At 67.0% G+C, this 56,789-nt stretch carries 51 protein-coding genes and 1 pseudogene (1 of these 52 running past the window's edge); 31 read left to right on the forward strand and 21 right to left on the reverse strand.

The features are described from left to right. Positions 1–132 precede the first annotated feature (132 nt). The 9 genes and pseudogenes from H3H36_RS19900 to H3H36_RS19935 form a co-directional block, all read right to left on the reverse strand. Positions 133–1,071: a carbohydrate kinase family protein gene (locus H3H36_RS19900; RefSeq protein ID WP_182219837.1), complete on the reverse strand. Its 939-nt coding sequence runs from the start codon at positions 1,069–1,071 to the stop codon at positions 133–135. A gap of 11 nt (positions 1,072–1,082) precedes the next feature. Then, positions 1,083–2,471, reverse strand: coding sequence for a DUF3426 domain-containing protein (locus H3H36_RS19905; protein ID WP_229220012.1), 1,389 nt, complete (start codon positions 2,469–2,471; stop codon positions 1,083–1,085). A 201-nt stretch (positions 2,472–2,672) separates the two neighbouring features. Continuing rightward, positions 2,673–2,774, reverse strand: a pseudogene (locus H3H36_RS27855) (MJ0042-type zinc finger domain-containing protein); the annotation flags it as partial. A 12-nt stretch (positions 2,775–2,786) separates the two neighbouring features. Further along, on the reverse strand, positions 2,787–3,725 hold the full coding sequence (gene prmA / locus H3H36_RS19910) for a 50S ribosomal protein L11 methyltransferase (RefSeq protein ID WP_182219839.1): 939 nt from the start codon (positions 3,723–3,725) through the stop codon (positions 2,787–2,789). Further along, positions 3,725–5,119 carry an acetyl-CoA carboxylase biotin carboxylase subunit gene (gene accC / locus H3H36_RS19915; RefSeq protein WP_182219840.1) on the reverse strand — a complete coding sequence of 465 codons (1,395 nt, stop codon included), beginning with the start codon at positions 5,117–5,119 and terminating at the stop codon, positions 3,725–3,727. Before accC ends, prmA begins: the two co-directional genes overlap by 1 nt. Before the next feature lie 108 nt (positions 5,120–5,227). After that, a complete protein-coding gene (gene accB / locus H3H36_RS19920) occupies positions 5,228–5,698 on the reverse strand; it encodes an acetyl-CoA carboxylase biotin carboxyl carrier protein (protein ID WP_182219841.1) in 471 nt (156 codons plus the stop codon). Positions 5,699–5,789: 91 nt separating this feature from the next. After that, the gene (gene aroQ / locus H3H36_RS19925; RefSeq protein ID WP_182164887.1) at positions 5,790–6,227 is read right to left on the reverse strand and encodes a type II 3-dehydroquinate dehydratase; all 438 of its coding nucleotides are present in this window, start codon (positions 6,225–6,227) and stop codon (positions 5,790–5,792) included. 84 nt (positions 6,228–6,311) lie between these two features. Then, positions 6,312–6,860: a TlpA family protein disulfide reductase gene (locus H3H36_RS19930; protein WP_182219842.1), complete on the reverse strand. Its 549-nt coding sequence runs from the start codon at positions 6,858–6,860 to the stop codon at positions 6,312–6,314. Further along, positions 6,857–7,516: a hypothetical protein gene (locus H3H36_RS19935; RefSeq protein ID WP_182219843.1), complete on the reverse strand. Its 660-nt coding sequence runs from the start codon at positions 7,514–7,516 to the stop codon at positions 6,857–6,859. Before H3H36_RS19935 ends, H3H36_RS19930 begins: the two co-directional genes overlap by 4 nt. A 93-nt stretch (positions 7,517–7,609) precedes the next feature. Here H3H36_RS19935 and mpl point away from each other — a divergent pair, with 93 nt between their 5' ends. The 9 genes from mpl to corA all read left to right on the forward strand — a co-directional run bounded on the left by mpl (position 7,610) and on the right by corA (position 16,378). Further along, positions 7,610–8,980: a UDP-N-acetylmuramate:L-alanyl-gamma-D-glutamyl-meso-diaminopimelate ligase gene (gene mpl / locus H3H36_RS19940; protein WP_182219844.1), complete on the forward strand. Its 1,371-nt coding sequence runs from the start codon at positions 7,610–7,612 to the stop codon at positions 8,978–8,980. After that, entirely contained in the window at positions 8,977–9,555 is a 579-nt protein-coding gene (locus tag H3H36_RS19945; protein ID WP_182219845.1) for a YqiA/YcfP family alpha/beta fold hydrolase, read from the forward strand. The genes mpl and H3H36_RS19945 overlap by 4 nt, the downstream gene beginning before the upstream one ends. Beyond that, entirely contained in the window at positions 9,552–10,151 is a 600-nt protein-coding gene (locus H3H36_RS19950) for a chorismate--pyruvate lyase family protein (RefSeq protein ID WP_182219846.1), read from the forward strand. Before H3H36_RS19945 ends, H3H36_RS19950 begins: the two co-directional genes overlap by 4 nt. Next, positions 10,148–12,208, forward strand: a complete 2,061-nt coding sequence (locus tag H3H36_RS19955; protein WP_182219847.1) for a ribonuclease catalytic domain-containing protein — start codon at positions 10,148–10,150, stop codon at positions 12,206–12,208. Before H3H36_RS19950 ends, H3H36_RS19955 begins: the two co-directional genes overlap by 4 nt. Positions 12,209–12,324: 116 nt before the next feature. Next, entirely contained in the window at positions 12,325–13,182 is an 858-nt protein-coding gene (locus tag H3H36_RS19960; RefSeq protein WP_182219927.1) for a TonB family protein, read from the forward strand. Beyond that, entirely contained in the window at positions 13,182–14,000 is an 819-nt protein-coding gene (gene aroE / locus H3H36_RS19965; RefSeq protein WP_182219848.1) for a shikimate dehydrogenase, read from the forward strand. The genes H3H36_RS19960 and aroE overlap by 1 nt, the downstream gene beginning before the upstream one ends. Then, on the forward strand, positions 13,997–14,713 hold the full coding sequence (gene mtgA, locus H3H36_RS19970) for a monofunctional biosynthetic peptidoglycan transglycosylase (RefSeq protein ID WP_182219849.1): 717 nt from the start codon (positions 13,997–13,999) through the stop codon (positions 14,711–14,713). The genes aroE and mtgA overlap by 4 nt, the downstream gene beginning before the upstream one ends. Positions 14,714–14,741: 28 nt before the next feature. Continuing rightward, the gene (locus tag H3H36_RS19975; protein WP_182219850.1) at positions 14,742–15,176 is read left to right on the forward strand and encodes a DUF4124 domain-containing protein; all 435 of its coding nucleotides are present in this window, start codon (positions 14,742–14,744) and stop codon (positions 15,174–15,176) included. A 233-nt stretch (positions 15,177–15,409) separates the two neighbouring features. Next, complete coding sequence (gene corA / locus H3H36_RS19980; protein WP_182219851.1) at positions 15,410–16,378, forward strand: magnesium/cobalt transporter CorA; 969 nt, start codon at positions 15,410–15,412, stop codon at positions 16,376–16,378. A 12-nt stretch (positions 16,379–16,390) separates the two neighbouring features. Here corA and H3H36_RS19985 read toward each other — a convergent pair whose 3' ends face one another. Further along, positions 16,391–16,888 carry a hypothetical protein gene (locus H3H36_RS19985; RefSeq protein ID WP_182219852.1) on the reverse strand — a complete coding sequence of 166 codons (498 nt, stop codon included), beginning with the start codon at positions 16,886–16,888 and terminating at the stop codon, positions 16,391–16,393. 264 nt (positions 16,889–17,152) lie between these two features. Here H3H36_RS19985 and H3H36_RS19990 point away from each other — a divergent pair, with 264 nt between their 5' ends. Both H3H36_RS19990 and H3H36_RS19995 read left to right on the forward strand, forming a co-directional pair. Next, on the forward strand, positions 17,153–18,883 hold the full coding sequence (locus H3H36_RS19990; protein WP_182164909.1) for an ABC transporter permease: 1,731 nt from the start codon (positions 17,153–17,155) through the stop codon (positions 18,881–18,883). A gap of 26 nt (positions 18,884–18,909) precedes the next feature. Then, complete coding sequence (locus H3H36_RS19995; RefSeq protein WP_182219853.1) at positions 18,910–20,220, forward strand: ABC transporter ATP-binding protein; 1,311 nt, start codon at positions 18,910–18,912, stop codon at positions 20,218–20,220. 130 nt (positions 20,221–20,350) lie between these two features. On the opposite strand, the gene hemL is transcribed toward H3H36_RS19995, so the two are convergent. Together hemL and thiD are read right to left on the reverse strand one after the other, a co-directional pair. Continuing rightward, complete coding sequence (gene hemL, locus H3H36_RS20000) at positions 20,351–21,640, reverse strand: glutamate-1-semialdehyde 2,1-aminomutase (RefSeq protein WP_182219854.1); 1,290 nt, start codon at positions 21,638–21,640, stop codon at positions 20,351–20,353. Positions 21,641–21,647: 7 nt separating this feature from the next. After that, positions 21,648–22,505, reverse strand: coding sequence for a bifunctional hydroxymethylpyrimidine kinase/phosphomethylpyrimidine kinase (thiD, locus tag H3H36_RS20005; RefSeq protein ID WP_182219855.1), 858 nt, complete (start codon positions 22,503–22,505; stop codon positions 21,648–21,650). Between the two features lie 96 nt (positions 22,506–22,601). On the opposite strand from thiD, the gene H3H36_RS20010 reads away from it, so the two are divergent. The 6 genes from H3H36_RS20010 to H3H36_RS20040 all read left to right on the forward strand — a co-directional run bounded on the left by H3H36_RS20010 (position 22,602) and on the right by H3H36_RS20040 (position 32,802). Further along, positions 22,602–22,754 (forward strand): rubredoxin, encoded by a 153-nt coding sequence (locus H3H36_RS20010; RefSeq protein ID WP_182165123.1) that lies wholly within the window; start codon positions 22,602–22,604, stop codon positions 22,752–22,754. A gap of 103 nt (positions 22,755–22,857) precedes the next feature. After that, positions 22,858–23,268 carry a response regulator gene (locus tag H3H36_RS20015; RefSeq protein ID WP_182219856.1) on the forward strand — a complete coding sequence of 137 codons (411 nt, stop codon included), beginning with the start codon at positions 22,858–22,860 and terminating at the stop codon, positions 23,266–23,268. Between the two features lie 18 nt (positions 23,269–23,286). Beyond that, complete coding sequence (locus tag H3H36_RS20020; protein ID WP_182219857.1) at positions 23,287–23,652, forward strand: response regulator; 366 nt, start codon at positions 23,287–23,289, stop codon at positions 23,650–23,652. Between the two features lies 1 nt (position 23,653). Next, a complete protein-coding gene (locus H3H36_RS20025) occupies positions 23,654–24,211 on the forward strand; it encodes a chemotaxis protein CheW (RefSeq protein ID WP_182219858.1) in 558 nt (185 codons plus the stop codon). Positions 24,212–24,276: 65 nt separating this feature from the next. Continuing rightward, entirely contained in the window at positions 24,277–26,601 is a 2,325-nt protein-coding gene (locus H3H36_RS20030) for a methyl-accepting chemotaxis protein (protein WP_182219859.1), read from the forward strand. 33 nt (positions 26,602–26,634) lie between these two features. Further along, positions 26,635–32,802, forward strand: coding sequence for an Hpt domain-containing protein (locus H3H36_RS20040; RefSeq protein WP_375539609.1), 6,168 nt, complete (start codon positions 26,635–26,637; stop codon positions 32,800–32,802). A gap of 37 nt (positions 32,803–32,839) precedes the next feature. Here the strand turns inward: H3H36_RS20040 and H3H36_RS20045 are convergent, their stop codons facing one another. Beyond that, positions 32,840–34,297 carry a cryptochrome/photolyase family protein gene (locus H3H36_RS20045; protein WP_182219929.1) on the reverse strand — a complete coding sequence of 486 codons (1,458 nt, stop codon included), beginning with the start codon at positions 34,295–34,297 and terminating at the stop codon, positions 32,840–32,842. 264 nt (positions 34,298–34,561) lie between these two features. Here H3H36_RS20045 and H3H36_RS20050 point away from each other — a divergent pair, with 264 nt between their 5' ends. Genes H3H36_RS20050 through H3H36_RS20070 form a run of 5 tightly spaced genes read left to right on the forward strand, consistent with a single transcriptional unit; the run spans position 34,562 to position 38,391 of the window. Then, the gene (locus H3H36_RS20050) at positions 34,562–35,170 is read left to right on the forward strand and encodes a YqgE/AlgH family protein (RefSeq protein WP_182219860.1); all 609 of its coding nucleotides are present in this window, start codon (positions 34,562–34,564) and stop codon (positions 35,168–35,170) included. Positions 35,171–35,209: 39 nt separating this feature from the next. Then, entirely contained in the window at positions 35,210–35,596 is a 387-nt protein-coding gene (gene ruvX, locus H3H36_RS20055) for a Holliday junction resolvase RuvX (RefSeq protein WP_182219861.1), read from the forward strand. 5 nt (positions 35,597–35,601) lie between these two features. Continuing rightward, on the forward strand, positions 35,602–36,126 hold the full coding sequence (gene pyrR / locus H3H36_RS20060; protein WP_182219862.1) for a bifunctional pyr operon transcriptional regulator/uracil phosphoribosyltransferase PyrR: 525 nt from the start codon (positions 35,602–35,604) through the stop codon (positions 36,124–36,126). Beyond that, a complete protein-coding gene (locus H3H36_RS20065; protein WP_182219930.1) occupies positions 36,119–37,084 on the forward strand; it encodes an aspartate carbamoyltransferase catalytic subunit in 966 nt (321 codons plus the stop codon). The genes pyrR and H3H36_RS20065 overlap by 8 nt, the downstream gene beginning before the upstream one ends. Next, positions 37,081–38,391, forward strand: a complete 1,311-nt coding sequence (locus tag H3H36_RS20070; RefSeq protein WP_182219863.1) for a dihydroorotase — start codon at positions 37,081–37,083, stop codon at positions 38,389–38,391. The genes H3H36_RS20065 and H3H36_RS20070 overlap by 4 nt, the downstream gene beginning before the upstream one ends. Positions 38,392–38,491: 100 nt before the next feature. Here H3H36_RS20070 and H3H36_RS27140 read toward each other — a convergent pair whose 3' ends face one another. Continuing rightward, positions 38,492–39,352 (reverse strand): FxDxF family PEP-CTERM protein, encoded by an 861-nt coding sequence (locus H3H36_RS27140; protein WP_229220010.1) that lies wholly within the window; start codon positions 39,350–39,352, stop codon positions 38,492–38,494. Positions 39,353–39,627: 275 nt separating this feature from the next. Between H3H36_RS27140 and H3H36_RS20080 the strand changes: the two genes are divergently transcribed. Next, a complete protein-coding gene (locus tag H3H36_RS20080) occupies positions 39,628–40,398 on the forward strand; it encodes a lysophospholipid acyltransferase family protein (protein ID WP_229220011.1) in 771 nt (256 codons plus the stop codon). A gap of 63 nt (positions 40,399–40,461) precedes the next feature. On the opposite strand, the gene H3H36_RS20085 is transcribed toward H3H36_RS20080, so the two are convergent. Then, complete coding sequence (locus H3H36_RS20085; RefSeq protein ID WP_182219864.1) at positions 40,462–41,328, reverse strand: symmetrical bis(5'-nucleosyl)-tetraphosphatase; 867 nt, start codon at positions 41,326–41,328, stop codon at positions 40,462–40,464. A 145-nt stretch (positions 41,329–41,473) separates the two neighbouring features. On the opposite strand from H3H36_RS20085, the gene rfbB reads away from it, so the two are divergent. The 8 genes from rfbB to waaA all read left to right on the forward strand — a co-directional run bounded on the left by rfbB (position 41,474) and on the right by waaA (position 49,896). Next, complete coding sequence (gene rfbB, locus H3H36_RS20090) at positions 41,474–42,547, forward strand: dTDP-glucose 4,6-dehydratase (RefSeq protein ID WP_182219865.1); 1,074 nt, start codon at positions 41,474–41,476, stop codon at positions 42,545–42,547. Beyond that, positions 42,544–43,446 carry a glucose-1-phosphate thymidylyltransferase RfbA gene (gene rfbA / locus H3H36_RS20095; RefSeq protein ID WP_182219866.1) on the forward strand — a complete coding sequence of 301 codons (903 nt, stop codon included), beginning with the start codon at positions 42,544–42,546 and terminating at the stop codon, positions 43,444–43,446. Before rfbB ends, rfbA begins: the two co-directional genes overlap by 4 nt. Continuing rightward, positions 43,443–43,988, forward strand: coding sequence for a dTDP-4-dehydrorhamnose 3,5-epimerase (gene rfbC, locus H3H36_RS20100; protein WP_182219867.1), 546 nt, complete (start codon positions 43,443–43,445; stop codon positions 43,986–43,988). Before rfbA ends, rfbC begins: the two co-directional genes overlap by 4 nt. Then, positions 43,985–44,842 carry a dTDP-4-dehydrorhamnose reductase gene (gene rfbD / locus H3H36_RS20105; RefSeq protein WP_182219868.1) on the forward strand — a complete coding sequence of 286 codons (858 nt, stop codon included), beginning with the start codon at positions 43,985–43,987 and terminating at the stop codon, positions 44,840–44,842. The genes rfbC and rfbD overlap by 4 nt, the downstream gene beginning before the upstream one ends. Before the next feature lie 193 nt (positions 44,843–45,035). Continuing rightward, entirely contained in the window at positions 45,036–46,133 is a 1,098-nt protein-coding gene (locus H3H36_RS20110) for a glycosyltransferase family 4 protein (RefSeq protein ID WP_182219869.1), read from the forward strand. A gap of 64 nt (positions 46,134–46,197) precedes the next feature. Beyond that, positions 46,198–47,580: a phosphomannomutase/phosphoglucomutase gene (locus H3H36_RS20115; protein WP_182219870.1), complete on the forward strand. Its 1,383-nt coding sequence runs from the start codon at positions 46,198–46,200 to the stop codon at positions 47,578–47,580. A 1-nt stretch (position 47,581) separates the two neighbouring features. Then, entirely contained in the window at positions 47,582–48,592 is a 1,011-nt protein-coding gene (waaC, locus tag H3H36_RS20120; protein WP_220459809.1) for a lipopolysaccharide heptosyltransferase I, read from the forward strand. Between the two features lie 2 nt (positions 48,593–48,594). Then, positions 48,595–49,896 (forward strand): lipid IV(A) 3-deoxy-D-manno-octulosonic acid transferase, encoded by a 1,302-nt coding sequence (gene waaA, locus H3H36_RS20125; protein ID WP_182219871.1) that lies wholly within the window; start codon positions 48,595–48,597, stop codon positions 49,894–49,896. Here the strand turns inward: waaA and H3H36_RS20130 are convergent. The 6 genes from H3H36_RS20130 to lnt all read right to left on the reverse strand — a co-directional run. After that, positions 49,885–50,871, reverse strand: coding sequence for a M48 family metallopeptidase (locus tag H3H36_RS20130; RefSeq protein WP_229220015.1), 987 nt, complete (start codon positions 50,869–50,871; stop codon positions 49,885–49,887). The two genes, waaA and H3H36_RS20130, sit on opposite strands and share 12 nt — an antisense overlap. Positions 50,872–50,876: 5 nt before the next feature. Further along, on the reverse strand, positions 50,877–51,617 hold the full coding sequence (locus H3H36_RS20135) for a lysophospholipid acyltransferase family protein (RefSeq protein WP_182219872.1): 741 nt from the start codon (positions 51,615–51,617) through the stop codon (positions 50,877–50,879). Positions 51,618–51,654: 37 nt separating this feature from the next. After that, positions 51,655–52,233, reverse strand: a complete 579-nt coding sequence (gene gmhB / locus H3H36_RS20140) for a D-glycero-beta-D-manno-heptose 1,7-bisphosphate 7-phosphatase (RefSeq protein ID WP_182219873.1) — start codon at positions 52,231–52,233, stop codon at positions 51,655–51,657. 1 nt (position 52,234) lies between these two features. After that, positions 52,235–54,343, reverse strand: coding sequence for a glycine--tRNA ligase subunit beta (gene glyS, locus H3H36_RS20145; RefSeq protein ID WP_182219874.1), 2,109 nt, complete (start codon positions 54,341–54,343; stop codon positions 52,235–52,237). 21 nt (positions 54,344–54,364) lie between these two features. Beyond that, the gene (gene glyQ, locus H3H36_RS20150; RefSeq protein WP_182164974.1) at positions 54,365–55,276 is read right to left on the reverse strand and encodes a glycine--tRNA ligase subunit alpha; all 912 of its coding nucleotides are present in this window, start codon (positions 55,274–55,276) and stop codon (positions 54,365–54,367) included. 91 nt (positions 55,277–55,367) lie between these two features. Continuing rightward, a protein-coding gene (gene lnt, locus H3H36_RS20155) for an apolipoprotein N-acyltransferase (protein ID WP_182219875.1) crosses the window boundary here: on the reverse strand, positions 55,368–56,789 show its 3' portion. Its footprint extends 162 nt past the window's final position; 1,422 of the gene's 1,584 nt are visible here — the last part of the coding sequence; its start codon lies beyond the right edge, outside the window — the gene reads right to left on this strand; the stop codon is at positions 55,368–55,370.

Raw genomic sequence — 56,789 nt, forward strand, 5'->3', positions numbered from 1 at the left:
GTACTGAGAAAACGGGCGCGACAAGCGTTTGCGGCTAAGGCAGGCAAGAAATTGCGCCTCGATAAAATCGAGGCGCCGGGACAGTATTATCGACTTGACGCTGGTTGGCTAATGGGTGACCCCGGTTCTTATTTAGTAGCGGTAGCCGAACGCCGCCTCGAAACGGTCCGCGATTTCGGCGGCCGTCATCAGGTGGTTCTGCGCGCCCTTACGCGCGATCTTGATGGCGCCCAACAGGCTGGCCAGGCGGCCCGTCGTCTCCCAGCTCCAGTCGCGCGTGATGCCGAACAGCAGGCCAGCGCGGTAGGCGTCGCCGCAGCCGGTCGGATCGAGCACGGCTTCGGCCTGCACGGCCGGGATTTCGATGCGCTGGCCCTTGGTGTAGATCTCCGAACCCTTGTCGCCGCGCGTGACGATCAGCGCTTCCAGGCGGCTGGCCATGTCCGGCAAGGTCAGGCCGGTGCGGTCCATCAGCAGTTCGATCTCATAGTCGTTGCACGAGACGTAGGTGGCCTTGTCGATGAATTCGATCAGCTGTTCGCCGCTGAACATGGGCAGCTGCTGGCCGGGGTCGAACATGAAGGGGATGCCCAGTTCGGCCAGGTCGGCGGCGTGCTTGAGCATGCCCTCGTGGCCGTCCGGCGAGATGATGGCGACGCGCGCCGGGCCGGCCTTGGCCACCGGGTTCTCGTGCGCGAACGACATGGCGCCGGGGTGGAAGGCGTTGATCTGGTTGTTGTCGGCGTCGGCCGTCACGAAGCACTGGGCCGTGTAGGCGTCCGGCTTGATCAGGATGTTGTCGGTGGCGATGCCGAACTGGCGCAGGCGCTCCAGGTAAGGGCCGCTGTCCTGGCCCATCACGCCGACGATGCGCGGATCGCCCCCCAGCATCTTCAAGGTGTAGGCGATGTTGCCGGAGCAGCCGCCAAATTCCGTGCGCATGGTGGGCACGAGGAACGATACGTTCACCTTGTGCAGCTGGTCGGCCAGCAGCGTGTCGCCGAAGCGGCCGCCAAATTGCATGATGGTGTCGATGGCGAGCGAGCCGCAGATCAGGGTGGTCTGGTTCATTGGATAGGTCTTTACGGATAGAAAACGGCGATGTGATAGCCGGAAGCCTTGAGCTGCTTGAGCTCAAAGTACAGTTTGATCGATTGTTCGGAGTGGGGCGCGAAGCCCTTGCCCAGGTCCGCGTCCGGGCCCAGGTAGTCGCGCGGGGTGAACACGCGGCGCAGCACGGCCTTGTCGTTGGCATCGTCGAGCCGCAGCTCGATGTCGGGCCACGCTTGCGCCGTCGTGCTTTGGTTGCGCAGCAGGGTGGTGAACGAGAACGTGGATTCGCTCAGCGTCTGCAGCTCGCCCTGTTCGATGGTGACATAGTCGATCTGCGCCGGCAGCTCCACCTTGCAGCCCAGCGCCGTGCACAGCGATTGCAGCGCCGGTTTCAGTTGCGGCACGCTGGCCGCCAGCTGGTTGCGGAAGGTGGTGGCGGCCTGGCCCACCAGCGCCCCCACCAGCAGCACCGAGCCGGCGCTCATGGCGATGGTGGCCAGCTTGCCCAGGCGCTGGCGGCGGTGGTGGCGTTTGACGAAGCCCGGTTCTTCCTGCGCGGTGCCGGCGTCGGCGTCCGCGGCCGTGTCGGCGCTGGCCAGCGCCGGTTCGTCGCGGCTGGCCGTGAGCGGCAGCGGCGCGTCAGTCTGCGCGCGTGCGGCGGGCGACAGGTCGACCAGTACTTCGTCCTCGTCATCGGCGTCGGACGGGGCGGCCGGTTCGGCGGCGGCCGGTGGCACGGCGGGCTCACCCCAGATCGGTTCGCGGCGGCCGTCGGCCCGCGCGTTGGTCGCTGGCTCGCTGGCCGCTTCGATTTCCAGTGCGGATCCGGCATCGGCCATGTCTTCCGGTTCGAGCTGGAATGCCTCATCCAGCGTGAACGGGGAAAAGTGCTGTGCTTCGGCCACCGGCGGCTCAAGGTCATGCACGGCTGCCGGCGGCGTGAAGCCGGGTTGCGGTGCTGCTGTGGATGCCGGGATGGCATCGGCGCTGGCGGCCGCCGTGTCACGCGACGCGCTGCCCGGCGCATCCCAGTCCAGTACTTCGGTGGCCGGCTCAAGATCGACGTCCAGGTCCAGTTCCAGCTTGTCTTCGGCGGGCGCCGGTATGGGGGGCAGCGTGGGCGTGGCGTCGATACCGCTGGCGTAGGCGGCGGATGGGGGCAGGGCGAATGGCGCCCCGGACGGGGCATACGCTGTTGCCGGTGGCACATAGCCGGTCTCGGCCGGGATGGCTGGCGCGCTCAGGATCGACGGCGCCGGCAAGGCATCGGCAACCGCATCAACTTCAGCATGGACAACAGCACCGGCATCGGCTTCGCCGGCGTCGGCCGTTTCGAGGGTGTCCAGTTCCAGCGGAGCGCCACTGTCCTCGGCCGCCGGCGCCAAGGCCGTGGCGGCGTGGGTGTCGAGCGCGGCCATGGCGGCATCGAACGGGACGGCGGGCGGTAATGGAACGGGCGAAGGCGCCGGAGCGGCAGCAGGCGTCGGAGCCGAAGCGGAAGCAACAGCGGGAGCAGGAGCCGCGGCGGCGGCAGCCACAGCGGGAACGGGTGTCGGTGCTGGCGCCGGGGCGGGCGGCACGGGCGGCTCCAGCAGGGCCGCATTGCCGTCAAAGACTTCATTGCAGGCGCCGCAGCGCACTATGCCCCCACGTAATTTCAGCTGGTCATGGGCGACCCGAAATATCGTGTTGCAGTGGGGGCATTTAGTGGCGAGCGCCATCGCTGCGGTGGATCAGGCGTCGCGCGCCGGCGGCACCGTGTCGCTGCCGAGCCGGCCATGCAGGGCGACCCAGCCATCCTGCTCGGCCCACACGCCCAGCTTGATGAACGGCGCGTAGGCGGCCGCCACTTCCTCGGCCTGGCGCGCCAGCACGCCCGACAGGATCAGCGCGCCGCCGTCGGCCACGCGGCCCGACAACATGGGCGCCATCAGCTTGAGCGGGCTGGACAGGATGTTGGCCACCACCACGTCGAAACGCTGGTTGGCGTAGGCCGACTGGGCGAACGTGTCGGGCAGGAAGTACTCGACGTCGCACTGGTTGCGCACGCCATTGTCGCGCGCCGATTCGATCGCTTGCGGGTCGATGTCCACGCCCGCCACTTGCGCGGCGCCCAGCTTCTTGGCCACCATGGCCAGGATGCCGGAACCGCAACCGTAGTCGAGCACGGTCTTGCCGGGTGCCGGATGAGCTTCCAGCCACTCCATGCACAGCCGGGTGGTCGGATGGCTGCCGGTGCCGAAGGCCAGGCCCGGGTCCAGTTCCAAAATCAGGGCGTCCGGATCGGGCGCCTCGTGCCAGCTGGGCACGACCCAGATGTTCTTGCCAATGTGGATGGGCGCGAATTGCGACTGGGTCAGGCGCACCCAGTCCTGCTCCTCCACCTTGCGCAGCGTGAACTTGGGCACGCTGGCGAGCTTGATCTGCTCGGCGGCGGCCGCCACGATGGCGGCCTGGTCGGCATCCTGCTCCGTCAGCGCGACCACGCGGCTGTGTTCCCACGCCGCTTCCTTGGGCTCCATGCCCGGCTCGCCGAACAGGGGGCGCTCGGCGTCCGTGCCTTCATCCGCGTCTTCAACGGACACGGACAGGGCGCCCACGTCCATCAGGGCGTCCGACAGGGCTTCGGCGTGGTCACGCGCGATTTCGATGACGATTTCAGTCCAGCTCATTACGATCCTTTGCTGTCGTTCTTGTTGCCCAGGCTCAGTTTGTGCAGCTCGGGCATGTCGGCCAGCTTTTGCTCCAGGTAGTGAATATTGGTGCCGCCTTCGATGAAGCGGGCGTCGATCATCAGTTCGCGGTGCAGCGGAATGTTGGTCTGGATGCCCTCGACCACCATTTCCGACAGCGCGATCTGCATGCGGCGGATCGCCTGTTCGCGCGTGGCGCCGTAGGCGATCAGCTTGCCGATCATCGAATCGTAGTGCGGCGGTACATAATACCCCGCATACGAGTGCGAGTCGACCCGGATGCCGGGGCCGCCCGGCGTGTGCCACGACAGGATGCGCCCTGGCGACGGGGTGAACTTGAACGGGTCTTCGGCGTTGATGCGGCACTCGATGGCGTGGCCGGCCAGCATCACGTCGCGCTGGCGGAAGCGCAGCTTCTCGCCGGCGGCGATGCGGATCTGTTCCTGCACGATGTCGATGCCGGTGATCATTTCCGTGACCGGGTGTTCGACCTGCACGCGGGTGTTCATCTCGATGAAGTAGAACTCGCCGTTTTCATACAGGAACTCGAAGGTGCCCGCGCCGCGGTAGCCGATCTTGCGGCACGCTTCGGCGCAGCGGTCGCCGATCTTCTCGATCAGCTTGCGGGGAATGCCCGGTGCCGGCGCTTCCTCGATCACTTTCTGGTGGCGGCGCTGCATCGAGCAGTCGCGCTCGCCCAGCCAGACCGCGTTCTTGTGCTCGTCGGCCAGGATCTGGATTTCCACGTGGCGCGGATTTTCCAGGTATTTCTCCATGTAGACTTCAGGATTGCCGAAGGCCGTGCCCGCTTCCGTCTTGGTCATGGCCACGGCATTGATCAGGGCCGCTTCCGTGTGCACCACGCGCATGCCGCGTCCGCCGCCGCCACCGGCCGCCTTGATGATGACGGGATAGCCGACCTTGCGCGCGATCTGCACGATGGCCTTGGGATCGTCGGGCAGGGCGCCGTCCGAACCGGGCACGCAGGGCACGCCGGCCTTGATCATGGCTTGCTTGGCCGAGACCTTGTCGCCCATCAGGCGGATCGAGTCGGAGCGGGGGCCGATGAACACGAAGCCCGATTTTTCCACCCGCTCGGCGAAGTCGGCGTTTTCCGACAGGAAGCCGTAGCCGGGGTGGATCGCTTCCGCGTCCGTCACCTCGGCCGCGCTGATGATGGCCGGCATGTTCAGGTAGCTCAACGACGATGGGGCCGGACCGATACATACCGATTCGTCGGCCAGCTTCACGTATTTGGCGTCTTTATCCGCTTCCGAGTGGACGACCACCGTCTTGATGCCCATTTCGCGGCAGGCGCGCTGGATCCGGAGGGCAATTTCGCCACGGTTGGCGATGAGGATTTTTTCAAACATGATAGGTTCGCGTAGGTCTGTGAGCGCCGGCGGGCCGGCGGCTGCTGTAGAGGGGAGTGCGGGGGGAAAGTCGGCGCGCCCCGCCGTGGGCGGGGGCAGGCGAGCGACTTAGCCTATCACAAACAGCGGCTGGCCGAATTCGACCGGCTGGCCGTTCTCGACCAGGATCTGGGTAATGGTGCCGGCCTTGTCGGCGTCGATTTCGTTGAGCAGCTTCATCGCTTCGATGATGCACAGGGTGTCGCCTTCCTTGACGGTGGTGCCCACTTCCACGAACGCCGGGTTGCCCGGTGCCGAGGAGCGGTAGAAGGTGCCCACCATGGGCGACTTGACCACGTGGCCGGCCGGTTCGGCGGCCACGACGGCAGTGGCGGCGGCTGGCGCGGCGGCGGCCACAGGGGCGGGGCCAGGCTGGAATTGCTGCTGCAGGCCTTGTGGCTGCATCATCACGACCTGGTTTTGTGCCATGGCCGAGGACTTGACGATGCGCACTTTGCTTTCGCCTTCGGTCACTTCCAGTTCAGCGATGTCCGATTCGGCGACCAGGTCGATCAAGGTCTTGAGCTTGCGTAAATCCATGTGTAACCCCCAGGAATTATCTTGTATATGAGTGGGTGCAGCGCCGCCTCATGGGCCACGCCGCGCTAAAATTGCGCGCAGATCGCGTAGATTAACGCCTTTTAAGGGCGAAGTCGATGGCAAAGCGATATCCCTCGATGCCCAGGCCGCAGATCGTACCGATTGCTATTGCGCTAAGGAAAGAATGGTGGCGAAACGCTTCGCGCTGGTAAATATTCGATATATGCACTTCAACGAAAGGAATGGCCACACCGGCCAGCGCATCGCGCAGGGCCACGCTGGTGTGGGTCAGTCCACCCGGGTTGATGACGATGGCGTCCACGCCCTCCGTCCTGGCGGCATGGATGCGGTCGATCAACGCACCTTCGTGGTTGCTCTGAAAACAAGACAGCGTCGCGCCGGCGGCCGCGACCTGGGCCTGGGCTGCCTGCTCGACGTCGGCCAACGTGCTTGCGCCGTAGACCTCGGGCTCGCGCGTCCCCAGCAAATTCAGGTTGGGGCCGTTGAGTAACAGGAGGTGTTGTGCCATGGATTCAGGACCATTTTCCGCGAAAGTTCCGCATTTTGCCGCCAACGGAGGGCGATGGCAAGAGAAAAAAAATGATGAAATTGATTACAGGGCGGCCAGGTCGGCGCGCAATTGATCGAACTTCAAACGGCCTAAATACGTTTTCTTGACTTGTCCATCGGCCCCGATCAATACCGTGTATGGCAGGCCGCCGCCGGTGTTGCCGAACTGGCGCGACAGCTCGGTGCCGCCCATGCCGGCCACATAGAGCGGATAGGCGATTTTGAATTTGTTGGCAAATTCGGCGATATTCGAAGGCGAATCAATGCCTATGCCGATAACTTTCAGCTTCTTGCCGGCATCTCCGGCGGCCAGCGCCGACAGCTCCGGCATCTCCTGCACGCACGGCGCGCACCACGGGGCCCAGAAATTGACCAGCAAGGCCTGGCCTTTGTACTGGGCCAGGGCCTGGCTGGCGCCGGCCACGTCGGGCAGCGACTGACTATATAGTGCGTCGACGGGGCCGGTGGCGCCGGGAGCGACCGTGGCCGTCACGGGCGGGGCCGGTTCCTTCTGGTGGGTGCCGACCCAGGCGCCCATGGCGCCGAACAGCAGGGCGATGACCGAATAGGCGATCAGATTATTTTTCTTCATGTTGGAGTATCAACTTTCTCGTCGGGGTGGGTACTGCTGATCAGGAGCGCGCGCACGGTGGCCAGGTCGGCGCGCATCAGCTTGCCGTCGGCGCGCACTTTCTGGGCGCCGCGCAGATCGTCCAGCTCGTACAGGGCCGCGTGCACGCCTTCCTGCTGCCACAGGAAGCTGACCACTTCCACCGGGTCGAACCGGGGCCCCTTGAAGTGGGGCGCTTCCGAAAAGTCCAGCGTCAGGTTCTGGTTCAGCAGGAAGATTTCCACTTCCTTGGCGCTGTCGGCGAACAACTGTAAATGAATGTCGTCGTGGGGGCCGGCCGTGCCGTTGAGCACGGAGCCGGTCAGGTAGGGGCTGAACTTGTCCAGCAACTCCATCACTTGCAGCGCCGCCGTGCGCAGGCGGAACAAATGGGCGGGCTGGGTGTCGGCATGGAACAGGGCCTGGTACAGGCGCACTTCCAGTTCGATTTCCGTGTCGGACGGTAATAGATTGGCGGGCAACATATTAATATTGCCGTGCGCCTCGCCCAGCACCTGGCGCGCGGCCTTGCGTTTGGCGTTGTCGTACTCGGCCCCGTCCTGGGCTATGAGCCGGGCGGCGGCGGCGGCTATTTCCGCGCGCAACTGCCGGGCTTCGTCGTTTGGCTTGGGCATCATGGGGCAAATGATACCTTGAATAGTCAAAAGGGGAAAAACCGCCGGCGTCAGGTAAAATCCCATCTCTGACCATCGTCCCACCGACTTTATCACATGCATATTCATATCCTCGGCATCTGCGGCACCTTCATGGGGGGGCTGGCCGTGCTGGCCAAGCAGGCCGGCCACCGCGTCACCGGCTGCGACGCCAATGTCTACCCGCCCATGAGCACCCAGCTGGAAGCCCAGGGCATCGAGCTGATCCAGGGGTTCGGCGCCGAGCAGGTGCAGCTCAAGCCTGATTTGTACGTGGTGGGCAACGTGGTTACGCGCGGCAATCCGCTGATTGAGGAAATCCTCAACCGCAGCCTGCCCTATGTGTCGGGCCCGCAGTGGATAGGCGAACATATATTACGCAACAAGTGGGTGCTGGCCGTGGCCGGCACGCACGGCAAGACGACCACCTCGGCCATGCTGGCCTGGATCCTGGAAGACGCCGGCTACGCGCCCGGCTTCCTGATCGGCGGCGTGCCCGTCAACTTCGGCATTTCGGCCCGCTTGTCTGGCCCCGGCGTGGATTCGGACTTCTTCGTGATCGAGGCCGACGAGTACGACACGGCCTTCTTCGACAAGCGCAGCAAGTTCGTGCACTACCATGCCAAGACGGCCATCCTGAATAACCTGGAATACGATCACGCCGACATCTTCCCCGATCTGGCCGCCATCGAGACCCAGTTCCACCACCTGGTGCGCACCGTGCCCGGCATTGGCCGGCTCATCGTCAATGGCGATGAAGCGTCGCTGCAGCGGGTGCTGCAACGGGGCTGCTGGAGCGAGCGCGAAACCTTCGGCCTGGCCGACGGCGTCAACTGGACCCTGCGCGAGCATGACGATGGCAGCTTCGACGTGATCTTCAACGGCGAACCATCCGGCACCGTGCGCTGGCAGCTCACGGGCAAGCACAACCGCGCCAACGCGCTGGCCGCCATCGCCGCCGCCCGCCACGTGGGCGTGCCCGTGGCGCAGGCCGCCCAATCGCTGGCCAGGTTCCAGAGCGTCAAGCGGCGCATGGAAGTGCGCGGCGTCGTCAACGATGTCACCGTGTACGACGACTTCGCCCACCACCCGACGGCCATCGCCACCACGGTGGGTGGCCTGCGCCAGAAGCTGGGCAAGGCCAGCCGCATCCTGGCCGTGCTGGAACCGCGTTCCAACACCATGAAACTGGGCGCCATGAAGGATGCGCTGCCCGGCAGCCTGGCGGACGCCGACCGCGTGTTCGGCTACGGCAGCCAGCAGGCGCTGGGCTGGAGCCTGGGCGACGCGCTGGCGCCGCTGGGCGAGCGCGCCAGCGCCTATGAAGACCTCGATGCGCTGGTGGCCGCCATTGCCGCCGCCGCCCGTCCCGGCGACCATATCGTGGTGATGAGCAACGGCGGCTTCGGCGGCGTGCACCAGAAGATCCTGCAGGCGCTGGCCCAATGATCCTTTATCTGCACGGATTCCGTTCCTCGCCCCGCTCCATGAAGGCGCGCCTGGTGGGCGAGCGCATGCAGGCGCTGGGCCTGGGTGCCGACTACCTGTGTCCGCAACTGCCCGCTTCGCCCGAGGCGGCCATGAAACTGGCGCTGGACCTGGTGGACGGCGTGCCGGCCCATGAGCTGGCCCTGATCGGTTCCTCGCTGGGCGGCTATTACGCCACCTGGCTGGCTGAAAAACTCGGTTGCCGCGCGGCCGTACTGAACCCGGCCGTTGTCCCCATGCTGGACCTGGAACCCTACGTGGGCGTGGGTACGCAATACCATACCGACGAGCCGTTCGAATTCAAGCGCGAGTACATAGCGGAGCTGCAAGCGCTGGCCGTGCCGCGCATCACGCGGCCGGAACGCTACTTCCTGCTGGCGGCCACCGGCGACGAAGTGCTGGACTACCGCGACATGGTGGCCCACTACGGGGGCGCGGCCCAGCATGTGATCGCCGGCAGCGACCACGCCATTTCCGGCTTCGCCGATTATGTGGCGCCGGTGCTGGCGTTCTGCGGCGTCGGGGCGGGCCGGTGAGGGCGCCCACGCTGCGGCAGGCGCACTGGTATGGCCACGTCAACGCGCTCAACGCGCCGCCGGCACTGCGGCACTGGCTCACGGGCGGCGGTTCGCTCACGGCCAAGCTCAAGGACCACAGCCAGGCGTTCCGCGTGCAGTGCCTGCACCAGCGTCCGGGGCGCTGCCTGACGGACGAGACGGCGGCCATCGGCCTGCACCGTCCTGGACGCGTGTGGGAACGCGAAGTGCTGCTGCGGTGTGATAATAGGCCCGTCGTGTTCGGCCACACGGTGGTGCCGATGTCGGCCACGGCCACGGACTGGCCCCTGTTCAGCGCGCTGGGCGAACGCTCGCTGGGTTCGACCCTGTTCGGCGACCCGCTGGTGCGGCGCGGAGCATTGCAATATGCGCGCTTGCGCGCAGGCCATCCGCTGATGCAGCGCGCCAGTGCCGCGCTGGAGCTGGACCGGCCACAGATTTTATATGCGCGGCGTTGCCTGTACCGGCGCCGCCAGGGCATGTTGCTGGTGACGGAAGTGTTCCTGCCGGCCGTGCTGGAGCTGGTGCTCCAAACGAAACCGATCACAACGATAACGAATAGAAACGAGCAATGAATTTATTTTTCGAAGAATCCGGCGATTTCAAGGTCGGCACCGTGCTGTCGCAAGCGGGCGAGGCCTACCAGGTGGAACTGGCCAGCGGCAAGCGCACCAAGGTCAAGGTCAAGGATGTGCTGCTGCAGTTCGACAAGCCCACGCCGGCCGAGCTGCACGAGCAGGCCAAGGCCGTCGCGGCCGACATCGACCTGGAATTCCTGTGGGAAGTGGCGGGCGAGGACGAGTTCGGTTTCGCCGATCTGGGCGCCGAATACTTCGGCCACGCGCCGCTGCCGTTCGAGGCGGCCGGCCTGATCCTGAGCCTGCATGGCGCGCCCATCTATTTCTACAAGAAGGGCCGGGGCCGCTACAAGGCCGCGCCCGAGCAATCGCTGCGCGCGGCCCAGGCCGGCATCGAGAAGAAGAAACAGCAAGCCATCATCCAGGCCCAGTACGTGGACGAATTGAAGGCCAACAAGCTGCCTGAGTCCATGCGCAACATCGTGCAGCAACTGCTGTTCAAACCGGACAAGAACGCCATCGAATACAAGGCGCTGGAAGCGGCTTGCGACGAACTGCACACCAACGCCCAGCGCCTGATGCTGGCCGTGGGGGGCGTGGCCTCGCCCAAAGCGCTGCACATGTCGAAATTCCTGTTCGAGAACTTCCCGCGCGGCGCCGGTTTCCCGGACGTGCCGGTGCCCGTGGCGCCCACCGACCTGCCCGTGGCCGAGGTGCGCGCGTTCTCGATCGACGACGTCACCACCACCGAGATCGACGATGCGTTCTCGGTCGTGCGGCTGGACGATGGCACGGTACGGGTCGGCATCCACATCGCCGCGCCCGGCCTGGGCATCAAGCCTGACGACGCGGTCGACAAGATGGCGCGCGCTCGCATGTCCACCGTCTACATGCCCGGCGACAAAATCACCATGCTGCCCGACAGCATCGTGGAAGCGTTCACGCTGGCCGAAGGCAAGACCTGCCCGGCCCTGTCGCTGTATGCCACGCTGAATCCGGCTGACTGGAGCGTGGTGTCCACCGTCACGCGCGCCGAGCTGGTGCCGATCGCCAACAACCTGCGCCACAACGACCTGGACGAGCTGGTCAACGAGGAAACCCTGGCCAGCGGCGTGGGCGAGTATGCGCACAAGGAAGAACTGGCGCTGCTGTGGCAGTGGGCCCAGCACCTGGAGCAGGGCCGCATGGCCAAGCGCGAGGCGTTCGGCTTGAAGCCCGAGCAGAACAACCGCGTCGATTTCAACTTCTACGTGGAAGACGACGTGGTCACCGTCACCCGCCGCAAGCGCGGCGCGCCGCTCGACAAGATCGTGGCCGAGCTGATGATCTTCGCCAACAGCAGCTGGGGCAAGATGATGCACGAGCACGGCGTGCCCGGCATCTACCGCAGCCAGGGCGGCGGCACGGGCGGCTGGGCCGCCAAGATGCAGGTGCGCATGGTCACGCACGCCGCGCCCCACCAGGGCCTGGGCGTGGACCAGTATGCGTGGAGCACCTCGCCGCTGCGCCGCTACACGGACCTGGTCAACCAGTGGCAAATCCTGGCCTGCGCCGAACATGGCGTGACGGCGCCGCTGGTGGCCCCGTTCAAGCCCAAGGACGCCAACCTGTTCGCCATCGTGTCCGCGTTCGACGCGGCCTATGCGGCCTATGCCGACTTCCAGTCCAACATGGAGCGCTACTGGTGCCTGCGCTGGCTGGGCCAGGAGGATGCGCGCCAGGTGGAAGCGGTGGTGCTCAAGGATGAAGTGCTGCGGCTGGTCGATATTCCCCTCATCATCCGCCTGCCCGGCATGCCGCAGGTGGCGCGCGGGGCCCAGGTCAAGCTCGACATTTTGCGGTGGGACGAGGTTGACCTGTCGGTCGAGGCCCGCTTGCTGGAAATCCCGGCCGCCGACGCGGTGGCGACGGATGCCGAGCTCGATTACGAGGACGAGGATGACGTGGGCGCCGTGGAAGCGGCGGCCGAGGAGCAGGCCGAGGCCGCGCCCGTCGCTGACGAACCCGTCATCGTGACGGGCGAGTCGACGGCCGAAGCGCCCTTGACTGAGTAAGAGGCACGGGGCGCTGCGCTAGCCGCCGCCCCAGCGGTTCGGGTTAAAATCAGCCCACTTTGTTTTCCCCTGCGGTCTGGCACAGCGTGAAGTCTCTCCAAGAAAACCGTTTCCTGATGATGGCGTTCGGCGTCTCGCTGCTGGCGCATGGGGCCTTGCTCGCGGTCCATTTCGTCGCGCCCAAGGCATTCAAGGTGGAACCCACCGATCCTGGCCTGGAAGTCATCCTCGTCAACGCCAAGCATGCGCGCGCGCCGCTCAAGGCCGAGGCGCTGGCCCAGGCCAACCTCGATGGCGGCGGCAACGTGGACACGGGCCGCGCCAAGTCGCCGCTGCCCGACATGCGCAAGATGGAGATGGGCGACAGCGTCAAGGCCACCCGGCGCCGCATCGCGGAATTGGAGGAACAGCAGCGCAACCTGCTGAGCCAGGTGAGCAAGCCGACGCCGTTCACGGCCCCGCCCGTGACGGAAAAGAGCAAGCCCGATCCGCTGCCCACGGGCGCCGACCTGCTCGACAGCAGCAAGGCCATCGCCCGCATGGCGGCCGAGATCAGCGAAACCATCGAAGACCAGAACAAGCGGCCCAAGAAAACCTTCATCACGCCCAGCACGCGCGAAGTCGGGTACGCCGAGTACTACAAGACCATGCAGCGCCGGATCGAGGAAGTGGGCACGCTCAACTTCCCGCAGCAGAACGGGCGCAAGCTGTATGGTGAACTGGTGGTCTACATCCCCGTATTCCAGGACGGTTACATCTACACCAAGGATGGCGGCGCGCGCGTCGAGCGCAGCTCCGGCAACCCGGCGCTGGACGCCAAGGCGCTCGAGATCGTGCGGCGCGCGCAACCGTTCGGGCGTTTCCCGCCCAAGATGCTGTCCAGCGACAAGGATGACCTGTGGGTCATCATCACCCGATTCAAATTCACCCGTGAAGAAAAAATGGAAGCAAACCTGAGCGGCGGTGCCCAGTGATGGACCGCTACTGCGTATTCGGCAATCCCATCGCCCATAGCAAATCGCCCGCCATCCACGCCGCGTTCGCGGCCCAGACCGGGCAGTCACTGACTTACGAGGCGCGCCTGGCGCCACTGGACGGCTTCGCGGCCGCCGTGCAGGCCTTCATCGCCGAAGGCGGCAAGGGCGCCAACGTGACCGTGCCGTTCAAGCTCGAAGCCCACAAGCTGGCGCAGGCGCTGACTGTGCGCGCGCAGGCGGCGGGCGCCGTCAACACGCTGCACTTCACGGAGCAGGGCATCATCGGCGACAACACGGACGGCGCCGGCCTGGTGGCCGACATCGTCAACAACGCCGGCGTGGCCATCACGGGCAAGCGGGTGCTGCTGCTGGGCGCCGGCGGCGCCGCGCGCGGCGTGGTGCTGCCCATCCTCGAACACCGGCCGGCCCGGCTCGTGATCGCCAACCGCACCGTGGCCACGGCCGAGGAACTGGCGCGCCAGTTCGCCGCATTGGGTGGCGCCGGGGTGGTCAGCGGCTGCGGCTTCGGGCAGGTGCAAGGGCCGTTCGACATCGTCATCAACGCCACCTCGGCCAGCCTGCAGGGCGACCTGCCGCCGCTGCCAGCCGGCGTGTTCGCACCGGGTACGCTGGCGCTTGACATGATGTATGGCGCCCAGCCCACCGTCTTCATGCAGTACGCGACCGGGCACGGCGCACTGGCGCGCGATGGCCTGGGCATGCTGGTGGAGCAGGCGGCCGAAGCGTTCGCCATGTGGCGTGGCGTGCATCCGGCCACGGGGGAAGTGCTGCACCAGCTGCGGGCCGCGCTGTGAGTGACGCGCGCAAGAAGGACGGCGGCCGGCGGCGCTGGATCAAGTGGCTGGTGATCGCGCCGCTGGCGCTGCTGTTGCTGGTCCAGCTGTACTTCTTCCTCAACATCTGCTGGTGGGTCGATCACAATCCGGGCATGACCAGTTTCATGCGCGAGCAGCAGGCCGCCCTGCGCGAGAAGAACCCGAACGCCAACATCCAGCAGCTGTGGGTGCCGTATGCGCGGATCTCGAATAACCTCAAGCGCGCCATCATCGCCTCGGAGGACGCCAACTTCTCCGAGCACGACGGCGTGGACTGGGATGCGCTGCAAAAGGCCTACGAAAAGAACAGCCAGAAGCACAAGGTGGTGCGCGGCGGTTCCACCATCACCCAGCAGCTGGCCAAGAATCTGTTCCTGTCCGGCTCGCGCAGCTACCTGCGCAAGGGGCAGGAGCTGGTCATCACCTACATGCTGGAAGCGGTGATGGACAAGGAACGCATCTTCGAGATCTACCTGAACGTGGTCGAATTCGGCACCGGCATCTTCGGCGCGGAAGCGGCGGCGCGCCACTACTACGGCGTGAGCGCGGCCAACCTGGGCGCGGCGCAGGCGGCCAAGCTGGCCGTGATGCTGCCCAATCCGCGCTTTTTCGACAAGCACCGCGATTCCGGCTACCTGGCGCGCCGCACCGGCGTGATCCTGCACCGCATGGGCGCGGCCGAACTGCCTTGATGTTCCACTTGTGAGAAGGAGAAGTGCGATGCGACGTATCCCCTACCAGCGCGGCCTGGGCCTGATCCAGGTCGCCATCGTGATGGCGACGCTGGCCGCCATCGCCATGGCCGCCATGATGTCGATGCGCAGCGAGCGCAATCTGTTCGCCGAGGCGCTGGGCAAGCTGACCGGCCATGCGCCGGCGCAGGCCCAGGGCGCGGCGCCGGGCACACCTGCCGGCGCGGCCGCTGCGGCGGCCCAGCCGGCGCAGCCCGAGCGTCCGGCCGGGGTGCTGCGCAAGTGCGTCATCGACGGCAAGACGGTGCTGTCGGACGTTGACTGTAATGGCAATCCAAACGGCACCATCGTCAAGGTGCACGAAACGCGGGGCATCGAATCGCCCAAGGTGCCCAAGCCGGAACCGGCCGCCGACGGCGCGCCCACCGTGCAGGACAAGATGATCGAGAAGGCCACCCGCTAAAAGAGCGGGGTCAGGTCCGGCATCACGCCACGCTAAAAGAGCGGGGTCAGGTCCGGCATCACGCCATGGGTGCCAGTTGGGCGACTTTCATGTCACCAATTTGGCACGATGCCGGACCTGACCCCGACATAAAAAAAGGTCGTGCCGGGGTGGCCGGCGGCGGGGCGAGCAGGTACACTTGCGCTGTTTTGGCGCGCCGCGCCGCGTCCCTCCTTCGTCGTCCGAGAGTGCCCATGATTAATGTCTTCGTTCTGCAAAACGGCCGGCTCAACCAGGTTCCCATCGATACCCGCGCCGACCTGGAGAACGTGGCGCCGGTCTGGGTCGACCTGACCGATCCGAACGAGGACGAGCGGGCCTGGGTCAAGGCCATCTACGGCGTAACCCTGCCGGGCGAGGATGAAGTCAAGGACATCGAGGCCTCGGCCCGCTACTACGAGGCCGAAAACGGCGACCTGCACCTGCGCACCGATTTCCTGCTGGAGGAGGACGACGGCCCGTCGCGCGTGGTGACGGTGGCCTTCATCCTGGCCCGCAAGATGCTGTTCTCGGTGCACACGGACGATTTGCCCGTGTTCCGCCTGGTGCGCATGCGCGCCCGCTCGCGCCCCGGCTCGATCGCCGACTACATGGACGTGCTGCTGGACCTGTACGCGACGGACGCCGAATACTCGGCCGACGCGCTCGAAGGCATCTACCTGCACCTGGAGGAAGTGAGCGCGCGCGTGCTGCAAAAGCAGTTCACCGACCAGGACGCGGCCGCCGCCCTGAACGCGATCGCGCTGGAGGAGGACTTGAACGGCCGCATCCGCCGCAACATGATGGACACCCGGCGCGCCGTCAGCTTCCTGATGCGGGGGCGCCTGCTCAACACGGAGCAGTTCGAGGAGGCGCGCCAGATCCTGCGCGACATCGAATCGCTGGACGGCCACACCTCCTTCCTGTTCGATAAGATCAACTTCCTGATGGACGCCACGGTCGGCTTCATCAACATCAACCAGAACAAGATCATCAAGATCTTCTCCGTGGCCAGCGTGGCCTTCCTGCCGCCGACCTTGATCGCGTCCATCTACGGCATGAACTTCCGCGGCTGGTTCCCGGAGCTGGAGTGGTCGCTGGGCTATCCGTTCGCGTTGCTGCTGATGGTCACCAGCGCCATCGCGCCGTTCTGGTACTTCCGCCGGCGCGGCTGGCTCAAGTGACGCGCGCAGCTACTACGCCGCGCGCGGGCTGAATTCCAGCGACAGGGTGCTGAAGTAGGGCGCCGTGCTCCATTGCCGGTGCAGCGCCAGTGCCCGTTCGTACAGGCAGCTGCGCACGTCGAACTGGGAAAAGTCGAACGGTTGCTTGTCGCGCGCGTGGCAGGCCTGGGCGGCGCCGTCCAGGAACGCTTCCTCGTCGAAATCGCCTTGCCATAACTGGGCCTGCAGGCCGGCCACGATGGCTTCGGTCTGCACCGCCTCCAGTTCCGCCGTGTCGTTGGCCGGGGCGTGGGCCGAGGCCATTACCTGTTCGACGTCGGCGCCGCGCGCCACCAGGCTGAGAAAGCCGTGGCGCAGCGGCAGCGCCGACTCGACCACGTAATGGAGCAGGTCGTGCGGCAGGATGCCCTGGCGCGGCATCAGCGTGTCGGTGCAGCTGCCGTTGTTGCGCACGAAGCGCAGCACGTCGTACAGGTCGTTTTTCGAACGTTTTTCGGCGATCAGTTTCATGGCGCTACAGTGTTGCAAATGATAAACAGAATTATGACGTGAATATCATGCTTGCAAATTCACCAACTATCACACATTGAATAAAATTTCAAAAATAATCGAATTCTGAAATAATATTTCATTGTCCGGCGGGCTGTTTGGCGGCCCTTGCCTATCCATTAGAATGGCGCCGGGCGTCACTTTGCCGTCACGATCATCAGTTAAACTAGCGGGATTTTTCCGCCTGCGTCACAACGCGCGCGGTCGCCAGAGAAAGAACCAGCAATGACAAAAAAACGGCAATTTTTCCCCCGCCAGGTGGTCGAAGCGGGCGGCAACCGGTGGGACCTGGCCATGCTGCCCATCGTGCTGGCCGTGTTCGTGCTGCTGGCCTACGGCAGCCAGCAGATGGTGCGCCCCTACGCCGTGGGCGAGACGCTGCCGCTGTCGCTGGAACCGTACTACCTGCCGTACTACCTGCTGCGCACCACGCTGCGCATGTTCATCGCGCTGGGCGCGTCGATGGTGTTTTCCTGCGTGTTCGCCGCCCTCACCACCAAGTACCGGCTGGCCGAGAAGGTGCTGGTGCCGCTGCTCGACATCCTGCAATCGATCCCCATCCTGGGCTTTTTGTCGATCACGGTGACAGCCTTCATCGCCCTGTTCCCCGGTAATCTGCTGGGGGTGGAATGCGCCGCCATCTTCGCCATCTTCACCTCGCAGGCGTGGAACATGGCGTTCTCCGCCTACCAGGGCTTCCGCACCGTGCCGTCCGAACTGTCGGAGGCGGCCAGCGTGTTCCAGCTGTCGGGCTGGCAGCGCTTCTGGCGCCTGGAGCTGCCGTTCGCCATGCCCGGCCTGTTGTGGAACATGATGATGTCCATGTCCGGCGGCTGGTTCTTCGTGGTGGCGTCGGAGGCGATCTCGGTATCGAACCAGAACATCAAGCTGCCCGGCATCGGCTCCTACATCGCGCTGGCCATCGAGCAGCGCGACCTGGGCGCCATCGGCTGGGCCATCACGGCCATGCTGGTGGGCGTGCTGCTGTACGACCAGCTGTTCTTCCGCCCGCTGCTGGCGTGGGCCGACAAATTCCGCTTCGAGGAGACGGGCAGCGATACGGCGCAGGAGTCGTGGCTGCTCACCTGGCTGCGCCGCACGGAACGCACGCAGCAACTGGTGGAGTGGTGCGGCGGCCTGCTGGCCCGCTCGATCGCCATGTTCCGCCTGCAGCACGATGGCACCTCGATCCGCGCCCGGCCGCAGCAAGCGTCGCTGCTGCCGCAGCGGGTGTGGGACGCCGTGATCGCGGCCGTCGTGTTCTACGCCTTGTGGGAGCTGGGCCACTTCATCCGCGCCGAAGTGGGCTGGAGCGAAGTGGGACGGGTGCTGGTGCTGGGCCTGTACACCTTGTCGCGCGTGCTGCTGTTGCTGGCGCTGGCGGCGCTGGTGTGGGTGCCGGTGGGCGTGTGGATAGGCATGCACCCGCGCTGGGCCTCGCGCACCCAGGCCGTGGCCCAGTTCATGGCCGCGTTCCCGGCCAACCTGGTGTTCCCGGTGGCCGTGGTGGCCATCGTGCGCTTCCATTTGAACCCCGACATCTGGCTGTCGCCGCTGATGATCCTGGGCACCCAGTGGTATCTGCTGTTTAACGTGATCGCCGGCGCCTCCACGGTGCCGACGGAACTGCGCCACGCGGCCCACAACTTCGGCCTGACGGGCTGGCTCAAATGGCGGCGCTACCTGCTGCCGGCCATCTTCCCCAGTTTCGTCACGGGCGCCATCACGGCCAGCGGCGGTTCGTGGAACGCCTCCATCGTGGCCGAATACGTGAGCTGGGGCGACACCACCGTCAAGGCCCATGGCCTGGGCAGCTACATCGCCGAGATGACGGCCAAGGGCGACTTCCCCCGTATCGCGCTGGGCATCGGCGTGATGTGCATCTTCGTGATGGGCTTTAACCACTTCGTGTGGCGCCGCCTGTACACGATGGCCGAAAGCCGGCTGCACTTCTGAATTCACTGATTTGAAAGACTGACACAATGAGCACCCCCATCGTTGAACTGAAAGCGGTCGGCAAGCATTTCCGGGCCGCCGACGGCTCCGCCCGTTCCGTGCTCGAAGGCGTGGATTTCACGCTGCGCGAAGGCGAGATCGTGGCGTTGCTGGGCCAGTCCGGCTCCGGCAAGTCCACCATGCTGCGCATCATGGCCGGCCTGATCCAGGCCGACGAAGGCCAGGTGCTGTACCGCGGCATGCCGCTGTACGGCACCGCGCGCGGCATCCGCATGGTGTTCCAGTCGTTCGCCCTGTTCCCGTGGCTGACGGTGCAAAAGAACGTGGAGCTGGGCCTGGAGGCGCAGGGCATGGCGGCCGAGGAACGGGCGCGCCGGGCCGAGAAGGTGATCGATCTGATCGGCCTGTCCGGCTTCGAAGGCGCGCTGCCGCGCGAGCTGTCGGGCGGCATGCGCCAGCGCGTGGGCATCGCGCGCGCGCTGGTGATGGAGCCGGAAGTGCTGCTGATGGACGAGGCGTTCTCCGCGCTCGACGTGCTGACGGGCGAGCGGCTGCGCGAGGAGATTTTGGAACTGTGGCAGTCGGGCCGCATCCCGACCAAGGCTATCCTGGTGGTGTCGCACAACATCGAGGAAGCCGTGATGATGGCGGACCGGGTGCTGATCTTCGCCAGCGATCCGGGCCGGGTGCGGGCCGAGCTGCCCATTTCGCTGCCGCAGCCGCGCAAGGCGGCGGGGCCGGAAGTGCGGGCCCTGATCGACAAGGTGTACGAACTGATGACGGCCGGCGCCGCCCGTCCGGGCCTGATCAGCGAGAAGGAAGTCAAGCTGGCGCTGGGCGACCGCCTGCCGCAGGCTGACATCTCGCACATGGAAGCGATCCTGGAACTGCTGGCCGAGGAACCGTTCTCGGGCCGCGCCGACCTGCCGCAGCTGGCCGAGGAAACGGAGCTGACGGACGACGAACTGCTGCAAGTGCTGAACGCCCTGATCCTGCTCGGTTTCGCCTACCTGACCAGCGGCGACATCCTGCTCACGCAACTGGGCAGCGCCTACGTGGCGGCCGACAACACGGCGCGCCAGGAGATCTTCGGCAAGCAGTTGCTGGAACACGTGCCGCTGGTGGCCTACATCTGCCACGGCCTGTCGCAGGACAAGTCGGGCGATTTGCCGGAAGACCTGTTCCTCAAGCTGCTGCGCTTCACCCTGAGCGAGGACGAGGCGGAACGGGCGCTGCGGGTGGCCATCGAATGGGGCCGTTACGGCGACCTGTTCGAGTACAACTTCAACACGGGCGTGATCCAGAAGCCCAGGGACGAGGCGCCGGCGGCGGACTAAGCCGCGAAAAACCGGGGATGGAAAAATGCTGGACGGAAAAATCGGGGACGGACCCCGGTTTTCCCGCAGAGGAAAACCGGGGTCCGTCCCCGATTTTTCCGTCCAGCATTTTTCCCGTCCCTATCCGGCCTCAGGCGGCCAGCCTGGCGAACACGCGGCGCGCGGCGGCGATGGTCTCGTCGATCACGGCGTCGCTATGCTGGGCCGATACGAAGCCCGCTTCGAACGCGGCCGGCGCGAAGTACACGCCTTCGTCCAGCATGGCGTGGAAGAACACGTTGAAGCGCTCGCGGTCGCCGGCCATCATCTCGGCGTAGTTGCGCGGCGGCGTGGCGCTGAAGTACAGGCCGAACATGCCGCCGATGGCGTCGGCGCAGAACGTCACGCCGGCGTCGCGCGCCGCTGCCGTCAGGCCGTCAGCCAGACGCTTGGCGGTGGCGCTCAGCTTGTCGTAGAAGCCCGGCTGCTGGATCAGCTTGAGCGTGGTCATGCCGGCCGCCACCGCCACCGGGTTGCCCGACAGCGTGCCAGCCTGGTAGACAGCGCCCAGCGGCGCCATCTTGCTCATCAGCTCCGCGCTGCCGCCGAAGGCCGCCACCGGCAGGCCGCCGCCGATCACCTTGCCCAGCGCCGTCAGGTCCGGCTTGATGCCATACACGTGCTGGGCGCCACCGAGGGCCACGCGGAAGCCGCACATCACTTCGTCGAAGATCAGGATCGCGCCATGCTTGGTGCACAGCGCGCGCATGGCTTGCAGGAAGGCGGGGCTGGCCTTGATCAGGTTCATGTTGCCGGCCACCGGCTCCACGATCACGCAGGCGATCTGGTCGCCCATTTCCGCGAACGCGTTCTCGAGCTGTTCCACGTTGTTATAGTCGAGCACCAGGGTGTGCTTGACGAAGTCCTCCGGCACGCCGGCCGAGGTGGGGTTGCCGAAGGTGAGCAGGCCACTGCCCGCTTTGACCAGCAGCGAATCCGCATGGCCGTGGTAGCAGCCTTCGAACTTGACGATCTTGTCGCGGCCCGTGGCGCCGCGCGCCAGGCGCAGCGCGCTCATGGTCGCTTCCGTGCCCGACGACACCAGGCGCACCTGCTCGATCGACGGCACCAGCTTGCAGATTTCCTCGGCCATGTCGATTTCCGCTTCCGTCGGCGCGCCGAACGACAGGCCGCGCGCGGCCGCCTCTTGCACGGCCCGCACCACGTCCGGGTGGGCGTGGCCGACGATGGCCGGGCCCCAGGAGCCGATGTAGTCGATGTAGCGCTTGTCGTCGGCGTCCCAGAAGTAGGGGCCTTCGGCGCGCGTGATGAAGCGCGGCGTGCCACCCACCGAGCGGAACGCGCGCACCGGCGAGTTGACGCCGCCGGGCGTGGTTTTCTGGGCGCGGGCAAACAGCTTGTCGTTGTTCGAGATGGTCATGGCTTGATCAGTCCTGGGTGAGGTTGTGGCCGGGCGCGGCAGGGGCCGCGCTCAGGCCGAAGAATCGGTTCGGTACCAGCTTGCCCATGCCGTAGCGCTGGGCGTGGGTGAGCGCGGCGTGCGTGAATTGCTGCGCCGCGCGCACGGCGTGCGCGGCGTCCGCGCCGCGCGCCATGTGGGCCGCGATGGCGGCCGACAGCGTGCTGCCGGCGCCGATGAAGGGGCCGGCCAGGTGCTGCCAGCTGTCGTGGCGCACGCGCCCGTCGGCACCGTACAGGGTGTTGGCGTAGTGGCCGTCGGCCTGACCTTCGGTGGCGGCGGTGCCGGTCACCAGCACGTATTCGCAGCCCAGGGCCAGCAGGTAGTCGATGTCGGCTTCGATGGTGGCGTCCTCGCCGTCGCGCCAGGTTTCGGCCAGCCGGCCCAGCTCCACTTGCGACAGCATCAGCAGCGAGGCCTGCGGCACGATCAGCTGGCGCAGCACGGTCAGCAGCTCGTCCTGGGCCTCGTCGCCCTGGGCCGGCAGGCGCGAGCTGAACGGATCGAGGATCAGCGGCGCGTCCGGGTAGTCCGACAGGATCTCGGCGATGGCCGCCACCTGCTCCACGTTGGTCAGCGCGCCCACCTTGAAGGCGGCCATGGTCATGTCCTCGAGCAGCACGCGGGCCTGGTCGCAGACCCAGTCCGGGTCCGTTTCCTGCACGTCCTCGATGCGGGCGCTGTCGCCGATCAGCAACGCCGTGGTGACCGGCAGGCCGGTGCAGGACAGCGCGGAAAAAGTGGCCAGGTCGGCCTGGACGCCCATGGCGCCCACCGGGTCGCAGGCGCCGAAGCTCAATATCAGGGGAGAAGTTTGGTTTTGCACGACGGGTGGATTAAGATACCTGATTCAACATTTTACTAGATTGAAGGGTGAGAGAACGTGAGTAGCAATGAAACAACGCAGGAGTTCCAGACCTGGATGTGCCTCATTTGCGGTTGGGTTTATGATGAGGCGGCCGGCTTGCCGGAGGAAGGCATTGCGCCCGGCACCCGCTGGGCCGACGTGCCGATGAACTGGACTTGTCCCGAATGCGGCGCCCGCAAGGACGATTTCGAGATGGTGGCGTTGTAGACTGCTGACTCTAAATGGCCGGCGGCGGCGCCGCGGTATGCTCACAGTGTGCCGCACGGCGCCGCTCTGTGTTATCGTGTAGCAACTTTTCAGCGAACCGACTATGACCACGCCGCAAGCTACCGCATTGAAAATCATGGTGATCGACGACAGCAGCACGATACGCCGCTCCGCCGAGATCTTCCTGACCCAGGCCGGCTACCAGGTGGTGCTGGCCGAGGATGGCTTTGACGCGCTGGCCAAGATCAACGACCACCATCCGGCCCTGATCTTCTGCGACATCCTGATGCCGCGGCTGGACGGCTACCAGACCTGCGCGCTGATCAAGAAGAGCGCCAAATTCCATACCACGCCGGTGCTCATGCTGTCATCCAAGGATGGCCTGTTCGAACGCGCGCGCGGCGCCATGGTGGGCTCGGCCGCCTATCTGACCAAACCATTTACCAAGGACAGCCTGCTAAGCGCCGTGCGCGAGCACACCGGCGGCGCGCCGGCTGTCCCCTCGAACACCTAGCAAGCAGCAGGGGGAAGCATGGCCATACAACGCATACTGATCGTCGACGACTCGCCCACCGAGCGTTACTACCTGACCGACATCCTGGTCAAGAACGGCTTTTCCGTCTCCACCGCCAACAACGGCGAGGAAGCGCTGGCCAAGATCAAGGCCGACAAGCCACAACTGATCCTGATGGACGTGGTGATGCCGGGCGCGAACGGCTTCCAGGTCACGCGCTCGATCGCGCGCGACCCGGAACTGCAGGACGTGCCGGTGATTATCTGCTCCAGCAAGAACCAGGAGACGGACCGCATCTGGGGTTTGCGCCAGGGCGCCAGGGAGTACCTGGTCAAGCCGGTGGACGCGGCCGAACTGCTGGCCAAGATCGCGGCGCTGGGCTGACATGGCGCACCCCGGCCAGGAACAGGAAAGCCAGGCAGGCGGCGCCGAGCGGCGCAGCCGGCTGCGCCAATACCAGGTGCAGCTGCTGGAACGGATGCAGGCGGCCAAGAGCGGCGTGGCGGCCGGCGGGCGCGAGCTGGGCGTGCTGCTGGGCGGCCAGCCCTGCCTGCTGGACCTGACCCAGGTCAGCGAGATCGCCCCGCTGCAGCCGGTCACGCCGGTGCCGCTGGCCCAGCCCTGGTACCTGGGCCTGGCCAGCATCCGCGGCACCCTGACGGGCATCATCGACCTGGCCAGCTTCCGCGGCCAGGGCGCCGTGGCGGCCGGCGGCGACAGCCGCATGGTCACCTTCGCGCCGGCGCTGGGCTTTAACTGCGCGCTGCTGGTGGAGCGGGTGCTGGGCTTGCGCAAGCTCGATGACATGACGCCGGCCGCGCTACCCGCTGGCGCCCCGCCCTGGTGCGGCCAGCAATTCCAGGACGGCGAGGGCCAGCGCTGGACCCGCATCGACCTGGCCCAGCTGGTGCGCGATCCGCGCTTCCTGCAAGTGGGCTTGTAGCAGGGACGGCCGGCAGCACCACACTCATCACAGGCAGCACACTTCGGCAATCGGGAGACGGCGGTATGGCATTTAACATGGGTATCTTCGGGCGCAACAAGGCCGCGGCAGGCAAGGAGCTGGCGCCCGACTCGGAGTTCGCCGACGCCGGCGATTCGCAGTTTCTTGGCGTGAGCGCAAGCGGCGCGCCCGCCCCCGAGGCCGACGCGGGCGCGCCGCTGCGCCTGCGCGACGCCTTGCGCCGCCGTGGCGCTGGCACGGGCGCCGCCAGTGCGGCGGCGGCCGACAGCGGGCGCGCGTTCAAGCTGCCCCTGATCGGCCATTTGCCGCCGCAGCGCCAGCTCAGCATCCTGACCACCACGCTGGCCGTCAGCCTGGCCGCCAGCGTGCTGTTCGTGGCCCTGAACACCATCAACAGCGCCAGCCGCTCGACCCGCACCCAGGTGGCCAGCGACGCCCTGATGCACTCGCAGCGCATCGGCAAGGCCGCGCCCAACGCCGTGCAGGGCAGCGCCGAGGCATTCCGCCAGCTCGACCAGAGCCGCAATGAGCTCAACCGTGATTTCTCCCTGATGCAGGATGGCGGCAGCTACCAGGGCCGCGACATCGGCGCCACCCGCTCTGGCCTGGAACCGCTGGTGGCGGCCGCGCGCAAGCAGTGGGCCGCATCGGACAAGGCGGCCGGCACCATCCTGCGGATGAAGGCCGACCTCAGTGGCGTGGACCAGACCCTGCACGCCATTAACGCCATGGCCCCGGAACTGCTGGCCAAGGCCGAGGATATCTCCAGCTTCAAGGAGCAGCATGGCGGCAGCGCCAGGGAGCTGGCCGCCATCGGCAAGCTGGCCATGCTGAGCCAGCGCATGAGCCGTGGCGTGAGCGAATTCATGACGGCCGGCGGCATCAGTTCGGAGACGGCGTTCCAGCTGGGGCGCGACAGCACCGTGTTCCGCAGCACGCTCGATGGCTTGCTGAACGGCAGCGCCGCGCTGGGCTTGCCGGCCGCGCGCGAAGGGGAATTGCGCGACAAGGTGCTGGCCCTGCAAACCCAGTTCAACGCGTTCCAGAAGCTGGTGGGCGCCATCCTGGACCGGCTCGACAAGTTCACGGCCGCCAAGAGCGCCGAACAGCTGATCTTCAACGACAACGAAGGTCTGCGCCAGCGCCTGGTGGCGCTGCAGCAAGCCTACCGTGGCGACCAGGAGGCGCTGGACCTGGTGTTCTGGCTGATGGTGGCCGGCGGCCTGTGCACGCTGTTGTCGGCGGCGGCCATCGGCCGCGTGCTGCTGCAGGATTCCTACAACCGCACCCGCGGCGCCGACCGCCGGCGCCAGGAGGCCGAAGCCATGCGCCAGCAGGCCCAGCGCAAGGAGGAGGAGGCCAAGGCCATGAACGACCAGAACCAGGCCGCCATCTTGCGCCTGATGAACGAGCTGCAGGAAGTGGCCGATGGCGACCTGACGGTGCAGGCCACCGTGTCGGAGGACATCACGGGCGCCATCGCCGATTCCGTCAACTACACGGTGGAGGAACTGCGCGGGCTGGTGGGCCGCGTCACCACCACCGCCGAGCAGGTCACGCGCGCTTCCACCCACGCCCAGACCATTTCCAGCGACCTGCTGCTGGCATCGCAGCAGCAGTCGCGCGAGATCCAGGACGCCAGCGCCACCGTCGTCAAGATGGCGCACGAGATCACCGACGTGTCCCGCTCGGCCAGCGAATCGGCCGACGTGGCGCGCCAGTCCGTGGCGGCGGCCCGCCAGGGTTCCACGGCCGTGGAGAACGCCATCAAGGGCATGCACGAGATCCGCGAGCAGATCCAGGAAACGTCCAAGCGCATCAAGCGGCTGGGCGAATCGTCGCAGGAGATCGGCGAGATCACGGAGCTGATCTCGGACATCACGGAACAGACCAACGTGCTGGCGCTGAACGCGGCCATCCAGGCCGCGTCGGCCGGTGAGGCCGGGCGCGGCTTCTCGGTGGTGGCCGAGGAGGTGCAACGGCTGGCCGAGCGCTCGGCCGAGGCGGCCAAGCAGATCGGCGCGCTGGTGCGCACCATCCAGACCGACACCCACGACGCCGTGGCGGCGATGGAAAAATCGACCCAGGGCGTGGTGGAGGGCGCGCGCCTGTCCGACGCGGCCGGCGCCGCGCTGAACGACATCTCGCAAGTGTCGAACCGGCTGGCCGAACTGATTTCCGACATCTCCCAGGCCACCGGCCAGCAGGCCACGTCGGCCGCCGGCGTGGCGCAGAACATCCAGCACATCCTGGCCGTGACGGAGCAGACCCAGGACGGCACCCAGCAGACGGCGCAATCGATTCACAAGCTGTCGGTGCTGGCGCAGGAACTGAAAAATTCGGTGTCGCGCTTCCGCATCTCGCATTGACGCGGGCGCGCTCCAGAGAAAGGCCAAGGCAATATGAGCATGACTGATCTTCCGCACCCGGCGACGGCGCAACTGGACACCGGTCCCCTGTCCTGGGTCATGGTGGAAATCCGCGAGGCGCTGGCCCGTTCCCGCACCGCCCTGTTCGAGGCGGGCGGACGCGAGGCGGAAGACCAGGCGATCCAGCTGCAGCACGCCAAGTCCCATCTGCACCAGGCGCACGGCGCGCTGCAGATGGTGGACGTGGACGGCGTGGCGCGCCTGACGGCGCTGGCCGAGGTGGTGCTGGAGCGCTTCAAGGACGGCAGCCTCAAATGCAGCACGGACCACGTGGAGGCGGTGGCGCGGCTGTACCAGGCGCTGGTGGAATACCTGGAGGAGCTGCTGGAAGGGGCGCCGTCGCAGCCGCTGCGGCTGTATCCGTACTACCGCGACCTGCTGCGCATGGTGGGCGCCGAGCGCGTCCACCCGGCCGACCTGTTTTTCCCCGACCTGTCGCACCAGCCGGCCATGCCGCTGGCGGCCACCGTGCCGCCGGCCGACTACCCGGCCTGGCGCCAGCGCTACGAGAAGGCGCTGCTGGCCTACATGAAAAGCGCCGACCCGGCGGCCCAGCGCGAACACGCGGCCGCCCTGCGTGACACGGTGGCGCTGGTGGCCGACGCCCAGCACGATGCGCGCGCGCGGGCCTTCTGGCTGGCCATGCAAAGCTTCGCGGAACTGGTGGCCGACGGCCTGCTGGCCGGCGGCCTGCCCGTCAAGCAGCTGTTTGGCCTGATCAACCTGCAGATCCGCCGCCTGAGCCAGGGCGAGCTGGCGCAGCCGGAAGCCATGCTGCGCGACGCCCTGTTCTTCATCGCCGCCCAGGACGCGGCCAGCGCGCCGCAGCTGGCGCAGCGCCTGCGCCGCATCTTCATGCTCGACGGCCTGGTGCCGCCCGATTACGAAACGCCGCGCTACGGCCAGGTCGACGCCCCCGCGCTGGAGCGGGCCAAGGCCGCCATGGCGCAGGCCAAGGGATGCTGGGACCGGCTGGCCAGCGCGGAACTCGATCCGGCGCTGGACGCCGCCTTCGGCCGCGCCTTGACCCAGGCGGCCGACGAATGCCCGGCCCTGAACCTGCCCGCGCTGGGCGTGCTGCTGCGCCAGCTGGCCGAGGTGGCCGCCAAGGCCGTGACGGCCGGGCGCAGCGAGGAACTGGCGCTGGAGATCACGACGGCGCTGCTGTTCGCCGAACACGGCTTGCAGCAAATCCGCCACCTGACGGGCGAGTTCGCGGCCCACGCCGACACCATCGCCGCGCGCCTGCAGGCGCTGGTGTCAGGACAGCAGCCGCCCGCCCCGGCCCAGTGGCAGGACGGCGTGGCGCGCCAGATGCAGCAGGACGACACGGTGGTGGCGCTGGCGATGGAAATGAAGACCGGCCTGCGCCAGGTGGAAAAGGTGCTCGACGATTACTACGTCGATCCGTCCAGGCGCCCCACGCTCAAGGAGCTGGTGGGTGTGATGCACCAGCTGCACGGCGCCCTGTCCATCCTCGACCAGGACGACGCGATGGAGGCGGCCGGCCACGTGCAGCACGCTATCGCCGCGCTGGCCGATGGCACTGGCGATCCGGCCCAGGAACCGAAGGCGCTCGACGACATCGCCCAGAATGTGGGCGCGCTGGGCTTCTTCGTCGACATGCTGGCCCAGAACCCGGCCGGCGCGCGCGAACGTTTCGCCTTCGACGCCGACCATGGCGCCTTCCGCGCCGTCCCGTTCCGCAAGATGGCGGCGGCCGAATCCATCCCCGTGCTCGACGAGGCGATGCCGCCGCCGGCCCCGCCGCCGTTGCCGGTGGCCGAAGCGCCGCCGCCAAGCGAAGCGGCCGTGGAGGCGGAACTGCTGGAGATCTTCATCGCCGAAGCGCAGGAAGTGCTGCAGTTCGTGGACACCACACTGGCGCTGCCGCGCGCCGAAGCGGGCACCCTGGACAACCTGACCATGCTGCGGCGCTGCTTCCACACGCTCAAGGGCAGTGGCCGCATGGTGGGCCTGAACCGTTTCGCCGATGCCGCGCACAGCATCGAGAAGGTGATGAACGTGTGGCTGGCCGAGCTGCGTCCGGCCACCGAGCCCTTGTTCGCATTGCTGGAGCGGGCCGCGCGCGAACTGGGCGCGTGGGTCGAACAGCTGGCCGGCGGCGCCATGCCCGCCGCTGGCGGCGAAGCGCTGATCGCGGCCGCCGACCGCTTGCGCGAGGGGGGCGAGCCGGAGCCGGTGGCTGCCGCGCCACAAGCAGTACCCGCCGCGCACGAAGCACCGCAGGCGCCGCAGGCGGCCGAAGCGATGGGCGCGATTGCAGCGGTGGAAGCGGTTGAAGCGGCCGGCGCGGATGACGCGCAGGCCCGCGCCGCGCGCGCGGACGATTCGATGGAGGCGCTGGAATTTGCCGCCGCGGCGGAAGAGGCCGGGCTGGCGGAGCAGATCGAAGCGGCCGAACTGGCCGACGACACGGCGGCGCAGCAGCAGGCGGCCGCCATCCAGGCATCGCCTGCGCACGCGGCGGAAGTGCGCGAGGATGAAGCGGCGGAAGCGGCGGCGGCACAAGCGGCCGATGCGGCGGCCGCAGCGGCCATCCAGGCCGCCGCCCTGGCCGAGGCGGAAGCGAATCAGGCCGCCGCTGCGGCGGCGGCCGCGGCGCAGGAGGAGGCCAGGCGGGCCAGCGAGGCCGTCGCCGCGCCGCGCCGTCCGTCCGTGTCCGGCAATGTGATCGAGTTCCCCACCGTCGCCGCGCCACTGGTGCCGCCGGACGACAACATCAAGCACATCGGGGGGCTCGATATTCCTCTGCCGTTGTACAACATCTACCTGGCCGAGACGGACGAACTGGTGCGCCTGCTGGCGCGCGACTTTGGGGAATGGCGCCACGAGCCGCGCCGCCCCGTCTCGCCCGACGCGCTGCACGCGGCGCACACGCTGACGGGCACCTCGGGCACGGTGGGCTTTGCCGTGCTGCGCGAACTGGCCCATGCGCTGGAAATGACGCTGCAATCGCTGCAGCCGCCGGCCGCCCACCTGGACCAGGTGCAGCATGACCTGCTGGACTTCACGATCGAACGCATCCGCCAGATGCTGCAAAGCTTCGCGCAGGGCGACATGCCGCCCGCGCAGCCGGAACTGATCGCGGCGCTGCACGCGTTGCGCGAAGTGGTGGCCGCCACGCCGCCCGCCGCCAGCGACGCGATCGAGGCCCGCCTCGACACGCTGCTGGCCGAAACGCTGGATAACATCGCCGTCACGGCGCCGGCGCGGGCCGGTGGCCCGGCCCATCCCGCAGAGCCGACGCAGCAGCCAGCGCTGGAGCAGCTGTTCCGCGACGCCTACGATGGACTGAGCGGCACCATTCCCGAAGCGGCCGAAGCAGCGCCGCCCAAGCGCAAGACGTACGAGGCGCAGGCGGACGATATTGATGACCTGTTCAACGCCGCCTTCGACGACACCTTCGCCGAGCCACCGTTGACGCAGATGGCGCCGCCCCAGTTGGGCGAGCCAGAGCTGGAAGCGGCGCCCGCCGCGCCGGCCTTGCCGCGCGAGGACGCGATGGCGTTGGCGCCCGAAGCGCTGGCCGGTGTCGCGGCCGAAGCGCAAGCGGCGGAAATGGCGATGGCAGCCCAGGCCGAAGCGCAAGTGGAATTGCTGTCCTCTGCACCGCCCGATACGCCGGCGCAGGAGGCAGCACAAGAAGCGGTGCAAGAAGTGCTGCAAGAAGCGGTGCAAGAAGCGGTGCAAGAAGCGGTAGCGGCCGAACCGGAACCGGAAACGGAAGCGGACGTCATCGCGCTGGCGCCGGCCGAGCCGGAACTGCTGGCCGCCGCGCCGGCCGTGTTCCACGACGAGCTGGACCCCGACCTGCTGCCCGTGTTCCTGGAGGAGGGCGCCGACCTGCTGCCGCAGGTGGGCCAGTCGCTGCGCGCCTGGCAGCATGCGCCGGCCGACACCAGCCATGCCAAGCATTTGCTGCGCGTGCTGCACACGGTGAAAGGCAGCGCGCGCATGGCCGGCGCCATGCGCCTGGGCCAGCATGCACACGACATCGAAACCCACATCGAGAACATGGTGCACGCCGGTTCGGCCTCGCCCCATGCGTTCGAGGAATTGCTGGCGCATTACGACCATGCGCTGCTGCTGTTCGAGCAGTTGCAGAATCCGGCCGCGTGGCAGGAAGCGGCGGCCGTGGCGGCTGCGGCGCCGGCCGTACCAACGCAGCCTGCCGGCGTGGCGCAAGCTCCGGCCGCGCCAGCGGCGCAGCCAGCCCCGCAAGCGGCCGCCCCGGCGCCCGCCGCGCCACTGGCGCCCACCCTGGCCACCGTCACCGCCGCCACCGGCGCCGAGGAAGAAGCGCAGGCCGCCAAGTCGCCGCTGGTGCGGGTGCGGGCCGACATCCTGGACCGGCTGGTCAATCAGGCCGGCGAAGTGTCGATCTCGCGCTCCAAGCTGGAGAACGAGGTGAGTACGCTGCGTTCCTCGCTGTTCGATTTTTCTGAAAACCTCACCCGCCTGCGGCGCCAGTTGCGCGAGGTGGAGATGCAGGCCGAGTCGCAGATTGCCTCGCGCATGTCGATCTCCAGCGAGCGCGAATTCGATCCGCTGGAATTCGACCGCTTCACGCGCCTGCAGGAGCTGACGCGCATGATGGCCGAAAGCGTCAACGACGTGGCCTCGTTCCACGACAGCCTGACCCGCAGCGTGGACAACGCCAGCGACGACTTGAGCCAGCAGGCGCGCCAGACGCGCGACTTGCAGCGCGACCTGATGCGGGTGCGCATGGTGCCTTTCGCCAGCATCTCCGAGCGCCTGTTCCGGGTGGCGCGCCAGAGCGCCAAGGAAGTGGACAAGCGCGTCAACCTCGACATCCGGGGTGGCGCGGTGGAGATCGACCGCAGCGTGCTGGAACGCATGGTCGCACCGTTCGAACACTTGCTGCGCAACGCCATCGCCCACGGCGTGGAAGCGCGCGCCGCGCGCGCCGCCGCCGGCAAGAACGAAACGGGCGAATTGCTGGTGCAGGTGACGCAGGAAGGCAATGAAGTGGTGATCGCCTTCTCGGACGACGGCGCCGGGCTGGACCTGGCGCGCATCCGCGCCAAGGCCCGCAGCAACGGCTTGCTGGGCGAGGACGAGGATGTCAGCGACGCCCAGGCCATGGAACTGATCTTCGAGCCGGGCTTCTCGACGGCCGATGCGCTGACCGAACTGGCCGGGCGCGGCGTGGGCATGGACATTGTGCGTTCCGAAGCCCAGGCGCTGGGCGGCCGGGTCGACACGGAGAGCGAGCGGGGCAAGGGCGCCCGCTTCACGATCCGCCTGCCATTGACGCTGGCCGTGACCCAGGTGGTGCTGCTGGGCGCGGGCGGGCGTACCTATGCCATGCCGTCTATCCTGGTCGAGCAGGTGCTGCAGATGAAGGAAGGCCCGCTGGCCGAAGCCTACCGCCATGGCCACGTGACGATGCTGGGCCAGCAGGCGGCGCTGCACTACCTGCCCGAGCTGCTGGGCGAGGCGGCGGCGCGGCCGCCCGTGCTGCGTTCCAGCCCCGTGATGCTGCTCAAGAACGGCAATGAACGGCTGGCCGTGCAGGTCGATGAAGTGCTGGGCAACCGCGAGGTGGTGATCAAGAACATCGGGCCGCAGCTGTCGCGCATGGCTGGCATCGCCGGCGCCACGGTGCTCGGTTCCGGCGAGATCGTGTTGATCCTCAATCCGGTGGCGCTGGCGCAGCACCTGGCGCATCAGCCGGAGGCGCGCGCGCGGCGCGCGGCGCCGGCCGTGGGCGCCGCCGCCGTGGCGCCGGAAAAAGTCATCATGGTGGTGGACGATTCAATGACGGTGCGCCGCGTGACCCAGCGCCTGCTGGAGCGCGAAGGCTACCACGTGATGCTGGCCAAGGATGGCGTGGACGCGCTGGAGCAGTTGCAGGGCCAGGTGCCGGACCTGATGCTGGTCGATATCGAGATGCCGCGCATGGACGGCTTCGACCTGACCCGTAACGTGCGCGGCGACGAGCGCACGCGCGCCATCCCCATCATCATGATCACCTCGCGCAGCGCCGACAAGCACCGCAACTATGCCTTGCAGCTGGGCGTGAACGCCTACTTCGGCAAACCGTTCCAGGAGCCCGTGCTGCTGGACGCCATCGCCGGCCTGCTGCAATCGTGATGGCTGGTCGCGCTGGCGCTGGTGCTTGCGCTGGCGATCAGCGTCCGGCCGGCGTCTTCACGACGGCGTAGCGCGCCAGCGTGCGCTCGCGCGCCGCGTCGTGGCGCACCAGCGGCGCCGGGTAGTCGCGCCCGAGCGTGATGCCTTTCTGGGCCAGCAGCATGGGCGGCAGCAGCCACGGCGCGTGGATTTCCTTGTCGTTAAGCGCATCGAGCTGCGGCAGGTAGCGCCGGATGAAGCGCCCGGCCGGGTCGAACTTTTCCGATTGCGTGACGGGATTGAAGATGCGGAAGTAGGGCTGCGCATCGCAGCCGGACGAGGATGCCCACTGCCAGCCGCCATTGTTGGAGGCCAGGTCGAAGTCGTTCAGGTGCAGCGCGAAGTACGCTTCGCCGCGGCGCCAGTCTATGCCCAGGTCCTTGATCAGGAAGCAGGCCGTCACCATGCGCAGCCGATTGTGCATGTAGCCGGTCTGGTTCAGCTGTGCCATGGCCGCGTCCACCAGCGGGTAGCCGGTGTGGCCGGCGCACCAGGCTTCGAACGCGGCGTCCGCTTGCGGCCCCGTTTCCCACACAATGGCGTCGTAGGCCGGCTTGAAGGCGTGGCTAATCACGTGCGGGTGGTGATACAGGATCATGGCGTAGAACTCGCGCCAGATCAGTTCGGCCAGCCACACGGCGGCCCCCTCGCCGCCGGCGCCGCGCGCCATCAGCTCCCACACCGTGCGCACCAGGTGGCGGATAGCCAGCGTGCCAAAGCGCAGGTGCAGCGACAGATACGACGGCCCCTTGATGGCCGGGAAGTCGCGCGCCGCGCCGTAGTTGGCCAGCCGTGGCAGGAAGTCGTCGAACAGCCGGGCCGCGCCGCTCATGCCGGTGGGGATGGACAGCGTGGCCAGGTTGCTGGGCGTGAACCCAAGCGCCGCCAGCGTGGGCAGGTGCGACACGCCCGGCGCCAGCCGCGCCGCCAGCCCGTCGACGGGGTAGGGCGCCAGCGCGCCCGGTTCCTCGCGCAGGCGCTTGAGCCAGGCGTTCTTGTACGGCGTGTAGACGGAAAACGGGGTGCCGGCCTGCGACAGCACCTCGTCGCGCTCGAAGATCACCTGGTCCTTGAAGCTGTGCAGGCGCCGGCCGGCGCCAGCCAGCGTGGCGGCCACGGTGGCGTCGCGGGCGATGGCCTGCGGCTCGTAATCGTGGTTGCAATAGACGTCGGTGGCGTTCAGCGCGGCCGCCAGTTGCGGAATCACCACGGCCGGGTCGCCGTGCAGTGCTGTCAGGTGGCCGCCCAGCCGCTCCAGCTCGGCCGCCAGTTCGGCCACGCTGGCGTGGATGAAATCGACGCGGCGGTCGCTGCGGGGCAGGGCGTCGAGGATGGTGCGATCGTAGACAAAAACGCAATGCACGATGGCATGCGCTTGCAGTGCGCGGGACAGGGCGGCGTGGTCGAAGCTGCGCAAATCGCGGCGGAACCAGACCAGGGCGGACGGTGGCGGCATGGGGGGGGCGGGGCGTGGGGCGGTTGTCAAAATTCGTGTCCACCATCAAGTTCGTGCACGGGGAAAGTGGCCAGGCATGGCCGCGGCGGCAATTCAGTGTAAACTATCGCTATCTGAGACTTAGCAGGCAAATGCGCTATCCGTGCGAATTTTACAAGAAAAATGGCAGCAAGACACCGCGTTGAATGATCAGCAAGCAGCCCAGCAGAGAGAGCACCGCGTATGAAGAAAAGCAAAATTGGCAAGACTCTGGCTTTGCCCGGCATGACACAAGCATCGACTGATCCGCTGGCCCAGGCCGGCGCCAGCGCCGCACTGAACCTGGCGAATCATTTCCTGATCGCGATGCCGGCCATGGAAGATCCCATCTTCGGCGGCACCGTCGTCTATGTGTGCGAGCACAACGAGAACGGCGTGCTGGGCGTGGTCATCAACAAGCCCACCGACATGACGATGCAGGTGCTGTTCGAGCGCATCGACCTCAAGCTCGAGGACAGCCCCGGCGCCCATGTCGATGAGCCCATCATGTTTGGCGGCCCGGTGCAGGACGACCGCGGCTTCGTGCTGCACACGCCCGGCGCGCGCTACTCGTCGTCGCTGACGGTGACGGACGAAGTGGCCTTCACCACCTCGATCGACGTGCTGGAAGCGGTGGCGGCCGGCACCGGCCCGCAGCGCATGCTGGTGTCGATCGGCTACGCGGGCTGGAGTCCCGGCCAGCTGGAGGAGGAAATCAGCCGCAACGGCTGGCTGACCGTGGGCGCGGACGCCCACATCCTGTTCGACCTGCCCATCGAGGAACGCTACACGGCGGCCATGAAGCTGCTCGGCATCGACCCGCTGATGCTCACCTCCGAGGCCGGCCATGCGTGACGCGCGCCGCGCCACCGTCGCCATGGCGGGGCCGGTGCTGTGAGTGCGGTCACCATCCTCGCTTTCGATTTCGGCATCAAACGCATCGGCGTGGCCATGGGGAACACCATGATAAGCCAGGCCCAGCCTTTAAAAGTGATCAGCGCGCTCGACAACGCGGCCCGCTTCGCCGCCATCGGCGCGCTGATCGCGGAATGGACGCCGGCGCGTCTGGTGGTGGGCTTGCCCAGCCATCCGGACGGCACCGAACACGAGATGACGGCGCGCTGCCGCCGTTTCGCCAATCAGCTGCACGGGCGCTTCAACCTGCCCGTGGAGCTGGTCGATGAGCGCTATTCGTCGGCCGTGATCGTCGCGAAACGGGGCGAAGTGATCGACGACCGCGCCGCCGCCATCATCCTGCAACAATATTTCGACGCACTGTGACCACCATGCCACCTACCTCCAACACCCCGCAGCTCGATGCGGAAGCGCTGTACGCCAGCTTGCTGCAGCAAGTGAAAACCGGCCTGGCCGGCGCCACCGATCCGGCCATCGTCGGCATCTATTCGGGCGGCGCCTGGCTGGCCGAACGGCTGGCCGCCGACCTGGGGCTGTCTGCCCGCCTCGGTTTCGTCGACGTCTCGTTCTACCGCGACGACTACGCCAAGAAGGGCTTGCACGTGGGCGTCAAATCGACCCAGATCCCGTTCGACGTGGACGGCGCCACCATCCTCCTGGTGGACGATGTGCTGTACACCGGCCGCACCACGCGCGCGGCCATCAATGAACTGTTCGACTACGGCCGCCCGGCGCGCGTCATGCTGGCCGCGCTGGCCGACCGTGGCGGGCGCCAGCTGCCGGTGGCGGCCGACTTCGTGGCCACCACCGTCACGCTGGAAGCGCAGCAGGCGCTGGTGCTGCAGCGCGCCGCCGACGGACAATTTACGCTAACCATAGATGACGACCATGCTTAATCCGCAACTGAATAAACACGGCGAACTCCAGCACCTGTTGACGATCGAGGGCTTGCCCAAGTCCATCATCAACCACATCCTGGACACGGCCTCCTCCTTCGTCGGCATCTCCGACCGCGACGTCAAGAAGGTGCCGCTGATGCGCGGCAAATCCGTTTTCAACCTGTTCTTTGAAAACTCCACGCGCACCCGCACCACCTTCGAGATCGCCTCCAAGCGCCTGTCGGCCGACGTGATCAACCTGAACATCCAGGCTTCCTCGACCAGCAAGGGCGAGTCCTTGCTCGACACCATCGACAACCTGTCGGCCATGCACGCCGACATGTTCGTGGTGCGCCACGCGCAATCGGGCGCGCCCTACCTGATCGCCAAGCACCTGATCGACACGCGCCAGCCGCACGTGCACGTGGTGAACGCCGGCGACGGCCGCCACGCGCACCCGACCCAGGGCTTGCTGGACATGTACACCATCCGCCACTACAAGCAGGACTTCACCAACCTGACGGTGGCCATCGTGGGCGACATCCTGCACAGCCGCGTGGCCCGGTCCGACATCCACGCCCTGACCACGCTGGGCGTGCCCGAAGTGCGCGCCATCGGCCCGCACACGCTGCTGCCCGGTGGCCTGGAGCAGATGGGCGTGCGCACCTTCACCAACATGGAGGAAGGCTTGAAGGGCGTGGACGTGATCATCATGCTGCGCCTGCAGAACGAGCGCATGAGCGGGGCGCTGCTGCCGTCGGCCCAGGAATACTTCAAGAGCTACGGCCTGACGCCGGAGCGGCTGGCGCTGGCCAAGCCGGACGCCATCGTCATGCACCCCGGTCCCATGAACCGCGGGGTGGAGATCGACTCGGCCGTGGCCGACGGCCCGCAGGCGGTGATCCTGCCGCAGGTGACGTTCGGGATCGCGGTACGGATGGCAGTGATGAGCATTTTGGCAGGAACCCAAGCATGAAATTACATATCAAGAACGGCCACCTGATCGACCCGGCCAACGGCATCGACGCCATCAACGACCTGTACATCGCCGCCGGCAAGGTGGTGGCGGTGGGCAAAGCGCCGGACGGCTTCGTGGCCGAGCGCACCATCGACGCCACCGGCCTGGTGGTGGCGCCCGGCCTGGTGGACCTGTCGGCCCGCTTGCGCGAACCGGGCTACGAATACAAGGCCACGCTGGCATCGGAACTGCAGGCGGCCATGCAGGGCGGCGTCACCAGTCTGGTGTGCCCGCCCGACACCGACCCCGTGCTCGATGAGCCGGGCCTGGTGGAAATGCTCAAGCACCGCGCCAAGACCCTGAACCAGGCCCACGTGCACCCGCTGGGCGCGTTGACGGTGGGCCTGAAAGGCGAAGCGCTGACCGAGATGGCCGAGCTGACGGAATCGGGCTGCATCGGTTTCTCGCAGGCCGAGGAAACCATCCTCGACACCAACGTGCTGCTGCGCGCGCTGCAGTACGCCAAGACCTTCGGCTACACCGTGTGGCTGCGGCCGCAGGACGCCCACATCGGCCGCGGCGGCATCGCCGCCAGCGGCCCGCTGGCGTCGCGCCTGGGCTTGTCGGGCGTGCCCGTGATGGCCGAGACCATCGCCCTGCATACGATCTTCGAACTGATGCGCGCTACGGGCGCCCGCGTGCACCTGTGCCGCATCTCCTCGGCCGCCGGCCTGGAACTGATCCGCGCCGCCAAGCGCGAAGGCTTGCCCGTCACCTGCGACGTGGGCGCCCACCACGCGCACCTGACGGACGCCGACATCGGCTTCTTCGACCCCAATGCGCGCGTCACGCCGCCATTCCGCAGCCAGCGCGACCGCGACGCGATCCGCGCCGGCCTGTTTGACGGCACCATCGATGCCCTGTGCTCGGACCACACGCCGGTCGATGACGATGAAAAGCTGCTGCCGTTCGGCGAAGCGTCGCCTGGCGCCACGGGCCTGGAACTGCTGCTGTCGCTGGCCATCAAGTGGGCCGACGACTACGCGGCCGGCCAGCCCGACGGCGGCGTGCGTCCGCTGGCGCGGGCCGTGGCCAAGGTGACGGCCGACGCGGCCCGCGTGGCCGGCCTGGACTGCGGTACCCTGAGCGTGGGCAGCGCGGCCGACCTGTGCCTGTTCGACCCGACGGCGCGCTGGACCGTGAACGCCAATGCGCTGGCCAGCCAGGGCAAGCACACGCCCTTCCTCGGCTACGAACTGGCCGGACAGGTGCAGGCCACCATCGTGGCCGGCCATGTGGCTTACCAGCGTGGCGGGGCGCGCTGACAAAATTGGGGACGTACCCCAATATTGTGAGTAAGAACGCCGGCTTGCAAGCCGGCGTTTTTGTTTCCAGGGCCGGGCCCGGCCAGGCCCGCGTACCCGCTCAGGCCCGCTTGCGACGCGCGGCCCAGCCCAGCAGCCCCAGTCCGCCCAGCAGCATGGCGTAGGTTTCCGGCTCCGGTACAGCGGACGTGATGCGCGCAGCGCCACTGTAACCCAGCGGGTCGGACACGGTGGCCTGGACGCCGCCGCACTCATAGGCGCAGCCATCGGGATCGTTCCAGTACGACTGGCTGGTGAGCACATAGCGCACGTCGAGCGCCTGGCCGGCGCCCACCTGGCCCAGGTTCAGCGTGCCGTTGTAGGCATCGAGGGTGTAAGTGCCGATGCTGCCCGTGTTGGTGTAATTGCCGGCGCCGATGTCGGCGCCGCTGGCGCTTTGGTGGAAGCCGGCGCCGTCCTGCGCCAGACCGCGCTCGGTGCGCCAGACAGACACCCCATTGACCAGTACCTCGGCTGAGAACGTGGCCCGGTAGTCGCGCGTGCTCAGGTCGCCGCTCCAACCGCCCACTTCCAGCTGGCCGTTGGCCAGCGCGAAGTGGAAGGCATAGCTCTGGCTGGCGGCGCCGTGGTTGATGACCGTGTCGTGCCATACGCTGGTGGCGATGGCCTGGCCGCCGGCACGCAGTCCGGCATTGCTCAGCAGCTCGCCGTGCTCGTCGGCGCCGGCCGTCACATTCATGTAGGTGCCGTAGCCAGCCTGTGGCGCGCGCGACGGGAAGGCGTTGGTGTCCAGCCAGATGGCGTGGCTGTCGGCGGCCGCGGCGCTGGCGTCGGCCAGGTCAACGGCATTGGCCAGGCCCAGGTTCTGGTAGCGGATCTGGCCAGCCACGTCGGCCGCGGCGGCGGCGCCGCACAGGGTCAGGAGGGCGCCGGCACAGGCGATTTTGCATGAGGTCATCATAGTCTTGGCGGTCTTTGGCAAGTTGAAGAGGAGGGGCATGGCGCGGCCGCCGTCGTGCGGATGGCGCTGGTTTCCGTATCAATATTGTAATACGATTAATTGCTAATAAGTCATGCAAAATAAATAAAGTCACCAAGCCTGCGACGGCGCGGACCGGCCGGCTGTTGCGTCGCACGCGCGCCGTACGATGTTTTTCGGCGGCAAGCTGCACATCCCGGTAAAATCCGCATTCCTGCGGAGCTTGGACTCCGCGCCTTTTGATGATGCGGTGTGATTTGAAAATCTTGCTAGTGTTCCGCCTGGTGCGGGTGGTGCTTCATATGCTGGCCGGCATGGCGACGTGCGCGCTGGTCTTTCCGTGGATAGGTGGCGCGGCCCGTAACGGCCATATCCGGCGCTGGTCGCGCGAATTGCTGGCCATGTGCAATGTGACGGTGGAACTGGCGGCCGATGGCGCGCCCGTGCTGGCCCATGCGATGGTGGTGGCCAACCACGTGTCCTGGCTCGATATCTTCGTCATCAACGCCCTGTATCCGTGCCGTTTCGTGGCCAAGGCCGAGATCCGCTCCTGGCCGCTGGCCGGCTGGCTGGCGCACCAGGCCGGCACCGTGTTCATCGCGCGCGGCAACCGGCGCGACCTGCGCCACATCTTCAAGGGCCTGGTGCACAACCTGCAGGCCGGCGAGCGCGTCGCCTTCTTCCCCGAAGGGACCACGGCGGCCCAGGGCACGCTGCTGCCGTTCCACGCCAACCTGTTCGAGGCGGCCATCGACGCCGGGGTGCAGGTGCAACCGTTCGCGCTGTCCTACGTGGACGGGGAGGGCGGCGCCCATCCTGCCGTCGATTTCGTCGGCGAGATGAGTTTTGTGGAAAGCATGATCGCCATCCTCAAGGGCACGCGTGTGCATGCGCGCGTGCATGCGCTGCCGGCGCTGGCCAGCGTGGGCGCGCACCGGCGCGAGCTGGCCGAAGTGGCCCACCAGGCCGTCGCCAGCGCGCTGGGCATTCCCACCGTCCCCTTCACCCAGGAAAAATCAGGGACGTAACACGGTTTTTCCGCACGAACAAATCGGGGACGTACCCCGGTTTTTCTGCATGGGAAAATGGTGTTACGTCCCCGATTTTTTGAGGCCGCCGTGCTGCTGGTAGCATGGGCAGTCTTCCTGCAGCACGGCGTGGTCGTCCAGGCAGATGGCCGTGAGCTGGCCGCCCCACACGCAGCCACTGTCGAGGCCGATCAAATGGGGCCGGCGCAGCAGACCCAGCGCGGACCAGTGGCCGAATACGACCGTGTGGTCGGCGCTGCGCCGGCCCGGCACCTCGAACCACGGCATCAGGCCCGAGCCCGGATCGGCCGTGCCGCTTTCCTTGAGCTTGAAATCCATCACCCCGTCGGCCGTGCAGAAACGCAGCCGCGTCATGGCGTTGATCACGCAGCGCAGGCGGTCGGCGCCGCGCAGACCGTCGTCCCAGCGCTCCGGCTGGTTGCCGTACATGTGCGCCAGGAAGGCGGGCAGGTCGGGGCCGCGCAGCATGGCGGCCACTTCATCGGCCAGCGCCAGCGCCTGTGCCGCGCTCCATTGCGGCAGCAAGCCCGCGTGCACCAGCAGGTGGCCTTCGGCCCGCAGCATCAGCGGCCGGCGGCGTAGCCAGTCGATCAGTTCCTCGCGGTCGGGCGCGCAGAGGATAGGGGCCAGCGTGTCGCTGTCGTGCTCGGGGCGGATGCCGTGGGCCACGGCCAGCAAATGCAGGTCGTGGTTGCCCAGCACGCTGTTGACGCGGCCATCGCTGGCCTCGCACAGGGCTTTCACGTGGCGCAGCGTGGCCAGCGAGTCGGGGCCGCGATTGATCAGGTCGCCCGCGAACAGGATGGACGGCGATTCGGCCGCGTCCGCTTCGCGGCTGGCGATGCGCGCCAGCAGGGCCACGGTCTGTTCGTGGCAGCCTTGTAAATCGCCGATGACATAGGTTTTCATGGTGGTGTTTTGCTGATCGTTGTAGGGCGGGTTCAACTATGCTGCTATCTAGCGGCGGGCCTGTAAATTTTGCCCGGTGACCCCCGAGTTTCACATAAAATCATGCTCATGACTAATGTGGTGCTCAGCACAGGATAACAACCCGATGATATTTGTGACAGGCGGTGCCGGCTTCATCGGCTCAAACTTCGTACTGGACTGGCTGGCGCAATCGGATGAGCCCGTCCTCAATTATGACAAGCTGACCTACGCGGGCAACCTCAACAACCTGGCCTCGCTCAAGCAAGACAGCCGCCACGTGTTCGTGCGCGGCGACATCTGCGACCAGGCCCAGGTGGAAGCGCTGCTGCAACAGTACCGGCCGCGCGCCATCGTGCATTTCGCGGCCGAGTCGCACGTGGACCGTTCCATCCACGGCCCCGGCGCCTTCATCCAGACCAACATCAACGGCACCTTCAGCCTGCTCGAAGCGGCCCGCGCCTACTGGGGCGCCCTGGAAGGGGAGCAGAAGGCGGCGTTCCGCTTCCTGCACGTGTCCACCGACGAGGTGTACGGCACGCTGGGCCCGGACGATGCGCCGTTCAGCGAGACCACGGCCTACGCGCCCAACAGCCCGTATTCCGCCTCCAAGGCCGCGTCCGACCACCTGGTGCGTTCCTACCACCATACCTATGGCTTGCCGACGCTGACCACCAACTGCTCCAACAACTACGGCCCCTACCATTTCCCGGAAAAGCTGATCCCGCTGATCATCGCCAACGCCCAGGCCGGCAAGCCCTTGCCCATCTACGGCGATGGCCTGCAGGTGCGCGACTGGCTGTATGTGAGCGACCACTGCGCCGCCATCCGCCGCGTGCTGGCGGCCGGCCGCCTGGGCGAGACCTACAACGTGGGCGGCTGGAACGAGATGACCAACCTGGACGTGGTCCATACGCTGTGCGACATGCTGGACCGCCTCAAGCCGCGCGCGGACGGGGGCAGCTACCGGACCCAGATCACCTACGTCAAGGACCGCCCCGGCCACGACCGCCGCTACGCCATCGACGCGCGCAAGCTCGAGCGCGAGCTGGGCTGGAAGCCGGCCGAGACCTTCCAGAGCGGCATCGCCAAGACCGTGCAATGGTATCTCGATCACCAGGACTGGGTGGCCGACGTGCAATCGGGCAGCTACGCGAGCTGGGTGGCAACCAATTACTTCAACCGTGAGAGCGTCCAATGAGCGATCCCATCCACGACCGCAAAGGCATCATCCTGGCTGGCGGCTCCGGCACCCGGCTCTATCCGGTGACGATGAGCGTCTCGAAGCAGCTGCTGCCCATCTACGACAAGCCGATGATCTACCATCCGCTGACCACGCTGATGCTGGCCGGCATGCGCGACATCCTCATCATCTCCACGCCGCAGGACACGCCCCGTTTCCAGGACTTGCTGGGCGACGGCAGCCAGTGGGGCATCCGCCTGCAATACGCGGTGCAGCCATCGCCGGACGGGCTGGCGCAGGCGTTCATCATCGGCAAGGAATTCGTCGGCGACGCGCCGTCGGCCCTGATCCTGGGCGATAACATCTACTACGGCAACGACCTGGACGCGCTGCTGCGCCACGCAGCCAGCCGCAGCGAGGGCGCCACCGTGTTCGCCTACCACGTCACCGATCCCGAACGTTATGGCGTGGTGGAGTTCGATGGCGAGCGGCGCGCCGTCAGCATCGAAGAAAAGCCGCTGCAACCGAAGTCCAACTACGCCGTCACGGGCCTGTATTTCTACGACCGCCAGGTGTGCGACATCGCGGCCAAGATCAAGCCGTCCGCGCGCGGCGAGCTGGAAATCACGGACGTGAACCGGGCCTACCTGGACGCGGGCCAGCTCAACGTGGAAGTGATGGGGCGCGGCATGGCCTGGCTCGACACGGGCACCCATGAATCGCTGCTCGACGCGTCGCAGTTCATCGCCACCATCGAACGGCGCCAGGGCTTGAAAGTGGCATGCCCGGAGGAGATCGCTTACCGCAAGGGCTATATCGACGCGGCCCAGCTGCGCCGCCTGGCCGAGCCGCTGAAGAAAAACCAGTACGGCCAGTATCTGCTGCAAATTCTTGAAGACAAGGTGATCCCACGATGAATGTCATGACCACCCCGCTGGAGGGATTGCTGGTGCTGGAGCCGCGCGTGTTCGGCGATGACCGCGGTTTTTTCTTTGAAAGTTTCAACGCGCGCCGCTTTGCCGAGCTGACGGGCGTGACGGCCCCGTTCGTGCAGGATAACCATTCCCGTTCGGCCCGCAACGTGCTGCGCGGCCTGCATTACCAGATCCAGCAAGCCCAGGGCAAGCTGGTGCGCGTGACGGCCGGCGCCGTGTTCGACGTGGCCGTGGACTTGCGCAAGAGCTCGCCCACTTTCGGCCAGTGGTACGGGCTGGAACTGTCGGCCGAGAACAAGCGCCAGTTGTGGATACCGGCCGGTTTCGCGCATGGCTTCGTGGTGACCAGCGAGGCCGCCGAATTCCTCTACAAGACCACCGACTACTGGGCGCCGGAATACGAGCGCAGCATCCTGTGGAACGATCCGGCCATCGGCATCACGTGGCCGCTGGAGGGGGCGCCGCTGCTGTCGGGCAAGGACCAGGCTGGCAAGCTGCTGGCCGATGCGGAAGTGTACCCATGAAGATCCTGCTGACGGGAAGCACGGGCCAGGTCGGCTACGAACTGGAACGCAGCCTGCAGGGCATAGGCGAAGTGGTGGCCGTCGACCGCGCCCGCATGGATCTGGCCGACCTGGACCAGGTGCGTAGCGTGATCCGGGCCGTGCGGCCCGATCTGATCGTCAATCCGGCCGCCTACACGGCCGTGGACAAGGCCGAGAGCGAGCCGGCGCTGGCCTACCGCATCAACGCCGAAGCGCCGGGCCTGATGGCCGAGGAAGCGAAGCGGCTGGGCGCGGCCATGGTCCACTATTCGACCGACTACGTGTTCGATGGCAGCGATCCGTCGCCGCGCGTGGAGGGCGACGCCACCGGCCCGCTCAATGTGTACGGCGCCAGCAAGCTGGCCGGCGAGCAAGCCATCGCGGCGGCCGGCATCCCCCACCTGATCTTTCGCACCAGCTGGGTGTATGGCATGCGCGGCAAGAACTTCCTGCTGACCATGCTGCGCCTGGGACGCGAGCGCGACGAGCTGCGCGTGGTGAGCGACCAGCACGGCGCCCCCACGTGGAGTCGTACCATTGCCGACACGACGGCCCTGGTGCTGGCCCAGGCTGGTGCCCCCGATGGCCCGTGGTGGCAGCAGCACGGCGGCATCTACCACCTGAGCAGCCAGGGCCAGACCACCTGGTACGATTTCACCCGCGCCATCCTGGACACGGCCGGCATCGAGTGCCGTGTGCTGCCCATCTCCAGCGCGGAATATCCGGTGCCGGCCCGGCGCCCGGCCCATTCCGTGCTCTCGTCGGCGCGCCTGATGGCCCATTGCCGCCTGCCGCAATGGCAGGAAGCGTTGCGGCTGTGCCTGCAACAGTAATGGCCGCCTAGCCCAGGTCCGCGGCGGCCCGGCGGCGGCCGTCACGGGCCGGAATGCCGGCTGGGCTTGCTAATCCGGTACAATCGCCCATTAACGTGCTGATAACAGGCCGATCGCCGGGCGCGAGGCCCCGTTGCGCTGGGTGGCGCAGGTTCGGCGGCGCCCGAAATTTTCGTACAGATAAAAAAAATAGATGTTTTCCTTTTTACTGAGTTTCATCGCGTCCACGCTGTTGACTCTGCTGGTCATTAAAGAAGCCCGCTTGCACGGGCCGGCCCTCGATACTGATTTCGATGGCGTGCAGAAGGTGCACGTGCATACGGTGGCGCGCATCGGCGGCTTGCCTATCTTCGTGGCGGTGGCGCTCAGTTCCTGCATTTCCATCTGGCGCGTGCCCATCCTGGGCAACTGGCTGCTGGCCCTGCTCGGTTGCTCGGCCGTGGCCTTCGCCGGCGGCATCGCCGAGGATTACACGGGCAAGGTGAGCGCCGCGCGCCGCCTGGTGCTGACCATGGCGGCCGCCCTGATGGGCTATTTCCTGCTCGACGCCCGTATCGACCGTATCGACTGGGCCTATTTTGCCGCCTGGCCCTTGCCCTGGATGTGGCTGACCTTGCCGCTGACGATACTGGCCGTGGCCGGCATCGCCAACGCCGTCAACATCATCGACGGCTTCAACGGCCTGGCCAGCGTGGTGTGCATCTGCATGCTGCTCTCGCTCGGTTACGTGGCGCTGCAGGTCAACGACATGTTCGTGCTGGTGGCGGCGCTGATGGTGGCCGGCGCCACGGCCGGTTTCCTGGTGTGGAACTACCCGGTCGGCCTGATTTTCCTCGGTGACGGCGGCGCTTATTTCATCGGCTTCATGCTGGGGGAGCTGGCCTTGCTGCTGGTGATGCGCAATCCCCAGGTATCGACCTGGTACGCGGCCCTGCTGCTGATCTACCCCGCGTTCGAAACCCTGTTTTCCGCCTACCGCCGCCTGTTCGTGCGGGGCAAGTCGCCCACCATGCCCGATGGCATCCATCTGCACAGCCTGATCTTCCGCCGCATCGTGCAATGGGCCGTGGGGCGCAAGGAGGCGCGCGCCCTGATGCGCCGCAATTCCCTCACCTCGCCTTACCTGTGGCTGTTCTCGCTGATGGCCGTGGTGCCGGCCACGATCTTCTGGCGCTACACCTGGGTGCTGATGGTGTTCTGCCTGCTGTTCATCACCAGTTATGTCTGGCTGTATGTGCGCATTGTCCGCTTCAGGGCGCCGCGCTGGATGATCCGCCATAAGAAGCACTAGTCCAGGCCCCGGCTGCGGTATCATGTCGGCCTTGCAGCCCCCACTAACCACGCTCATACACACTATGGTTTCCCTGTCAAAAACGATTTTCAAAGCTTACGATATCCGCGGCATCATCGGTAAAACCCTGGATGCGGGGGTGGCCCGCCAGATCGGCCAGGCGTTCGGCCAGGCCGCGCTGGCCAAGGGCGAGCGCACGGTGGTGATCGGCCGCGATGGCCGCCTGTCCGGCCCGGAACTGGCGGCCGCGCTGGCCCAAGGGCTGCAGGCGGCGGGCGTGGACGTGATCGACCTGGGCGTGGTGGCCACCCCCATGGTGTACTTCGGCACCCATGCGCTGGACGCGCGTTCGGGCATCATGGTCACCGGCAGCCACAATCCGCCCGACTACAACGGCTTCAAGATGGTGCTGGCCGGCGAGGCCATCCACGGCGAGGCCATCACTTCGCTGTACCAGCGCATCGTCGACCATGACGGTTCCAGCGCCGCCACGCCGGGCAGCTACCGCACCCACGATATCCGCGCCGCCTACCTGGAGCGCATCATCGGCGACGTCAAGCTGGCGCGCCCGATCAAGATCGCCGTCGATTGCGGCAACGGCGTGGCCGGCGCGTTCGCGGGCGACCTGTATCGCGGCATGGGCTGCGAAGTGATCGAACTGTTCTGCGACGTGGACGGCAACTTCCCCAACCACCATCCCGACCCGGCCCACCCGGAAAACCTGCAGGACCTGATCCGCTGCCTGCAGGAGACGGACGCCGAGATCGGCCTGGCCTTCGACGGCGACGGCGACCGCCTGGGCGTGGTCACCAAGGATGGCCAGATCATTTATCCGGACCGCCAGATGATGTTGTTCGCGGCCGACGTGCTGACCCGCCATCCGGGCCAGCAGATCCTGTTCGACGTCAAGTGCACGCGCCACCTGGCGCCGTACATCACCAGGAGCGGCGGCCAGCCGCTGATGTACAAGACGGGCCACTCGCTGGTGAAAGCCAAGCTGCGCGAGACGGGCGCCCCGCTGGGCGGCGAAATGAGCGGCCACATCTTCTTCAAGGACCGCTGGTACGGTTTCGACGACGGCCTGTACGCCGGCGCGCGCCTGCTGGAAATCCTGACCCGCGAAGCTGATCCGTCGGCCCTGCTGAATTCCCTGCCGCAGTCCGACAGCACGCCGGAACTGCACCTGGAACTGAAGGAAGGCGAGAACGTGGCGCTGATGGACAAGCTGCGCAGCGACGCCGAGTTCCCCGGCCACGAGCAGATCATCACCATCGACGGCCTGCGGGTGGAATACGCGGACGGCTTCGGCCTGGCCCGCTCGTCCAACACCACGCCGGTGATCGTGATGCGCTTCGAGGCCGAGACCCCGGACGCGCTGGTGCGCATCCAGGGCCAGTTCAAGCGCGTGATCCTGGCCGCCAAGCCGGACGCGGTCCTGCCGTTCTGACATGGTGGGCGCGCAAGCGGGCGGCAAGCGGCCGCTCAACATCCTGCTGGTGCGCGTCTCGTCGCTGGGCGACGTGCTGCACAACCTGCCGATGGTGGCCGACATCGCGCGCCACTACCCGCACGCCAATATCGACTGGGTGGTGGAGGAGGGCTATGTGAGCCTGGTGCGGCTCAACGCCCGCGTGCGCACCATCATCCCGTTCGCGCTGCGGCGCTGGCGCAAGAGCCTGGGCAAGCCCGAAACGCGGGCCGAGATCCGCGCCTTCTTCCGCACCTTGCGCCAGCAGCAGTACGACTACGTATTTGACACCCAGGGTTTGCTCAAGACGGGCATCATCATGGGCGCCGCGCGCATCGTCAAAGGCGGCCACAAGGTGGGGCTGGCCAACGGCAGCGAAGGCTCGGGCTATGAGGGCATCTCGCGCTGGTTCCATACCGACAGCATCCCCACCGATCCGCGCACCCATGCCGTGGCCCGTGGCCGCATCGTGGCCGGCGCCGCGCTTGGCTACCCGGTCGATACGCCGGCCGATTTCGGCCTGCCGGCCGTCTCGCCGGACGAGCCTCGGCCGGACTGGATGCCGGCCACGCCCTACGCCGTCTACTTCCACGGCACCGCGCGCGACGCCAAGAAATGGGCGCCGCAAAACTGGATAGAACTGGGCCGGCAATTGGCGCCCATGCCCATCCTGCTGCCGTGGGGCTCGGACAAGGAAAAGGCGGAAGCCGAACACCTGGCCGCCAACCTGCCCAACGCGCGCGTGCTGCCCCGGCTGTCGATGGCCGACGCCACGCTGCTGGCGCGTCATGCGGCGCTGGCCATCGGTGTCGATACGGGCCTGACCCACATCGCCGCCGCCTTCACGGTGCCGACGGTGGAAATCTACGCCGACTCGCCGCGCTGGAAGACCGAGGGCAACTGGTCGCCCAAGATCATCAACCTGGGCGACCGTGGCGCGCCGCCCTCCGTGGCCGAAGTGCTGGCCGCCGCCCGCACGCTGCTGGCCTGACCATGCGCATCTTCTACTCCGTGATGTGGGCGCTGGCGCTGCCGCTGGTGCTGCTGCGCCTGTGGCTGCGGGGCCGCAAGGAACCGGGTTACCGCCAGCACTGGGGTGAGCGGCTGGGCTTCTATGGCGCCGATCGAGAGAAGGCGCCGCTGTCGATCTGGGTGCACGCCGTCTCGGTCGGTGAAACGCGCGCCGCCGAACCGCTGGTTGACGCGCTGCTGGCCCAGTATCCCAACAGCCGCATCGTGCTGACCCACATGACGCCGACGGGCCGCGCCACCGGCAAGGCGCTGTTCGCCAAACATGGCGCGCGGCTGGTGCAATCCTACCTGCCGTACGACACGGCCGGCATGGTGCGCCGCTTCATCCGCCATTTCCAGCCCCGCATCTGCATCCTGATGGAGACGGAAGTGTGGCCCAACCTGATCGGCCAGTGCGTGCGCGCGCAGGTGCCGGTGGTGCTGGCCAATGCCCGCCTGTCGGAACGGTCGCTGCGCAAGGCATCGCGCTTTGGCAGTTTGCTGGTGGACGCGGCGCGCGGCATTTCGCTGGTGGCGGCGCAGACCGGGGCCGACGCGGCGCGCGTGCGTGCGCTGGGCGTGGCCAACGTGGCCGTCACGGGCAGCATCAAGTTCGACGTGGTGGTGCCGCAGGCGGCGCTGGACACGGGCGCCGCCCTGCGCGCCCACATCGGCGCGCGACCCGTGCTGCTGTGCGCCAGCACGCGCGAGGGCGAGGAAGTGCTGATTCTCGATGCGTTCCGGCAGGCGCGCGCCGCGCTGCCGGCGGATGTGCTGCTGTTGCTGGTGCCGCGCCACCCGCAGCGCTTCGATGAAGTGGCAAAGCTGGTCGCCGAGCGCGGCCTGCACGTACAACGCCGCAGCGGCCTGCAATTGAACGGCGGCCCCGCGCTGCCGGCCCAGGTGGACGTACTGCTGGGCGACTCGATGGGTGAAATGTTCGCCTATTACGCGGCCTGCGATTGCGCTTTCGTGGGCGGCAGCCTGCTGCCGCTGGGCGGCCAGAACCTGATCGAGCCGGCCGCGCTGGGCAAGCCGGTGCTGATCGGCCCCCACACCTTCAACTTCGCGCTGGTGACGGAAGACGCGCTGGCCGCCGGCGGCGCGCTGCGGGTGGCCGACGCCGCCGAGCTGATGGCACAGGCGGCCCATCTGCTGGGCGACGGCGCCGCGCGCGCCGCCATGGGCGCCCGTGCGCAGGCTTTCGCCAACCAGCACCGCGGCGCCACGGCCCGCACGCTGGCTTTGCTGCCGGCGCTCACCTCGGGCGTGTCAGGTAAATAATACCGGCAATTCCTGCGCGCGCCTGCGCAGCAGGTTGCGCGCTTCCTCGTATTCCGGGTAGATCAGGCCCACCGTGTTCCAGAAGCGCGCGCTGTGGTTCATTTCCAGCAGGTGCGACAGTTCGTGCGCCACCACGTAGTCGATCAGCGGCAGCGAGAAGTGGATCAGCTTCCAGTTCAGCCGTATCTTGCGCTCCACCGTGCACGAGCCCCAGCGCGTGCCGGCCGAGGACAGCGCGAACGAGTGGTAGCGCACGCCCAGCCGGGCCGCATACAGGTCCAGCCGCTGCTCGAACAGCAGCCTGGCTTCCTGCTGCATCCACGCCTTCACCCGTTCCTTGAGCAGCAGCTCCGTGGCGCCGGGGATCAGCACCATGGACAGCTCGCGCGTAGCCGGGTTGTACGCGCTGCGGTTACGTCCTCCCACCAGCAGGCGCAGCGTGATGTCGCCGCCCAGGTAGGGCAGCTGGGCGCCATCGACCCATTCGATGGGCGGCTTTTCCAGCCGCGCCGCGCGCCGTTCGCGCCGTTCGTGCAGCTTGCTCAGTATCCAGTGCTGCTTGGTGCGGATGGCGTTGTCGATCTCCGTGATGCTGACGCGCTTGGGCGCCGTCACGCGCAGGCCGTCGTCGTCGATCATGAAGCCGATCGAGCGGCGGGTGGAGCGGCGCAGCGTGTATTCGAGCACGAACTGGCCGACCAGCAGCTGGCGCTTGGGGGGCAGTTCGGTGGTTGGCGGCGCGGACGGCCGGACGGGGATGGCGGTGGGTGGTGCGGCGGGGGTGATGGTGACAGGTGGCGTCCATGGCGGCGCGCCGGTACGCACGGGTGGGCTGGCCGTCTCCGGCGTGCGCAGCAGGTTGGCCGTGTGGGGCGTGGCGGCCGGTGCGGGCGCTTCCTGCCCGAACAGGTCCAGCTGCCGGCGCGCCGCGTCCGACGCCGCGTCCTGCGGCGCCGGTTTGACGGCCGTGGCCAGGTCGTCTAGCCAGCGCTGTAGGCGTGGGGCGAAATGACGCGCATTTCTGATTCTATCCAATTTTCCACCTGTTGCATCATGCTGTCCGGCGTCTGGCCTTCCGGTGAAATCGGCTTGCCGATCGATACCGTGATCAGGCCCGGACGTTTGATAAACGAGTTCTTGGGCCAGCATTCGCCGGAGTTGTGCGCGATCGGCACCACCACGGCGCCGGTCGCGATGGCCAGGCGCGTACCGCCGCTCTTGTACTTGCCTGCCTGTCCGACCGGGATGCGGGTCCCTTCGGGGAACATGATAATCCATTGGCCGTCCTTCAGGCGACGTTTGCCATGCCGCACCACATCCTTGAAGGCGTTCTTGCCCTTGTTGCGGTCGATGGGGATCATGCGCAGCAGCGCCATGGCCCAGCCGAAGAACGGAATGTAGAGGATCTCCTTCTTGAACACGAACACCAGCGGGCGCGGCATGTTCGGCAGCAGGAAGATGGTTTCCCACGCCGACTGGTGCTTCGACAGCACCACGGCCGGCGCATCGGGATAATTCTCGGCGCCCTTGACCTGGTAGCGGATGCCGCAGATCACCTTGGCGCACCAGATCATGAACACGTTCCAGCGCGCCGTGACCCAGAAGCGTTTGTTGTAAGGCAGGGGCGCGGCCAGGAAGCAGACGCAGGCCCAGACGACGGTCGACACGACCATGATGAACATGAACAGCAAGGAACGCAGGAATAAAACGGTATGACGCAATGCGGTCTCCAGGACTCTATTTTCGATGTGATGAGGATTATTCGGCCGCCGGCGCACTGGCCGCCGCCGTCTTGAGCAGATGGCTGACGGTGGCCGCCAGGTCCGGGAACACCATGGTGCCCGGCGGCAGGCCGCCCGTGCTGTGGGTCTTCTCGCCTTTGCCGGTCAACACCAGGAAAGGCACGCAGCCCCGGTTGTAGCCGGCCTGCAGGTCGCGCAGCGAATCGCCCACGGTGGGCACGCCCTTCAGGTTGACCTGGTAGCGCTTGGCGATTTCGTCGAACATGCCGGACTTGGGCTTGCGGCAGTCGCAGCTGTCGGCCGCCGCGTGCGGGCAGAAGAACACGGCGTCGATGGTGGCGCCCACCTGCTGCGCCAGCATGTGCATCTTCTGGTGGATGGCGTTGAGGACCGACATGTCGAAGTACTCGCGGGCGATGCCCGACTGGTTCGACGCCACCACCACCCGGTAGCCAGCCTGGTTCAGGCGGGCGATCGCTTCCAGCGAACCGGGGATGGCGTGCCACTCGGCCGGTGACTTGATGAAGTCCGGCGAGTCATGGTTGATCACGCCATCGCGGTCGAGGATGATCAGTTTGAGCGCCGGCGCTCCCATCTCAGGCCGCCAGCTTGGAAATGTCGGCCACGCGGTTCATCATGCCGTGCAGCGACGACAGCAGGGCCAGGCGGTTGTTGCGCAGGGCGACATCGTCGGCCATCACCATCACGTCGTTGAAGAAGGCATCCACGTCGTCGCGCAGCTGGGCCAGCGTCTTGAGCGTGCCGGCGAAGTCGCCGCGGGCGAACGCCGCGTCCACTTCCGGCTGCACGCGGGTGACGGCGGCGGCCAGGTTCTTCTCGGCCGTGTCCTGCAGCAGGGCGGGGTTGACGCCCGCGTTGCCGCTTTGCGCCAGCGCTTCCTCGTTCTTCTTCAGGATGTTGGTGATGCGCTTGTTGGCGGCCGCCAGCGAGGCGCTCTCCGGCAGGGCGGCGAAGGCCTGCACGGCTTCCAGGCGCTGCACGATGTCGTCCAGGCGGTCCGGGTTCTGGGCCACCACGGCTTCGATCTCGTTGGGCGAGAAGCCGCGCTCGCGCAGCATGCCGCGCAGGCGGTCGAGCATGAAGGCCGTCACTTCGGCGGCTGGGTTCTTGAAGCCGGGGATGGCGACGAATTCGGCGGCGGCGTCGGCCAGCACGGCGCTGATGGCCAGCGGCAGGCGTTTTTCCACCAGCATGCGCAGCACGCCCAGGGCGTGGCGGCGCAGCGCGAACGGGTCCTTGTCGCCGGTCGGCTGCAGGCCGATGGCCCAGATGCCGACCAGGGTTTCGAGCTTGTCGGCCAGCGCCACGGCGGTGCCGGTGGCGGTGGTGGGCAGGGCGTCGCCGGCGAAGCGCGGCTGGTAGTGCTCGGAGGCGGCCAGCGCCACTTCCTCGTGCTCGCCGTCGTGGCGGGCGTAGTAGGTGCCCATGATGCCTTGCAGCTCAGGGAATTCGCCCACCATGTCGGTCAGCAGGTCGGCCTTGGCCAGCATGGCGCCGCGGCTGGCCAGCGCCACGTCCGCGCCCAGCGCGTGGGCGATGGCGGCGGCCAGCGCCGTGACGCGCTCGCTGCGCTCGGCCTGGGTGCCCAGCTTGTTGTGGTAGACCACGTTCTTCAGCAGCGGCAGGCGCGAACCGAGGCTCTTCTTCTTGTCCTGCTCGAAGAAGAACTTGGCGTCCGACAGGCGCGGGCGCACCACGCGCTCGTTGCCGCCGACGATGGCGTCCGGCGTGGCCGTGGCGATGTTGGAGACGATCAGGAAGCGCGAACGCAGCTTGCCTTGCGCGTCCGTCAGCGCGAAGTATTTCTGGTTGGTCTGCATGGTCAGGATCAGGCATTCCTGCGGCACGGCCAGGAACTGTTCCTCGAAGTGGCACTCGTAGACCACGGGCCACTCGACCAGCGCCGTCACTTCATCGAGCAGCGCTTCGGGCATCAGCACCTGGTCGGCGCCGGCTTTTTCCAGCAGGGCGGCGCGGATCTTTTCCTTGCGGGCCTCGAAGCTGGGCACCACCTTGCCCTGTTCGGCCAGGGTGGCGGCGTAGCTGTCGGCGTTGGCGATGGTGATGCTGCGGCTGCCGTCGGCCATCAGGAAGCGGTGGCCCAGCGTCGTGTTGGAAGCCGTCAGGCCCAGCAGCGTCAGCGGCAGCACGGTGGCGCCGTGCAGGGCGATCAGGCTGTGGGCCGGGCGCACGAAGTTGACGGTGGCGCCGTCCGGGCGCTGGTAGCTCATCAGCTTGGGGATGGGCAGCTTGGCCGCCGATTCCTCCAGCGCTGCCTGCAGGCCGGTCTGCAGCGCGCTGCCGGCGGCCGTGTAGGTGTAGAAGAAGCTTTCTGCCTTGCCGTCCTGGGCCCGTTCCAGCTGGTCCACGGTCAGGTCGGGGAAGCCCAGCGCGGCCAGCTTCTTGGCCAGCGGCGCCGTGCCGTTGCCGTTCGCGTCCAGCGCCACGCTCACGGGCAGCACTTTCTCGCGGATCGATTTGTCAGGCGAAGTGGCGCGCACGCCGGTGATGGAGACGGCCAGCCGGCGCGGCGTGGCGTAGGTGGTGGCGACGCTGTCGGCTTCCAGGAAGTCGCGCGATTTGAGGCCGTTGACGATGCCGGCGGCGAAGGCGGCGCCCAGCTTGGCCAGCGCCTTGGGCGGCAGTTCTTCGGTCAGCAGTTCGATTAAGAGAGTCTGGTTCATATCGTTTCTATTCTTTTCGGCTCAGGCGGCGGTGGCGGAGGCGGGCAGCATGGGGAAGCCCAGGCGCTCACGCGAGTCGTAATAAGCTTGCGCCACCAGGCGCGACAGCGTGCGCACGCGGCCGATGTAGGCGGCGCGCTCGGTCACGGAAATGGCGCCGCGCGCGTCCAGCATGTTGAAGCTGTGCGACGCTTTCATGATCTGTTCGTAGGCCGGCAGCGTCAGTTGCAGTTCGATCAGGCGCTTGGCTTCCGATTCGTGGTTGGCGAACTGGGCGAACAGCAATTCCGTGTTGGCGTGCTCGAAGTTGTAGGTCGATTGCTCCACCTCGTTCTGGTGGAACACGTCGCCGTAGGTCAGCTTCTTGGTCACGCCGTTTTCTTCCCACTCGGTCCACACCAGGTCGTACACGTTTTCCACGCCTTGCAGGTACATGGCCAGGCGCTCGATGCCGTAGGTGATCTCGCCCAGCACGGGCTTGCAATCGAGGCCGCCCACTTGCTGGAAGTAGGTGAACTGGGTCACTTCCATGCCGTTCAGCCACACTTCCCAGCCCAGGCCCCAGGCGCCCAGGGTCGGGCTTTCCCAGTCATCCTCGACGAAGCGCACGTCGTTCTGCTTCAGGTCCAGGCCCAGCGCCTCGAGCGAACCGAGGTACAGGTCCAGGATGTTTTCCGGCGCCGGCTTGAGCACCACCTGGTACTGGTAGTAGTGCTGCAGGCGGTTCGGGTTCTCGCCGTAGCGGCCATCCTTGGGGCGGCGCGATGGCTGCACATAGGCCGCGCGCCATGGCTCGGGGCCGATCGCGCGCAGGAACGTCCCGGTGTGGAAGGTGCCGGCACCCACTTCCATGTCGTAGGGCTGGAGCAGGGCGCAGCCTTGCTTGTCCCAGTAGGTTTGCAAGGTCAGGATAATTTGTTGAAATGTGAGCATCTTGTTTGATCGGTAGCGCGCAGCGGGGCGCAACGGTTGCAGTTTCGCTAAAGCGGCTAATTTTAGCGGGTTTTGGGGGCGGTAGTAGAGATTAGGGGGCTTCGGACTGATTTTTTGCCGAATTTGTCACGCGCCGCCCCCACAGCCAGGCGCCCGCCAGGGCCAGCGTCCACAGCGCCAGCGCCAGCTTGTTGCCCCACAAAATGTAGGGCGTGCTGCCGGCCATGCCTTGCACGTTGGCCGCCAGCGTGCCGTTGGTGTTGGGGGCGAGACGCGCCACCACGTTGCCGCGCCCGTCGATGACGGCCGTGGCGCCCGTGTTGGTGGCGCGCAGCATGGGGCGGCCCGTCTCCAGCGTGCGCATCTGCGAAATCTGCAAATGCTGGGGGATGGCGATGGTGTCGCCGAACCAGGCCAGGTTCGATTCGTTGAGCAGCAGCGTGGCCGGCTTCTGGCCGCCGGCCGGGCGGTTCAGCTGAGCGGCGATCTCCTCGCCAAACAAGTCCTCGTAGCAGATATTGGGCAGCACGCGCTGGTCCTTGACGGCGAACGCGGGCTGAATCGTCGGGCCGCTGGTCTGGTCGCCCAGCGGGATGTTCATCAAATCGACGAACCAGCGGAAGCCGAGCGGGATGAATTCGCCGTAGGGCACCAGGTGGTGCTTGTCGTAGCGGTAGTAGGCCGCGTTGGGCACGGGCGTCATGCCCAGCACGCTGTTGAAGTAGGCCGTCTGGCTGTCGGCCATGGGGATGCCCAGCATCAGGCTGCTGCCGCTGCGCTGCAGGAACAGGCTGATGGCCGGCAGGTAGTCCGGCGGCAGCTGCTGCGGCAGCATGACGACCGCCGTTTCCGGCGTGGCGATCAGGTCGGCCGGGGCGGCCATGATGGCGTCGCGGTATTGGGTGAGGGCGGCCAGCACGTGGGCGCCGTTGAATTTCTCGTCCTGCGGCACGTTACCCTGGATCAGGCGCACGGAGATCGGTTTGCCTTCCGCATAGGTCCAGTGCAGTTGGGTGAGCGCGCCGCCGCCGGCCAGGATGGCCGCCACCAGGGCCAGCGCGCGCCAGCGGCTGCGGTGCAGCAGGAGCAGCAAGGCACCCGCGCAGACGGCCGCCAGCCAGCCCAGGCCATACACGCCGATCACGGGCGCGTAGCCGGCCAGCGGGCTGTGGTTGTGGGCGTAGCCGGCCGACAGCCACGGGAAACCCGTGAACAGCCAGCCGCGCAGCCATTCGCACAGCGACCACATGGCCGGCAGCAGCAGCAAATTGGAGGCGGGCAGCGGCAGCGCCCAGCGCTGGCGCAGCCACGAGGCGCCGGCCATGGCCAGCGCCACGTAGGCGCCCATGGCCCAGGCCAGTAGCGCCACGGCGGCGGCGGCCAGCGGCGCCGGCATGCCGCCGTAGGTGTGCATGGAGACGTACAGCCACCAGACGCCGGCCGCCGTCCAGCCGAAGCCGTAGGCCCAGCCGATCAGGGCGCCGCCCTTGACGCTGGCGCTGCGCAGCACCTG

This window comes from Rugamonas fusca (assembly GCF_014042365.1).
GTDB classification, from domain to species: domain Bacteria; phylum Pseudomonadota; class Gammaproteobacteria; order Burkholderiales; family Burkholderiaceae_D; genus Rugamonas; species Rugamonas fusca.

What these genes read in the sequence shown, in the direction of transcription:
- accC (WP_182219840.1), bottom strand. Translation starts at nt 5,119, where the DNA reads ATGTTTGAAAAAATCCTCATCGCCAACCGTGGCGAAATTGCCCTCCGG.
- pyrR (WP_182219862.1), top strand. Translation starts at nt 35,602, where the DNA reads ATGCCACCTACCTCCAACACCCCGCAGCTCGATGCGGAAGCGCTGTAC.
- glyS (WP_182219874.1), bottom strand. Translation starts at nt 54,343, where the DNA reads ATGAACCAGACTCTCTTAATCGAACTGCTGACCGAAGAACTGCCGCCC.
- H3H36_RS19900 (WP_182219837.1), bottom strand. Translation starts at nt 1,071, where the DNA reads ATGAACCAGACCACCCTGATCTGCGGCTCGCTCGCCATCGACACCATC.
- H3H36_RS20025 (WP_182219858.1), top strand. Translation starts at nt 23,654, where the DNA reads ATGGCGCACCCCGGCCAGGAACAGGAAAGCCAGGCAGGCGGCGCCGAG.
- H3H36_RS27140 (WP_229220010.1), bottom strand. Translation starts at nt 39,352, where the DNA reads ATGATGACCTCATGCAAAATCGCCTGTGCCGGCGCCCTCCTGACCCTG.
- H3H36_RS19975 (WP_182219850.1), top strand. Translation starts at nt 14,742, where the DNA reads ATGCGACGTATCCCCTACCAGCGCGGCCTGGGCCTGATCCAGGTCGCC.
- corA (WP_182219851.1), top strand. Translation starts at nt 15,410, where the DNA reads ATGATTAATGTCTTCGTTCTGCAAAACGGCCGGCTCAACCAGGTTCCC.
- glyQ (WP_182164974.1), bottom strand. Translation starts at nt 55,276, where the DNA reads ATGCTCACATTTCAACAAATTATCCTGACCTTGCAAACCTACTGGGAC.
- rfbB (WP_182219865.1), top strand. Translation starts at nt 41,474, where the DNA reads ATGATATTTGTGACAGGCGGTGCCGGCTTCATCGGCTCAAACTTCGTA.
- H3H36_RS20070 (WP_182219863.1), top strand. Translation starts at nt 37,081, where the DNA reads ATGAAATTACATATCAAGAACGGCCACCTGATCGACCCGGCCAACGGC.
- H3H36_RS20085 (WP_182219864.1), bottom strand. Translation starts at nt 41,328, where the DNA reads ATGAAAACCTATGTCATCGGCGATTTACAAGGCTGCCACGAACAGACC.
- waaA (WP_182219871.1), top strand. Translation starts at nt 48,595, where the DNA reads ATGCGCATCTTCTACTCCGTGATGTGGGCGCTGGCGCTGCCGCTGGTG.
- H3H36_RS19990 (WP_182164909.1), top strand. Translation starts at nt 17,153, where the DNA reads ATGACAAAAAAACGGCAATTTTTCCCCCGCCAGGTGGTCGAAGCGGGC.
- H3H36_RS20040 (WP_375539609.1), top strand. Translation starts at nt 26,635, where the DNA reads ATGAGCATGACTGATCTTCCGCACCCGGCGACGGCGCAACTGGACACC.
- H3H36_RS19905 (WP_229220012.1), bottom strand. Translation starts at nt 2,471, where the DNA reads ATGGCCGCGCTCGACACCCACGCCGCCACGGCCTTGGCGCCGGCGGCC.
- H3H36_RS19960 (WP_182219927.1), top strand. Translation starts at nt 12,325, where the DNA reads ATGATGGCGTTCGGCGTCTCGCTGCTGGCGCATGGGGCCTTGCTCGCG.
- hemL (WP_182219854.1), bottom strand. Translation starts at nt 21,640, where the DNA reads ATGACCATCTCGAACAACGACAAGCTGTTTGCCCGCGCCCAGAAAACC.
- gmhB (WP_182219873.1), bottom strand. Translation starts at nt 52,233, where the DNA reads ATGGGAGCGCCGGCGCTCAAACTGATCATCCTCGACCGCGATGGCGTG.
- H3H36_RS19945 (WP_182219845.1), top strand. Translation starts at nt 8,977, where the DNA reads ATGATCCTTTATCTGCACGGATTCCGTTCCTCGCCCCGCTCCATGAAG.
- aroE (WP_182219848.1), top strand. Translation starts at nt 13,182, where the DNA reads ATGGACCGCTACTGCGTATTCGGCAATCCCATCGCCCATAGCAAATCG.
- H3H36_RS19985 (WP_182219852.1), bottom strand. Translation starts at nt 16,888, where the DNA reads ATGAAACTGATCGCCGAAAAACGTTCGAAAAACGACCTGTACGACGTG.
- H3H36_RS20115 (WP_182219870.1), top strand. Translation starts at nt 46,198, where the DNA reads ATGGTTTCCCTGTCAAAAACGATTTTCAAAGCTTACGATATCCGCGGC.
- waaC (WP_220459809.1), top strand. Translation starts at nt 47,582, where the DNA reads ATGGTGGGCGCGCAAGCGGGCGGCAAGCGGCCGCTCAACATCCTGCTG.
- rfbD (WP_182219868.1), top strand. Translation starts at nt 43,985, where the DNA reads ATGAAGATCCTGCTGACGGGAAGCACGGGCCAGGTCGGCTACGAACTG.
- H3H36_RS19995 (WP_182219853.1), top strand. Translation starts at nt 18,910, where the DNA reads ATGAGCACCCCCATCGTTGAACTGAAAGCGGTCGGCAAGCATTTCCGG.
- H3H36_RS20065 (WP_182219930.1), top strand. Translation starts at nt 36,119, where the DNA reads ATGCTTAATCCGCAACTGAATAAACACGGCGAACTCCAGCACCTGTTG.
- H3H36_RS20020 (WP_182219857.1), top strand. Translation starts at nt 23,287, where the DNA reads ATGGCCATACAACGCATACTGATCGTCGACGACTCGCCCACCGAGCGT.
- H3H36_RS19935 (WP_182219843.1), bottom strand. Translation starts at nt 7,516, where the DNA reads ATGATGCCCAAGCCAAACGACGAAGCCCGGCAGTTGCGCGCGGAAATA.
- H3H36_RS20110 (WP_182219869.1), top strand. Translation starts at nt 45,036, where the DNA reads ATGTTTTCCTTTTTACTGAGTTTCATCGCGTCCACGCTGTTGACTCTG.
- rfbA (WP_182219866.1), top strand. Translation starts at nt 42,544, where the DNA reads ATGAGCGATCCCATCCACGACCGCAAAGGCATCATCCTGGCTGGCGGC.
- mpl (WP_182219844.1), top strand. Translation starts at nt 7,610, where the DNA reads ATGCATATTCATATCCTCGGCATCTGCGGCACCTTCATGGGGGGGCTG.
- H3H36_RS20045 (WP_182219929.1), bottom strand. Translation starts at nt 34,297, where the DNA reads ATGCCGCCACCGTCCGCCCTGGTCTGGTTCCGCCGCGATTTGCGCAGC.
- accB (WP_182219841.1), bottom strand. Translation starts at nt 5,698, where the DNA reads ATGGATTTACGCAAGCTCAAGACCTTGATCGACCTGGTCGCCGAATCG.
- prmA (WP_182219839.1), bottom strand. Translation starts at nt 3,725, where the DNA reads ATGAGCTGGACTGAAATCGTCATCGAAATCGCGCGTGACCACGCCGAA.
- H3H36_RS20030 (WP_182219859.1), top strand. Translation starts at nt 24,277, where the DNA reads ATGGCATTTAACATGGGTATCTTCGGGCGCAACAAGGCCGCGGCAGGC.
- aroQ (WP_182164887.1), bottom strand. Translation starts at nt 6,227, where the DNA reads ATGGCACAACACCTCCTGTTACTCAACGGCCCCAACCTGAATTTGCTG.
- H3H36_RS20010 (WP_182165123.1), top strand. Translation starts at nt 22,602, where the DNA reads ATGTGCCTCATTTGCGGTTGGGTTTATGATGAGGCGGCCGGCTTGCCG.
- rfbC (WP_182219867.1), top strand. Translation starts at nt 43,443, where the DNA reads ATGAATGTCATGACCACCCCGCTGGAGGGATTGCTGGTGCTGGAGCCG.
- H3H36_RS19955 (WP_182219847.1), top strand. Translation starts at nt 10,148, where the DNA reads ATGAATTTATTTTTCGAAGAATCCGGCGATTTCAAGGTCGGCACCGTG.
- H3H36_RS19930 (WP_182219842.1), bottom strand. Translation starts at nt 6,860, where the DNA reads ATGAAGAAAAATAATCTGATCGCCTATTCGGTCATCGCCCTGCTGTTC.
- H3H36_RS20015 (WP_182219856.1), top strand. Translation starts at nt 22,858, where the DNA reads ATGACCACGCCGCAAGCTACCGCATTGAAAATCATGGTGATCGACGAC.
- H3H36_RS20050 (WP_182219860.1), top strand. Translation starts at nt 34,562, where the DNA reads ATGACACAAGCATCGACTGATCCGCTGGCCCAGGCCGGCGCCAGCGCC.